The 57671-nt window shown below is 43.2% G+C and carries 49 protein-coding genes and 2 pseudogenes (1 of these 51 running past the window's edge); 14 read left to right on the top strand and 37 right to left on the bottom strand.

Annotation, left to right across the window (positions count from 1 at the left end; translation table 11 throughout):
• Positions 1 to 114, bottom strand: the 5' end (the start) of a protein-coding gene (locus AM629_RS06440) for a hypothetical protein (protein ID WP_054477248.1). The gene continues 792 nt to the left of window position 1, outside the view; 114 of the gene's 906 nt are visible here — the first part of the coding sequence; the start codon lies at positions 112 to 114; its stop codon lies off the left edge, out of view.
• An 884-nt stretch (positions 115 to 998) separates the two neighbouring features.
• On the opposite strand from AM629_RS06440, the gene AM629_RS06435 reads away from it, so the two are divergent.
• Positions 999 to 1217, top strand: a complete 219-nt coding sequence (locus tag AM629_RS06435) for a hypothetical protein (RefSeq protein WP_054477247.1) — start codon at positions 999 to 1001, stop codon at positions 1215 to 1217.
• A 44-nt stretch (positions 1218 to 1261) separates the two neighbouring features.
• On the opposite strand, the gene traN is transcribed toward AM629_RS06435, so the two are convergent.
• The 12 genes and pseudogenes from traN to AM629_RS06370 form a co-directional block, all read right to left on the bottom strand.
• Positions 1262 to 4456 (bottom strand): conjugal transfer protein TraN, encoded by a 3195-nt coding sequence (gene traN / locus AM629_RS06430; protein ID WP_054477246.1) that lies wholly within the window; start codon positions 4454 to 4456, stop codon positions 1262 to 1264.
• A gap of 15 nt (positions 4457 to 4471) precedes the next feature.
• The gene (gene trhU / locus AM629_RS06425; protein WP_188093288.1) at positions 4472 to 5521 is read right to left on the bottom strand and encodes an IncHI-type conjugal transfer protein TrhU; all 1050 of its coding nucleotides are present in this window, start codon (positions 5519 to 5521) and stop codon (positions 4472 to 4474) included.
• A gap of 8 nt (positions 5522 to 5529) precedes the next feature.
• Positions 5530 to 5664 (bottom strand): hypothetical protein, encoded by a 135-nt coding sequence (locus AM629_RS24965; RefSeq protein ID WP_262499873.1) that lies wholly within the window; start codon positions 5662 to 5664, stop codon positions 5530 to 5532.
• 2 nt (positions 5665 to 5666) lie between these two features.
• Positions 5667 to 7178, bottom strand: coding sequence for a TrbC family F-type conjugative pilus assembly protein (locus AM629_RS06420; RefSeq protein WP_054477245.1), 1512 nt, complete (start codon positions 7176 to 7178; stop codon positions 5667 to 5669).
• A complete protein-coding gene (lepB, locus tag AM629_RS06415) occupies positions 7165 to 7686 on the bottom strand; it encodes a signal peptidase I (protein ID WP_276525715.1) in 522 nt (173 codons plus the stop codon). The genes AM629_RS06420 and lepB overlap by 14 nt, the downstream gene beginning before the upstream one ends.
• Positions 7687 to 8143: 457 nt before the next feature.
• The gene (locus AM629_RS06410) at positions 8144 to 12430 is read right to left on the bottom strand and encodes a hypothetical protein (RefSeq protein ID WP_054477244.1); all 4287 of its coding nucleotides are present in this window, start codon (positions 12428 to 12430) and stop codon (positions 8144 to 8146) included.
• Positions 12431 to 12889: 459 nt separating this feature from the next.
• Positions 12890 to 13333, bottom strand: coding sequence for a hypothetical protein (locus AM629_RS06400; protein WP_054477240.1), 444 nt, complete (start codon positions 13331 to 13333; stop codon positions 12890 to 12892).
• Entirely contained in the window at positions 13308 to 13769 is a 462-nt protein-coding gene (locus AM629_RS06395) for a hypothetical protein (protein ID WP_054477239.1), read from the bottom strand. The genes AM629_RS06400 and AM629_RS06395 overlap by 26 nt, the downstream gene beginning before the upstream one ends.
• A gap of 449 nt (positions 13770 to 14218) precedes the next feature.
• Positions 14219 to 14609 (bottom strand): annotated as a pseudogene (locus AM629_RS24510) (RNA-guided endonuclease TnpB family protein); the annotation flags it as partial.
• Positions 14610 to 14789: 180 nt separating this feature from the next.
• Positions 14790 to 15599, bottom strand: a complete 810-nt coding sequence (locus AM629_RS06385) for a DsbA family protein (RefSeq protein WP_054477236.1) — start codon at positions 15597 to 15599, stop codon at positions 14790 to 14792.
• A gap of 147 nt (positions 15600 to 15746) precedes the next feature.
• Complete coding sequence (locus AM629_RS06380) at positions 15747 to 16172, bottom strand: hypothetical protein (RefSeq protein ID WP_149616969.1); 426 nt, start codon at positions 16170 to 16172, stop codon at positions 15747 to 15749.
• Positions 16173 to 16379: 207 nt separating this feature from the next.
• Complete coding sequence (locus AM629_RS06370) at positions 16380 to 17132, bottom strand: thioredoxin fold domain-containing protein (RefSeq protein ID WP_072161825.1); 753 nt, start codon at positions 17130 to 17132, stop codon at positions 16380 to 16382.
• Between the two features lie 151 nt (positions 17133 to 17283).
• On the opposite strand from AM629_RS06370, the gene AM629_RS06365 reads away from it, so the two are divergent.
• Positions 17284 to 17835, top strand: a complete 552-nt coding sequence (locus AM629_RS06365) for a lytic transglycosylase domain-containing protein (protein WP_054477230.1) — start codon at positions 17284 to 17286, stop codon at positions 17833 to 17835.
• Between the two features lie 284 nt (positions 17836 to 18119).
• Here AM629_RS06365 and AM629_RS23300 read toward each other — a convergent pair whose 3' ends face one another.
• The 7 genes and pseudogenes from AM629_RS23300 to AM629_RS21940 all read right to left on the bottom strand — a co-directional run.
• Positions 18120 to 18314, bottom strand: a complete 195-nt coding sequence (locus AM629_RS23300; RefSeq protein WP_054477228.1) for a hypothetical protein — start codon at positions 18312 to 18314, stop codon at positions 18120 to 18122.
• 182 nt (positions 18315 to 18496) lie between these two features.
• On the bottom strand, positions 18497 to 22489 hold the full coding sequence (locus tag AM629_RS06355; RefSeq protein ID WP_054477226.1) for a conjugal transfer protein TraG N-terminal domain-containing protein: 3993 nt from the start codon (positions 22487 to 22489) through the stop codon (positions 18497 to 18499).
• A gap of 14 nt (positions 22490 to 22503) precedes the next feature.
• Entirely contained in the window at positions 22504 to 23916 is a 1413-nt protein-coding gene (locus tag AM629_RS06350; protein WP_083451883.1) for a conjugal transfer protein TraH, read from the bottom strand.
• Entirely contained in the window at positions 23906 to 24949 is a 1044-nt protein-coding gene (gene traF, locus AM629_RS06345; protein WP_054477224.1) for a conjugal transfer protein TraF, read from the bottom strand. Before traF ends, AM629_RS06350 begins: the two co-directional genes overlap by 11 nt.
• Positions 24950 to 25286: 337 nt before the next feature.
• A complete protein-coding gene (locus AM629_RS06340) occupies positions 25287 to 25802 on the bottom strand; it encodes a hypothetical protein (protein WP_054477221.1) in 516 nt (171 codons plus the stop codon).
• Positions 25786 to 26604: a hypothetical protein gene (locus AM629_RS06335; RefSeq protein ID WP_054477219.1), complete on the bottom strand. Its 819-nt coding sequence runs from the start codon at positions 26602 to 26604 to the stop codon at positions 25786 to 25788. Before AM629_RS06335 ends, AM629_RS06340 begins: the two co-directional genes overlap by 17 nt.
• A 643-nt stretch (positions 26605 to 27247) precedes the next feature.
• A pseudogene (locus AM629_RS21940) lies at positions 27248 to 27334 on the bottom strand (transposase); the annotation flags it as partial.
• Positions 27335 to 27473: 139 nt separating this feature from the next.
• Here AM629_RS21940 and mobI point away from each other — a divergent pair.
• From mobI to AM629_RS23905, 8 genes are all read left to right on the top strand, one after another.
• Positions 27474 to 27938 (top strand): conjugative transfer protein MobI(A/C), encoded by a 465-nt coding sequence (gene mobI, locus AM629_RS06330; RefSeq protein WP_054477217.1) that lies wholly within the window; start codon positions 27474 to 27476, stop codon positions 27936 to 27938.
• A 14-nt stretch (positions 27939 to 27952) separates the two neighbouring features.
• Entirely contained in the window at positions 27953 to 28627 is a 675-nt protein-coding gene (locus AM629_RS06325) for a hypothetical protein (protein ID WP_054477216.1), read from the top strand.
• Between the two features lie 13 nt (positions 28628 to 28640).
• The gene (mobH, locus tag AM629_RS06320; protein ID WP_054477214.1) at positions 28641 to 31262 is read left to right on the top strand and encodes a MobH family relaxase; all 2622 of its coding nucleotides are present in this window, start codon (positions 28641 to 28643) and stop codon (positions 31260 to 31262) included.
• 9 nt (positions 31263 to 31271) lie between these two features.
• Positions 31272 to 33356: a conjugative transfer system coupling protein TraD gene (traD, locus tag AM629_RS06315; protein ID WP_054477207.1), complete on the top strand. Its 2085-nt coding sequence runs from the start codon at positions 31272 to 31274 to the stop codon at positions 33354 to 33356.
• Entirely contained in the window at positions 33356 to 34435 is a 1080-nt protein-coding gene (locus tag AM629_RS06310) for a hypothetical protein (protein WP_054477205.1), read from the top strand. Before traD ends, AM629_RS06310 begins: the two co-directional genes overlap by 1 nt.
• A 3-nt stretch (positions 34436 to 34438) precedes the next feature.
• Positions 34439 to 35101, top strand: coding sequence for an IncC plasmid conjugative DNA transfer DtrJ family protein (locus tag AM629_RS06305; RefSeq protein WP_054477204.1), 663 nt, complete (start codon positions 34439 to 34441; stop codon positions 35099 to 35101).
• Between the two features lie 10 nt (positions 35102 to 35111).
• Positions 35112 to 36299 carry a S49 family peptidase gene (locus AM629_RS06300; RefSeq protein WP_054477202.1) on the top strand — a complete coding sequence of 396 codons (1188 nt, stop codon included), beginning with the start codon at positions 35112 to 35114 and terminating at the stop codon, positions 36297 to 36299.
• A 140-nt stretch (positions 36300 to 36439) separates the two neighbouring features.
• Positions 36440 to 36601, top strand: a complete 162-nt coding sequence (locus AM629_RS23905; RefSeq protein WP_161804214.1) for a hypothetical protein — start codon at positions 36440 to 36442, stop codon at positions 36599 to 36601.
• Between the two features lie 100 nt (positions 36602 to 36701).
• On the opposite strand, the gene AM629_RS06295 is transcribed toward AM629_RS23905, so the two are convergent.
• From AM629_RS06295 to AM629_RS06285, 3 genes are all read right to left on the bottom strand, one after another.
• Positions 36702 to 37025: a hypothetical protein gene (locus tag AM629_RS06295; protein ID WP_054477201.1), complete on the bottom strand. Its 324-nt coding sequence runs from the start codon at positions 37023 to 37025 to the stop codon at positions 36702 to 36704.
• 642 nt (positions 37026 to 37667) lie between these two features.
• Positions 37668 to 40127: an Ig-like domain-containing protein gene (locus tag AM629_RS06290; protein WP_054477199.1), complete on the bottom strand. Its 2460-nt coding sequence runs from the start codon at positions 40125 to 40127 to the stop codon at positions 37668 to 37670.
• A gap of 273 nt (positions 40128 to 40400) precedes the next feature.
• Complete coding sequence (locus AM629_RS06285; RefSeq protein WP_149616960.1) at positions 40401 to 41603, bottom strand: ParB-like helix-turn-helix domain-containing protein; 1203 nt, start codon at positions 41601 to 41603, stop codon at positions 40401 to 40403.
• Positions 41604 to 42204: 601 nt separating this feature from the next.
• Between AM629_RS06285 and AM629_RS06275 the strand changes: the two genes are divergently transcribed.
• Genes AM629_RS06275 through AM629_RS06265 form a run of 3 tightly spaced genes read left to right on the top strand, consistent with a single transcriptional unit; the run spans position 42205 to position 44052 of the window.
• Positions 42205 to 43137, top strand: a complete 933-nt coding sequence (locus AM629_RS06275) for a hypothetical protein (RefSeq protein WP_149616959.1) — start codon at positions 42205 to 42207, stop codon at positions 43135 to 43137.
• Complete coding sequence (locus AM629_RS06270) at positions 43130 to 43648, top strand: hypothetical protein (RefSeq protein ID WP_054477193.1); 519 nt, start codon at positions 43130 to 43132, stop codon at positions 43646 to 43648. Before AM629_RS06275 ends, AM629_RS06270 begins: the two co-directional genes overlap by 8 nt.
• Positions 43648 to 44052 (top strand): hypothetical protein, encoded by a 405-nt coding sequence (locus AM629_RS06265; RefSeq protein ID WP_054477192.1) that lies wholly within the window; start codon positions 43648 to 43650, stop codon positions 44050 to 44052. The genes AM629_RS06270 and AM629_RS06265 overlap by 1 nt, the downstream gene beginning before the upstream one ends.
• 62 nt (positions 44053 to 44114) lie before the next feature.
• Here the strand turns inward: AM629_RS06265 and AM629_RS06260 are convergent, their stop codons facing one another.
• The 14 genes from AM629_RS06260 to AM629_RS06195 all read right to left on the bottom strand — a co-directional run bounded on the left by AM629_RS06260 (position 44115) and on the right by AM629_RS06195 (position 56704).
• Complete coding sequence (locus AM629_RS06260; protein WP_054477191.1) at positions 44115 to 46823, bottom strand: TraC family protein; 2709 nt, start codon at positions 46821 to 46823, stop codon at positions 44115 to 44117.
• 9 nt (positions 46824 to 46832) lie between these two features.
• Positions 46833 to 47573: a TraV family lipoprotein gene (locus tag AM629_RS06255; protein ID WP_054477189.1), complete on the bottom strand. Its 741-nt coding sequence runs from the start codon at positions 47571 to 47573 to the stop codon at positions 46833 to 46835.
• Between the two features lie 3 nt (positions 47574 to 47576).
• The gene (locus tag AM629_RS06250; RefSeq protein ID WP_054477187.1) at positions 47577 to 48440 is read right to left on the bottom strand and encodes a thioredoxin domain-containing protein; all 864 of its coding nucleotides are present in this window, start codon (positions 48438 to 48440) and stop codon (positions 47577 to 47579) included.
• Positions 48437 to 48910: a hypothetical protein gene (locus AM629_RS06245; protein ID WP_152911975.1), complete on the bottom strand. Its 474-nt coding sequence runs from the start codon at positions 48908 to 48910 to the stop codon at positions 48437 to 48439. The genes AM629_RS06250 and AM629_RS06245 overlap by 4 nt, the downstream gene beginning before the upstream one ends.
• Before the next feature lie 11 nt (positions 48911 to 48921).
• Entirely contained in the window at positions 48922 to 50298 is a 1377-nt protein-coding gene (locus AM629_RS06240; protein WP_054477183.1) for a TrbI/VirB10 family protein, read from the bottom strand.
• A gap of 12 nt (positions 50299 to 50310) precedes the next feature.
• Entirely contained in the window at positions 50311 to 50751 is a 441-nt protein-coding gene (gene htdO, locus AM629_RS06235; protein WP_149616955.1) for a plasmid transfer protein HtdO, read from the bottom strand.
• A gap of 5 nt (positions 50752 to 50756) precedes the next feature.
• A complete protein-coding gene (locus AM629_RS06230; protein WP_054477179.1) occupies positions 50757 to 51932 on the bottom strand; it encodes a TraK domain-containing protein in 1176 nt (391 codons plus the stop codon).
• Positions 51933 to 51934: 2 nt separating this feature from the next.
• Positions 51935 to 52714, bottom strand: a complete 780-nt coding sequence (locus AM629_RS06225; RefSeq protein WP_054477177.1) for a TraE/TraK family type IV conjugative transfer system protein — start codon at positions 52712 to 52714, stop codon at positions 51935 to 51937.
• A 10-nt stretch (positions 52715 to 52724) separates the two neighbouring features.
• Positions 52725 to 53039 (bottom strand): type IV conjugative transfer system protein TraL, encoded by a 315-nt coding sequence (locus AM629_RS06220; RefSeq protein ID WP_235525407.1) that lies wholly within the window; start codon positions 53037 to 53039, stop codon positions 52725 to 52727.
• Positions 53040 to 53082: 43 nt separating this feature from the next.
• A complete protein-coding gene (locus AM629_RS06215; RefSeq protein ID WP_054477173.1) occupies positions 53083 to 53442 on the bottom strand; it encodes a hypothetical protein in 360 nt (119 codons plus the stop codon).
• Between the two features lie 182 nt (positions 53443 to 53624).
• Entirely contained in the window at positions 53625 to 53897 is a 273-nt protein-coding gene (locus AM629_RS06210; RefSeq protein ID WP_167338257.1) for a hypothetical protein, read from the bottom strand.
• The gene (locus tag AM629_RS06205; RefSeq protein ID WP_054477169.1) at positions 53860 to 54258 is read right to left on the bottom strand and encodes a DegT/DnrJ/EryC1/StrS family aminotransferase; all 399 of its coding nucleotides are present in this window, start codon (positions 54256 to 54258) and stop codon (positions 53860 to 53862) included. Before AM629_RS06205 ends, AM629_RS06210 begins: the two co-directional genes overlap by 38 nt.
• Positions 54259 to 54503: 245 nt before the next feature.
• Complete coding sequence (locus AM629_RS06200; protein WP_054477167.1) at positions 54504 to 55544, bottom strand: 5-bromo-4-chloroindolyl phosphate hydrolysis family protein; 1041 nt, start codon at positions 55542 to 55544, stop codon at positions 54504 to 54506.
• Between the two features lie 56 nt (positions 55545 to 55600).
• Complete coding sequence (locus AM629_RS06195) at positions 55601 to 56704, bottom strand: toxic anion resistance protein (protein ID WP_054477165.1); 1104 nt, start codon at positions 56702 to 56704, stop codon at positions 55601 to 55603.
• 681 nt (positions 56705 to 57385) lie between these two features.
• Here AM629_RS06195 and AM629_RS06190 point away from each other — a divergent pair.
• The coding region (locus AM629_RS06190) for a helix-turn-helix domain-containing protein (protein ID WP_152911974.1) at positions 57386 to 57671 on the top strand (286 nt) is incomplete at its 3' end.

Raw genomic sequence — 57671 nt, 5'->3', positions numbered from 1 at the left:
GTTTCGCAGGTCTTTATAGATTTCCTCAGACTTAGCTTCGCCATAGATGCTTGCATAAGTTTGAGACAGGGCTAACGCGAGGGCATGGTTATCTTTGGGGTTTAAAGTTGTCATGTTTAGTACCTATACACATAATTTAGTCAACAATCAGACACTGTCGTGTATTGATTGAATCTAGACTTTCGTCTGTCGTTTATCTCCCGTAGAAAATAAACCGCCTGATTTTAAACTGATCTGGCATTAGACAGTACGCAACTTGCTATAGCTCCAATTGGAGCTATAGACTCGTTACGATTTGAGAAAATCGGATTAGCCGGACTATAGATGTGCGAAATCGCATCAGCGACAAAAGTAAACTTTATTACTTTTTACGGTGATGTCCTTCAGCCTGATATCAGAGCTGGCCGCTTTTGTCGGCTAAAGTTTGAAAACCCGTTTTGATGGGTCTGGAGCTGTTTAGTACTGCATTTAAGTCTATTTAATTTGTAGGCACTGCTTTATTTTTAATTTTTTTATCTAGCGTTTAATATATACATCAATAAATGTCAGATGTAAATACTGTCCTGGTTATTAATTTGCTCCTCGTCACTGTTCCTTATTAATCATAACTCTGCATCCTATATATCTTTTTCAAAATAGATGATTTCTCAGGATCTCAATTACCCGCTGAATCAGCGTAAAATATTTACCACTCCCCGGTACTGCAATAAGAATATTATCTCTATTCATATTGGGAATGATTATTTTTCGTTCAGATGTGGCATACCCATACGTCCCTCTTTAGTTTTACAAAACGATTATAATCCTTAGTAAATTCCCCCTTGCCGATTACTGGCGCAAATTTTATCTGGGTGCATAGCAGCTTTTTGATTTTTTCTGCGTAATTCGACAGTTGTGTATTAGCTACAACACCATCAAAAGATACCGCTTTTGGTGACTGAGTATTTGATTACTAGACGATTCGTCCGGCTACTGGACCGGAGCTGTCTCAACTCAATTTGCCTAAAGGTAATTATTCCCTCATCCGTTATACGCTAATTCCAACAACGATGGATGAAGGTTCTAAAGGATTTAATGGCTTCATTTTACGTCCTAACAATCCGAAAACCTCTCCTCGCATGCCGAGCGTATCTATTAATGGGAAAGATTACTACTTGTTCTCAGGTGAAACGGGGAATAAAGGGTTCCCGGAAAAAACACTGGTTGGCAAATGGTAATGTAGAATTTGGGATAAAAGAAAAGGGCCATTTCGGCCCCTTTTTTAATATTTTGGTAACTCCTTCCCTGTCAACGGATCTTTGCTGGTCGACCCGACCTCACAAATCGCCGGACGAGGGAGATAACTACAATCCACATTTTCTTCCTTTATCGCCTGAGTTTGCTCAAGTCTAGCCTTAATCATATTATCTTCTCCTTCCATCGCCTTAATCGTGCGATCTGTTGTTCCTATATAGTCGTTGTTCTTATATGGAAGCATTTGTGCTACCGACTCTTCAGAAAACTGGGAGTATTGATCAGGGACTTCTCCGACTTGTACTGCATCGTTAATCCATTCAGTAAGATCTATCTTATCAAAATCGAGATTCTGTATTTGCACAATTGACAGCCCCGCGCAGTTTGAGACTACAGGATCTATCCCTAATTGAGGGTATGCCTGTTGCATTATGACTCGTGACAACATCGAGTTGTAGCAACACATATCTGTCGCCTTTTTAACGCATTTTTTTGTGAAACCAAGGTTAAGATATTTCACACATCGATCAGTGTCTAATGTGAAACATGACTTCTGGTTTTTATGTATTGAGGCTTCCATTTCCTTTTGATCGCAAGCTACCAGCATCTCAAGAAGCATTTTGGTTATCTGGTAAGCAGTATATATCCAACCAATAATGTTAAGAGCCAGCATAAAGTTTGTTACCGCAGATGAAAATACTGCCTGTCCAGTAGCTTGTGTTGCGGTTTGGTCAAACACAAAGTTTCTGATAGTTGCTGGCATATGTTCATAAGCCTTGTTCATTAACTGTTGTTTAATTGCCCCCATGCCAAATGTTTGCATTGTGTCTTTTGTTAGCTGCCCGCCCGTTGATGCAGCGCTACCGGACACACTGGTAGAACCAACCCAACGGCTCAGGTTTCCTGCAATTGATTCGTATGCAGAGGTAATAGGCTGTGTAATATTACTCCACATCTGACCAATAGATTTACCAGCTGTAGCTGTCCATTCACCTACCGCATTTGCCATGGTAGACCACGTACCCGTTTCCCCTCCTGTCCATGCAGCTAATTTACCACTAATATATTCCCAGTTCGCATTCCTCATCATTGAACCGGCGTAGACGATTGCTTGTAACGGACTAGCCGTACCTTGGGGAGCTTCACAACAATCTGTTTTTGCTAATCCATTGACAAATCCGACTGAACGTCCACACCATTCTTTCTTACCTTCAAAGACAACACATGTGTTGGGATCATTCGGGTCGGTACATTTAGCTTCCCCCTGCATGTACTGGACCATGTTACTGTAGGCTGCTACCTTACCGAAATCACCGTTCTCCCCTTTTCGGCCTGTTTCACAGGTACCGCCAGAGCAAGGGATCATACTCACACATGAATTGGTCTCTGATTCCACTTCACGAATAACATCGTTGCCACGATCACATGTCCATTTCTGTTCATACATATAGCAAGTGTTTGTCCCACTATCGAGCCATCCTTCTGCACAAGTCTGTTTATCCATGGTGCAGACAGCGTCATTCTTATACTGCGCACAAGCGTCAGGCATATTTTTGATGTCGTTATACGTGTAGCAAAGGTTTTTCCCTGCTTGGTCCTTCATGATATTTCCATTTGCATCGTAAGCACAGAGTTTCTCCTTTGCTAACGGATCACAAAAGTAACCTTCCAAGTTTGTCTTCCAGGTCAGATAACTTTTATCCCCATCGTATAGTGGCTTCGCCAAATCAAGAATGTCGTTAGGAAGACGCTTTGTACCCACATCTATATCCGCAAATCGGTCAAAACGACAGAAGGTGTCCGGGGTTTTCACCGCGTCGTAACATCCGGCCGGTTCCTGGATATGTTTATCTTCGAGCTTGAGATTTTCGAACGTTAATTCAACCTGAAAATAGCCTTCACCTTTTCCCCCAACCCAAACACGCGAAGCCATGGTCACTTCGCGGTCGGGTTCGTTATAAACCGAATCCCTCACCTTATCTGTTATATCGATAACGTGATCTAGTTTCCACGAATGGCCTAATTCCCAACTACCTCGCGGAGCTTCATAGTCTGTTTCACGATAAACTCCGTCGAAATGGGCGAAAATTTGCTTATTATCAAGTGTTACTCGCATATGGTCATCCCATTCAGCTGCAATAATTTTTGCTGAAGCGAGCTTCGCGTCTTGGTGGAATTTTAAAGTCAGGGCATTATCGTATACGCCATCTATCCAGTAGTTATCATCACGTCGACCGAACCAGATACGTACACAGTTGTCACCACAAACTGATAAATCCCCGTTACCCCCGGATATGTAGACAGGTACAGTAAAATCCCTAGTTATGGTACAGCTGCTGAAGTTATCCTTTTTCGGAGAATTACAGTAATACTCTTTGTAATCGGGGTAGTGTGTCGTTATTGTCTGCGTTTTTTTATCTGTAGAACAGTCCTGCAACCAGTTACCAGTGCCAGCAACCGCATTACCAATTTCATTTCTACCAGCTGTAAACATCGGGTCATTGGGTTTTATTGCCGGTGATGGGTTATCTTTGTTCGCATTAACAAGCGTACGATATGCGACGCCATCGTAGCTTTGTGCGTCGAATAACTGACTTTTTCGGGTTTTTATGTCATTGATAAAGCCATCTTCGTCGCCATAGCTATCCCCCGCAGCGAACTTAGAGTCTCCATGATGCTGTTCTGAACCGAATATTTCTTCGGTGCTTGTTTGGGTCCCAGGAGTGATATTCGGGTTATTACTTATTTCTATATTACCGCTGTCATCACGAGAAAGTAATTTAACGCCTTCTTTCGTATAGTTGGAATTGATGGTTGAACCGGTCATACTAGGTAATGAAACCGAGCCACCAATGGACTTCCCATTTTTAGAGGCATTACTCATTACTGACTCATTGGTGTTAAATGAACCATATTTTCCGACATTAAGATCTTTAGTTTCAGCGTTGCCTATATATTTTTCACTTATCGTTCCGCTTAAATTCTCACCGGAGCTGGCATTTTTGTATTTTTCTATAATTTCCTGAGCACTGGTCGTAGCGTTACGGTTAGAGTTTGGATTTGCCAAGTCAAAATTATTATCGAGCTGGTCAAATATCTCATCCGCCGCAATAACTCGCGGCGTCAGTGCCAGATTTATGAGCGTGACATAAAATGCCCAGCTCATAGTGTTAGTGACTAGGGAAACAGCAATCAGTGATGCTATTGTTTTTTTTAGCTTCATCAATTTTCCCTTTCGTCAGAGGAAACGAACACAACAATCGTTATAGCGCCATAACATGTAGACATAGCTATCTACCCCGATACGCTTACGCCCACCTTTAAGGGTTGACCAAGCATGGACTGAATCACCAAGCCGGTGGCAGCAACCCGGCCCCTCAGCTTCAGGAGTCGGAAACAGCATTGAAAGCCGGTATTGCGAACGCGGCGTAAAGTATTCCCATGACTTTTCACACATCGCGTCTGCGCCCATGGTTCGCATGAGCATGCCCTGCCGGTGGAGTTTGGTAATCATTCGTTGGGTAACCAGAGAACTAGCCCGTACTGCGTCATCATTTGCGTAAACATGTCCGGTCAGGGGATACATATTCCCATCGCAACCGGCACAGAAGTGCGCTGACAGATTATCATTTCCTGCGGTTACTTTGACGCAGTCCGCCGCACAAACCATAGAAGCAATCGGGTTAGCAAATACAGCAGCTTCAGGGTTTAGGATCAGCGTAAGAAGATCACTTTCCCACATAGGATCAACTTCACTGATATATGTTAGGCTGGCATCAACATAAGGTTCGGCAGTGCATTCCCCAATGATGAGTAACTTAAGCATGGTCATAATCGGGAATTCCCAAAGATGCACATCATAGAAGCCTGCTTCGTTGGCTGTCATTGGCTGATTAGTATTGTTTTTGCCAAGGTCAAACTGAGACTTTTGCAGCATGGTTCCTTCAAGAAATGGGCTACACCAAGGGGCCTTAACGACTTCGACAATTTTGACAGGCTGGAAAAAGCTCAGCTGCCAGCCCACTTCAGGTACACCATTCTGGTCAGTACACGTACAGACAGGGCGAGATGGAGCGGCCCCCTCCGGAGCCGCACCAATGCCCATGATCCTCATCGGGAAAATACAGCTCCAGCAGATATTTTTAATGAGCCCCTTCCATACTCCGGCGCTCTGACACATTGCACCATTTGCGACGCCGTTATCAGCGGCCATTGTCATTGCAGGCAATGAGAAAAGCAACATCAGGGTCATTAGCGTTTCTAAAAGTAACTTTTTAAACTTTTCCACTTAGCGACTCACTTATTGTTAATAGCTGAATAACCGTCCGAAAGCACTGTAGTTACTTTATTAAAAGCATCACGCACTTCGGTTGGATAATTTAACGTCAGCCAGGTTGCAAATAGTGCGCCCATAATGAATCCCGCTTTCATTCTTATTTCTCCTGTGCTGATGCAGGCGTACCAGTCCCTTTTATTTCCGCTTCACTAAACTGCACCACACGGAATTTATCGTGATCAGCGCTGATTACGACGGGGGTTGCCTTAACATGAAAACGCCTAATTATTTGTTCGTTAACCTTAAAAACTTTCCCATTGAATTTTTCACGAAGATCGTTCAGGTCATCCCACCCGTTAGTGATGTCAATTCGGGTGAACATAGGCAGTACTTTCCCGGAACCGAGAACTGATTTGTATTTTTTCTCAGCCCATTCAACTTGCTCGAGCCTCATCGGATCAAAAATCAACATGGTAAGATTTTGCGGGAACCGAGTGAGAGGGTTAATCATTTCACCGGCATATGCCAACGTCCTGCCTTGTCTGTCTTTCACATCTTGTGTAACCCGGATTGTTGGGTCGATAAGCCATTCTTTATACTCATATGCTGGAGGCAGATTAATCATCCATTGATTTTTCCAAGTGTCGCCCAAAGCGCGTTTCTTAGCGCTTTCCCAGTCGTATTTCTCTCCCCTCTCCTCAAGCTCTTTGATAATGCTTTTTTCTTCTACCAAATATGTTGTGCCTGCAACTGGGAAAATATCCCGATTCGGGTAGCTTTTCATCTCACGTTCGAAGTAGTCCACATTGAAGGTACCAGCGATTCGGGCAAACCGGTTTTCCGTTCTCGAAATCATCGTCGGGACTTGAGTTACCTGGTATTGCGAAAAACTCTCTGGGTCGAGGGTAATTAAGGGTTCATTTTTAAGTTTGGCTTTGACAATGTACTGCTTTATTGCTGCCTGCGTCTCTACGAGCGTGGTGGTACCCTTTTTAAGCCCGTTGAGAACCACACGAGCATTGTGCTCTGATGCGGTACGAAGAACATCGGTGAACACGTAATCCGGCATACTGAAAGAGGCGAATATAGTCAGACCGATGCCTGTAGAGAGCTCCTTGCTCCTATTGTCGTCCATTTTTCTTTCCCAGCCGGATGCAGTAATTCCGTAGCTACCGAACATTTTTTCAATGTTTGTTGCCTGGGAACGCATAACCTTCGCCTTGCTCTCTACTGTCTGTTCTGCCAGCTCATTTGCTTTTGCATCAACTTGAATTTCGTCTCGCCGGCGGCTTATTTCCTCTACGATCTGCCCCATCTGCTGTGACTCATGTATTAACCGAGTCTGGTCTATGACTGCCTGAACGCTGTCAACATGCATACCCGGAACATAGCCACTGTTCACCTTGTTATCTAAGACACCACTAGTTTTAAGTTTCTCAGCCTGCTGAATGTACTTGTTGATGTTGGGAGCGGGTACATTACCGGGGAGCGTTGATTCTGGATTATTGTTAGCAAAAGAGACATCACCATCCAACGCCTTAGCTTGCCTTGCAATAATCTCAGCATCATGCTGATATTGCTGGACGGAAGGAGCCGATATTGCATTGGAACAAATTGCAGAAAATGTCAAAAGCAACAATGACGTTGAATTAATTTTAGTAGAGCGCATATGTTTTCCCGATAACTGTATCGATTCTTACAGGCCCCCAAAAACGGGAATCCCATGAATGGTCTGTTTGCCCGACAAGAAAAACCTTACCTTCAGGAATGGTTAGTTCTTTTTCGATAGTGGATCGGCTTATTTTGTACTTGCTGGATATCCTTTGGGCATTGACCTTAAAAAATTTATCCCCGTTATAAACACCGTCCATGGTGACCTTTATTTTTTCACCACCGATACCAGCTACAATTTTGATAACTTTCTCCCCTTCATTGATAAACCTAACGGTCTTGGGCATGTTAAAAGCAATCATTTCTCCCGTATGAAAGCTTTTGTCTTTATGATCAATCATGTACATATCAACCGGGAGGCAACCGTAAAGCAGTCCATAACCAAAGGTAAAACGAGAAAAAAACATGAAAAGGACGATTACCACGAGAAGAAGATTGGCTGGAACATACCAGTCCAAAGCCAGAAACCCTCGCGTCTCAGGAATAATTATTTTCAGCATTTTCATAATCTTTTAGCCAATTATTGGATTGCCTAAGAGCAGGCTTTTATTGAACAGTTGTGACGTCGCTTAGCCATTTCACCGTATATGGGTTTATCCTTTACTGTCCCAATTATCCAACGTTCAAAGCCTATTTCAGGTCCATTTAGAGATGTATTTTCAAGACATTGCAGGCTGGTTTTGGGATGGGAAATAATGACCAATCGAACTGAGGTAATTGTTAAAGTAACTTTGTAAGTCGGTTCTAGCTGCGAAACGGCATTAATGCCAGATTGGTGATGACATGGTCGGTTCGCTAAACAAGGAAAATTATTTTATCCGTGGGGGCGATTGAAATAATCCCTCGCACTAAAGTTACTTTTTTAAAGGGGTATACGGCGCATTACAAGGCGACTAGGGCGGAGAGGGTAAAATATAAAACGAAAAAACCCGGCCACACAGCCGGGTTTTTATTTATTGTGCTTTAGTTTGCAACTGTAGGCGGCGCCATTTGGCTATCATTAGGATCATAGACCGTCACGGTTTGCGTATCAGAATCGTTACTGTCATCATAAGCAATCACTTTTACGACCTGTTTACCCTTATTGAGGTTCTTCGACAGTGTTGCTGAATTGCCGAATACATTTCTCTGCTCGTCGTTAATGTACCATTCATATTTGCGCATTTTACCATCGGAATCCGTACATTTATTAGTAAAATTCCAGCTCAGATTGGTTTCCGTATAATCTAATATGCACTTGGGAGGAGCATTTTTGACTACGTCAAAATCAACGTTCGCAGTGCCGCGCTGACCAAACTTACTTACCACCTCAATAACCAGCTGGTATTTGCCTTCTGCCAAACCAGGTAAGAATTGAGCCCAGTAATTTCTACCTCCATCGATTGCTTGCCCGTTCAGCTTGTACGTCACCGTATCGACCACATCAGCTGAGTGAGACAATTTGATATTTGAGCGTAAAGTTACGTCAAGTGGGGCTCGCATATACTTGTTAGAGAACTTAGGCGTCATTTCTACCTTCATCGGTGTTTGATCATCCACGATAAATGTATTTTCAAGACGACTTTCGTTGCCACGATTATCTTTAAAGACAATAAATAAAGTATATTTTCCTGAGTTCAATATGGAAAATTCCTTCTTATCGCCGTCATCTTTAGTGAGCTTCAGTTCCTCTTTGTTGTAAATCCATTCACGGGTATACGTCACTCCCGGGTATTCATCATCAACTCCCGACAGTGAAACAGTCAGGGTTGACGGGGCCATTGCATAACGAAGACGCGTGTTCATTTTCACCTCCGGGAATTTGTATACCCAAGATTTAACAGATACACGTCTTGTCGAAATGGTTTTTTCTTTATGTTTTGTCAGCCAAGCACTGTACTCAAACGCGGCGTAACCCTGCTTGTCGAGCATATCTTCAGTCAATGTTAGATTCAGCGCCGACCCTTTGATGATCTGGCCGTCTGGCGTTTTCCACTCTTCACTAACTTCTTCATTATCATCAACCTTTTCGTTCGGGTTGATATAGGAGCCCGTCAGGTTTACCTGTTGCCCCACTTCAACCATCGAACTACCCGTTGCCTTAACTGACAGACGTTTTGGTTTAGTTATAGTGACTCTTGCAGAGGTTTCCTTCCAAGCTTGTTCACCGGTCAATCCATCAGAATCCGAATAGCGCATTCGGGCATAGATGTACTGGGGCAGTTCATCCGATGCAGTGATGTTGTACGATGTGCTGCCTTCGGACCAGTTTTCCTTATCCTCAGACCAGACCACTTCTGCCGTCCCTTCAGGCACGGGCTCGCCGTTATCCATCAGTTGTACCGGAATATCATTGCCTTCCAGTGTCGGTACAACCTTAATTGATACTTTGGGCTCCTTGTATGTGACCACTGTCAAGACATCGGTCAACGATTCAAGGTTGGTAAACTTATTCTTCATTTTTGCACGGTACAGCCATTTTCCAACCGTAGTCTTCTTGATGGTTACACTGCGCCTTCCATCCATCTCGGTCAGCTTAGTCCAAGTGGTACCGTTGTTTTCGGACGTTTGCCACTCCGTTGGGGATAAGGCATCAGCATCAACTGTTGACTTAGTTTTAAATGAAACCACTGTACTTAGCGGGATTCTTCCTATGATTTGACCCTTGGAGAGACCGCCTTCCAGCTCTTTGCCGTTGTAAACGCGAATACTGACAGCACTACTTTCACGTTTCATTACGAAGTCTTCAAATGGTGAGCGAACCTGAGCCACGGCTATCAGACGATGATTACCAAGGTCCAGTCCTTTAATATCAATTTTGGTAGCTACAATACCCTCGTCATTTACAGGCAATGGCTTAGTCAGGGCGGTACGCTCATACGTCGTCTTGTAACGGCCTGTCTCATGATCTATCGCGTAGATGCTCTTTTGTGCATATACCGTGACATCCCACTCACCCATATCGGAACGAACGAACTTGGTACAGCGACAGTCATTCTTATAGCGGCCAATATTGATCGTCAGCGGTAGCTTAAGTCCGGTGGCGGTTTTCTTATCATCAACTTTAAGATATGTCATGATGTTAAAGTCCGGAACGGTATAGACATTCAGTATGTCCTGGGTATGAAGCGCCGGGTCTTTTGCATAGGCAACATCGATATCCATAACATTCTTGGTCCACAACGAAGATGGACCAAATTTCAGACGCTGGACAAAACTTGTCGCATCAATACTTGACGATCTATTTTTGTACGCTGTTTTTACCGGTTCCTCACTGTTTTGTTTGGTCGTTATGTTAATGTCTGACGGAACAACCTTCGCAACGATACGAGCAGCTTCCCCCCCAGTTGTGTACACGAGCGCCGTATTAGGATTAATGCCTGCAATAGTCTTACTCTTTTTGTATGTAATAACCGGGTCATATGGGAGTTCTGCATTCAGCTTGAAACGGTTACGCACCGCCACAGCCCTAGAACCTCTGGCATTCGTCATATAAACGTAGTAATCCAGAAGGTTTTCACCGGTTACATTGAAGAATCCACTCAAGCCAGGGGTACGCCCTTTAAAGTAAAACTCAAGTCCATCTGGGACATTGTTCCACTGTGGGTAACAAGCAATGATATTTGGGTTATTACCCACCCATTTCAGATATTCATCAGCATTTTCCTTGGTTGTAAACAAAGTGCAGTTTGTCCCAGAGGTCTGAGACATCAAATCCGTGTATTGGCGAACTCGTGAATACAATTTTATTCCCTTTTCCAGATTCTTAAGGGTAAAGCCCATGGGCATATATTCAAAGGTAGTTTCCAGAGTTGTTTGTTTACCGTAAATATTTTCTGCTACCAGAGTCAGTTGATGATCTACATTAAGTGCGAGGTCGTCACCGGCAGGCAGGTAATAAATCCCTTTATGGCTGGTCGGCATTAATTTCACAACTTTGTTGTCAATCGTTGCAGACTTGATATCCGCAATACCTTCTTGCCCCTGGAACGCCGCTACGATGACCTCATTCAGAAAATAAACAGGAGCTCGCTTGCCCAATCCCTGCCCATCTTTAATAACAAGAAGAGACGGTGAGTCACTGAGCATAAGCTTGGAATTAGTCTCATCATAAACAGACTTGTTTGCGCTTTTGTTTTCAACCGCAAAGCTTGCGCTGTAAGATCCACTAATCAAATCCTGGACATCGAATATATAAAGATATTCATCCCTCACCAACTGCGGACCGGTTACGGGCAGCAAAGTACGTTTGGTCGGCGTCGTCCACGTCTGATTAAAATCAAGAACGGTACCATCATCAAGAGTGACTTTTGTTACTGGTTTGAAAACACCATCAGGGATTAGTGTTAGTGTCATAGAGGTTGGGAGCCACCATTCCCCTGTTGTGCCCTGTTGGGGAACCTTGACAGCAACAGCAACAGTTTTCGGCCCAGTGTAAATGCTCTGACCACCAACATCGATGGTTCTGGCATCATCAGTGAAATTCCATAATGTATGGTCAACAACCGGGGGGCGGTAATCCCAACGCAAAGTAAGATTATGCGTCTCCGGTGGAGCGAAATAGTTATTTTTTGAATTGGCTGTAACAGTAATGTTCCGTGAACCCTGCAATTCATCAGAGTCACTCACCCGTACACTTCCGACCGTTATCGTGCAGTTATCCCCACCAACCGGGACCTCACATGATGAACCATTACCAACTGAAATATACTGAATGAAATCACGTGGTTGAATCTGTACAGTGATGTTTCTGAGGGCTTCATCTTTAATGTATGAGTCGACGATAAATCCTTCAAGAACCTGCCCGTTGATTGAAGATTTCATACCTGTAATTACCGGTTTAACAGGCGCAACCGTAGAGACAGTATATTCAGAGCGTATAATCTCGACTTTCTGTCGTTCACGCCCTGAATAATAGGAAACCAAGTACGGCAGTTTCATTTCGCCGACCTGGTTGGGGATACCTGATAGTATGAAACCGTTAGCAGTCATGCCGTATGCGTTAGGCAACCACTCAAAAAAACAGACTAGGTTATCGAGTGTAGATGTGGCGCGATTATCCACTGTGACGTTACAAGCCGTTCCGTCCCCTGAAGCAGTTATGGTGGTTGAGTTCACGTAAGCAACGAGATCACCTGAATCTTTAGCAAAATTTATTTTGGGTAACTCAGCTTCGAGCTTACCTGAAATCATGATTGCTTCAGCATGCAGGTTCTTGGGCGGTGCAAATAGCGAAAACAACAGAGCAAGGCTTACTCCGGATTTTCTCATGACAGTTTCCTGTAGTATTCAGTACTGAATTTCTACAGTTACTTTAAACGACAAAGATCAATCACTGACGACGTATAGAGGTACAAAAAAACACGACACCCAAGCTAACTTTTGTGCCGTGGTGATCTTTATAATTGTGTGCCTCGTCGTTTGGATTCAGCAAGCCGACGTGTTGTAATAATTGATTCTGAAGATACCTAGGGTATCTTCAAGGTTAGGACCCCCAACAAGAATGTACCGACCCTTACACTATCTATCTCATTGACGGGTAATCGGTACTGAAACTGCTGGAAGGTTGCCCCAGTTTCAGTCGGAACAATACCCGTTGTCATAAGGAGTCCATCACTTGCAGAGTGCCATTTGTAGCCTTTTTTACCGTCCGTTCCATCGCACAACCAGACACGAACACCTTAATTTTGTGCCTTAGCAGGGAACTGAAGCTGTGATGTCTGCATGCCCTTATCCCGCATTAAAGACCCAGCTACCAGAAATCATTTCGTCATTAAATTTATTTTTAAAATCTGCCATGTAAATAGATTTATTATCCTTACCCATCAAAAATGAATAAGATGCTGTTTCAATAACCTTAATATTGGAGAGTTTTTTTCCATTACAATTAATATGTTTAGAATTATGACTCCTATAATTATTGCTTATAGATATCACTTTTGAATCAATGCCATTTATAGAGATTAAATCTTTTCCTTTCACTGCAATATTAAGTGAAGGGATATTAACTGAACATGATATGAAGTTTGAGACTTTCTGTAGTCTGTTGTCTGTCAGGTTTATTAGATCGTCTTTATGAAATATCTTTCCCAAGCCCCAGCAAACAAGAAGACAGGCTACCAGTACACCTCCAGCCACTACCACTACTTTATTGATATTTCTCACTCTCTTCACTTTCTTCTCCAAGCAGATGCAAAGCGCTTACACATAGCAGCTGGAGCTGGTAAAGCAGGTTATCTACCGTAATTCCGCCTACGAAAGTCACAGTTCTACGAATAGTTATCCCAGCTGGTACACGCTGTATAAACCCAATCCCGCTGTCCCGGAGAAGTTGATCTTCATTTACCAGCTTAATCTCATCAACGGGTGGGATAATGACTTCAATGATGATTGTATCAGCTGGGGCGAGGTCCCAATCGTGTTTAGATATGACAATTGGTGTGATTGTTATGTGGAGCCCATCAAGATCAAAAATGACAGGTTGTGACAGCCCCTTTGTAGTTCGAGCAAAGGGATTGGTGAGATGCTGAACCGGAAATTTTGAATTATCAAGGACTTCAAGCAGTTCACTTCTTCTCAGACCATGAATCATGTTACCAATAGTTTGCATATTTTTTCTCGCTCGCTTTTTATAATAATCAATAGATTAATGGCATACCGATTAACTGAAATTTTCCAGAAAAAGTAGCTAGTTGACTCCCGGTATACGCCAATAAAAATACTGCTTTTATCTCAATCAGCTGCCCAGCAATAGTGGTAGTTGCCTTTTGTAATAGAAGATAATCTGCTGTTAACGAACCCTAAACCGATGTTTTTGATGCCATATGATATGACTTTAAAACATCAATAAGGCAAATTCACAGACGACTATATCCGAATAGTATATCAATTATCCATGATTTGATCAGATTATAGCAAGCGAACCCGAGTGACTGCTCCCCGCTCTACCTATCGGGCGAGGCTTCTCACTTCTCAGGCTGTTGCTCGAACTTGACGAGTCTGACACAAGCCTCTGTGGGCAGAAACGATAAATTCTTCCGCCTTTAATTTGTCTATGCCCTACTGTTTGATATTCAATGCCGCGTTGATATCTTATGTAATAGATAACGGTCATGTTTAATACCACACTTAGGACATGGCCAAAAGCGCACATTTAACGGCATTTCTGGCATTTTATAACCGCAGCAATAGCACATTTTTGAACTCGCGCACCACTGATCAAGTTTGATCAGATGGATGCCTTTCTGTTTTGCTTTGTATTCCAATTTTGACACAAAGCTATACCATGAAGCCTCTGCGATATGTTTTGCCAACCTACGGTTTTTTTTAACCTATTTAATGATTTCAACGTCTCGACTATCACGGACTGGTTTTCGTCAACGATTTGTCTGGAAAGTTTATAGTGAAAATCATGACGAGCATTAGCGGGATGCTCGTGACATCTCGCCACCAGCCTTAGCCCCCATTTCCAGAACTTTCTCTGCCACTTTTTCACGCAGGAAGACGCACCTGTGATGCTTGTGATATAAATGGTAAACAAAACGATGGGATGAGCTTGCAGTTGTTAAAACGTAATAACCACACACAGACAAGTCCAATCCCACCGGTTGTGATTACTCGGGGTAATGGATCAATTGCCCCGAGCCTTATTGATCGCGTCTTTAAGCGTATTGATATCTGTAGCCCCGGGAATAAAGGATGTGGTGGCCGCCGTCGGATTTTTCTTGTTCATGACAATAAATCCAGGCGTGCCGTTAATGCCCAGCTGTTCCCCCAACTGCATATTGGCTGTAATTACCTGTTCATATTTCTCTTTCTCATCGTCGCTGAATGCCTGGTTAAAGCCGGATTTTTCAACGACCACTTTCAGATCACTTTCCGTGAACACTCGTTTATCACGGCCAAACGTACCCGTAGTCACCATCAAATTATTATGGTAACGAAGGTATGCTTTAGAACCGAAGTTTTTGTAGACATGTAAACCGGTAGCCGCAGACTGACCCGAAACTGGTTTAGCGGAGGCAAAAATAGGGAACTCTTTGAAGAAATACTTAACGTTGGGGACCTGCTGGATCACCTGCCCGACGGTAGAGCTTACCTGCTGGCAATAATGGCAGAGATAGTCAAAGAATTCGATAACCGCGACATCAGCATTATCAGGGCCGTAGTTAGGCGTAACGGAGGTGTCAAAAAGCGCAGGTGCATAGGGAAGTAACCGATCAATGAACGCATTTGCATTATTCTCTTCAAGGGCCTTACCTGCTTTTAGAAGATTGTCCGGATTTTTAATCAGGTAATTAGCAGCAATTTTCCCGATTTCATCTTCAGAATAATTCTTCGTCTGGAAATAGTGGTTTGTCACAAAAACTGTTGTACCAGCGGCAATGATGGCAGTAATGACCACGCCAGTCAGTGGCTTCAGAAATGACAATGCCTTCATGTTAACCCTTTCAATGAGTAATAGAACCTTAGGTGAGTTTTCCGATTCATTATAATGAAAGCACCTAGGCTTCCCGAGTCACTTAATCCACCAATTCTACTTATTCCTATAAGCCGGGTCTGTAGTTCCATGGTAACAACATCGGCACTACGTCGGTATTTGTCGGTTAAAGTCTCGGAGTCGGTACAAATCCCCCATTCTCAGGGGTTCTGATTTACTGATGAAAATCTTTCTAATCTGAGCTTTCTCATCCTCACTCACCTCATTACTTTTGAGTATTTTGCTGAGCAGATTTTTGCTCATCTTTTTTTCCGGATGCAGTGCATTCAGCTGAAACTGGATGATGCCTATTGCAAGAAATTGGCAGGGTAATGAGAAAATCAAGTATCGGACTGGCAACAACTCGCCAAAGCCACATATCAGGCTCGCAACGATCCAGATAAACCAGAGAGCCATACATAACCTAAATCTTTTGAACGTCAGATGGTAGGCCAGAAGAATAGCCGGACTGTCCAGATAGCATGTCCCAGGCAGTCCACTTATATGCTCACAGCAGCGATGCAACTTTGACATGATCCATCCTTACGTTCAGCCATAAAGCTTTTAAGTTTCTTCGCTGTATCATCACTTACCTTCTGCCTGGCAAGTGATGCCTGCGCCGGATATGCACCATTAATATAATTTGCAGAGCGGAAACCGATAATAACAATACCGTGATTAAGATTGTATGTTTCATTAAGGTAATCCATTTGTCAGTCATCAAACTACAAAGTAACTTTCTCAATCACTCATCTTCTTAACAAGATTTTCAGGACTTACCCATCCAGTAAATAACTGAGGTTTACCACTCAACGTCACCATCGTGGGAGTACCCTGTAAAGGGATGGTTGATGCTATCTGGTAGTGCGATCTTATAAGCTCCTGACATTCAGCTATAGGCCGCCCGTCAGGCAGTCTGGCGTCGTTCATTGCCTGAGTTAACGATTTTGAAGGATCTGTGGCACACCAGATTTTCGCCATATTATCTGCAACGACGGAATTCACACCGGCCCGGGGGAATGCAAGATACTTAATGGTAATGCCTGCATTAAGGTAATCATTAATGTCATGGTGAAGTCTCTGACAAAATCCGCAAGTTATATCAGTGAATATACCCAACACATATTTTTCTTTCGGTGACTTATAGGTAATTGTCCGTGTGTTTACAGCGAAATTTCTCACTCCATTGAGAACAGTCTGCTCGGTCGTATTTTCGACTTTTTTACCGTTTACACGGAACAGACTGCCTGTAAAGATATAATTGCCGGTACTGTCGACGTAACTCACCCCCTCTTTTGATACAACCGTGAAAATGCCTTTCAATGGTGAAGGTTCAATATGTTGTATTGACAACCCTACACTCGTTAATTTTTCCCTGACTTCAACAGACAACTCTGTGCCAGGATTTTTAACTTCAGCTAAGACTGAACCTGTTCCGGTTAATACCGTCACGGCACTCAGGGTTACAGTCAGAGCTAATAGTTTCCGTTTCATCAACACCCCCATTTGTTTTGTCCGCTTATAGTACCAAACACATTCAGACCACCTTGTTCACTTAAAACAGAAAGTAACGGGGTTAAGTAGACAGACTCAGAACAGGAATGAAGGACAATAAAAGCAAGTTGATAACACCGGAATCACGATTATGTTTACCCCACCAGCAGAACATGAAAGGCCAATACCCATTGCAGTCCCTGTCGAAATCAGAAACCAGTGTGTCAGTGATGCCGCAAACTTTTTTGGCATCGATCCAGAGCTGGTGTTCACATTATTTGATAACGAAGGGGGAAAGGTTGGTTCTTTCGTTCACAACACTAATGGCAGCTATGATATCGGACCAATGCAGATCAACTCTTCAAACTTACCGGAGATCCGGGAACACTTCCCCAAGGTAACATGGAAAGTCCTTGCCTATGATGCTTGTGCAAATTTTTGGGTAGGAACATGGTGGCTCTATCGCAAGATAGTTGATCGCAAGGGAAATGTTTTTGAGGGTATCGGTGACTACAATAGTAAAACGCCGAAAGTCAGAGCTGTATACATTTTTAAATTCATGGAACGATACAATCGCAGAATTCAACAACGAAATGGCATGCATGAGCTTTATCAGTGGACCCAGCCCTGGACCAGTTACAATGGGCATACTCAGCACGGAGCGTACCAGACTACAGATATTCAGGCCGATTACCAGCTTTAATATGAGGATGTCTTTCTGCTTTAATATTAAATACATAGTGTCAAGAATCGCCAGTTTTTTGTAACTGGCGCTGGACACGACCGATAAGCTCCCATCTTTTTCTTCGAAAGGGGACTCCCGCCGACACAAGGTGGGGGAAAGTTTCTCCAGGGTGTTAGCTCCGTGTACTGTTTCACAACGTCAAGTATCACCATACAAGTCTGTAAAATAAAAACGAGACCAAAGAACAGGTTGATTCATGAAGTGACGCCTTCCCCAGAAAACGATCGACGCATTTAATTTTTTTAATCTGAGCCCACTCGGGCAGAAAGTACCCGATACGGGTCAGCATCAACAATGCGCCGTTGAGTAGCACTGCGTTGACAACGCCGGTATTTATGAAACGGCGCTAAGGCATCCCGGGCAAAATTATGAACAGATATATACCCTTCATCTTTCAAGCTGCTGCTTTGTTGGCTGCGTTCACTTACCCCAGTCACATCGTTATCTATGCTCCTGGGGATGCGTTCACTTGCCGCCGCACTGCAACTTGAAATCTATTGGGTATAGTAGTGATCTCACTGAAATTGTTGGCACAATTAGTAGATCACATAACGTTATGCCTGTTTCTCATTTTTTCTGGAGACCTCAGCACCTAAGTGTGGATTTTTATTAATTTTGCCTATTTTTTCTTGTTCTCATTAAGGAACTGTTCCATACGGTCTTTGGCATCTTCCTGTCCAATGTTATTGGGAAGGGATGAATAGAATGTTGAGAACTTATCGGCCACTTCTGGCCCGTAATGGGGATCTTCACTTAATGTTGTTTTGATGTTGCTGAGATTGGTTTGTTTCGCATTTTCATAAGGCTGCATACTATCAGCTGAAAAACCCATATTATCTTTCGTAGCATTAATCGTAGCATTAATTTTAGCAAGTTGGCCTATATTACCGGTCAACGACGTGGACATCGCATTGAGGTTTAAAGTATCCGCAGCTGAATTTGATGAGCCCGTGAACCGACCAATATGCCTCGCGCCATCTCCTATCATCCCGAGCCCCAGCTTCCCAAGTACGTTTTGAACACCATCGTCGACATAATATGTAACCCCTTTAGCGACACCGAGTGCGCTATTACCCGATATGTCATTTTGTCTGATTTGTTTTCCACCCTGATCATCAATTTCCGTCGGTACAGGTGTTCCAATAACATAGCTCTGCCTCAGGTAACTCCTGTCGCTATTATCACTGTGATTACTGCCATCCGGGTATGTAGCCTTGACTACATCGTCTACGCTGGCGTGACCATTATTATAACGTGAAGATTGCATGTGTATCCGTCTTAAATCATCATAACTTGCGTCAACGCCATATTTTCTGGCTTCCTGTCTTAACATCTCTACCTGCTCCTTGGAATCATGACCTGAATCAGCACTACCTGGGCCAGAACGTTCCATAACTCCAAGTGTGAATGCAGCCTGAGCAACCAAATTCTGCCCCTTCTCTTTATTACTCTTATTTGACTGATTCACCCGTTCAATATATGAATCAGCTGACTCGAAATTTCGGTCGGTGTTCATCTCATACTGAGCATTTTTTACTGCTCCGCTGAGAACTGCGGCAGGCTTAGCCCCGGTAACAGCATCCAGAAACACGTCTGTTTTACGCAGATTGTCGGTTACAGCCTGTTCTATCGCTGTAAGAGTTTCGGCGCCTCTCTTCGTAAATGGTTTACTTGTATCATCAATTTTTTGTATTGCGTTCTGTTCATCCTGAGACACCACTGCAGCTCTGTTTTGATTGGCCCTGCCGTTATATACTCCCCTTGCAATTTCATCATTAAGATCAGCCACTTTAATTCCTGCAACAGTGCCATCCGGATTTTTGTTTGCCGTCTTATCTTGTTGCCTCTGGTGCGCGTTAACATTCCCGGCCACCTGATTACCAGCAGCATTAATCTGATTTGCCGACATGACTCCAGATGTATCAGGTCTACCCAATTTACCTTGTTGTTCAACTACATAATTGCCCGCAGATTTGCCGCCTGTAATCGAATCCAGCTGATTGATAACAGGGTTAAGCTGTTGATTGTTAGCCCCAAACGTAGATGTGAGGCTTTTCAACAAGGCTGAAGTATCACGCATATCCTGCATGTTATGTTCCTGAGTTTCTTCAGCATCAAGCCTGATTTTTGCGTTACTTTCATCGCGCACGGCTGAAACGAGTGCGTCACGACGGTTGATACTCTCCCCCAAAGTATTGCTGTTTCGAAACATATCGAGATATGAATTATATTTACCTGTGAATGCATCTTCATTTAAACCATTTGCACGGGCAAAGGTACGTACAGAATCTTCATTCACGGTACCTTTAATGGAGTCACTAACTGCATCCAGGTTGACAGTTTGAGAAAATTGCATTCCATTTGAACTGCCTTGTTTACCATCAGTTGTAACCGTCGTTGATGCGCTACTCAATACTGACCGAGCGTCTTGTTGAACCTGGCTAAATGCGTCTTTTACCGAAGAATTTGTACCAAATGTGTCTGAACTCAAACTGGTTAAGCCTTTACGCAGCTCCTGTGCAGTTGCTAGGTCGGTCGATATCGCATCCTGATATGCGCCTTTCAAAACCTTATTCATCGATTCGGACACGTTATTGCTCTGAAGCGCCGAAGCTGTAACACTACCTTTCATACCTGCTGACGCATTAACAGGAGAACCACTAGACGTACCTATTCCAACAAAACCATCGGCTCCACCAGCCAGCAGGAACGATTGGGCTCTGGTTTTCCCTGCACTGAAATTCATACCAGTGGACTTAGCCAAACTGTTAGCCATCATAGAGGACAATTTGTCGGAAAGAGCAATTGTCTGCGCTAATTGCTGGGAATATTGGTCATTATGAGCACCGGTTTTTGCAAGCTCTGTTGCGTTGTTCAACGATCGACTAAAAGACTGCTGACTGGATCGCATCTTACTTAGCTGTGAAGCCGCACCATGCCCCATACTGTCAGAGATCTGGCTACCTACATTCCACTCACCAATACGTGGCAGATTCGAGTTGTTAAACCCTCCCTGATATAACCCCTGACCGGTTGAAACAGCTGATGTGTGACTTACATCACCGAAGCTTGTTTTTCCTGCATCAGGTGCAGTCCATACCTGTGGTGTCAGATGTGAGTTATTGATAGGCGCATCAGGGGTAATACCCTTCGTCGCAGACATCATCGGATGAATGCTCTGTGTCATCACGAACAACGTCAGAACAGGGATCAGTGCGTAAAGGGCCGACGCGACTGAAAGATACGAACTGTAAGTTTCAGCGACACCAGCGAGTCCACTCCATGTAACAGCGTTATTGCTGGCATTTAGTGTTGTCCAGGTATCCAAATCAGCTGTGACAACCTTTTTAACATATGCATTTACCATCACTGCGGTAATCGGCCACATATTCACAAAAACGACGAGTTGCAGATACTTGGCAGCAGCAGCTACACCATTACCACCCAGAGCAATTAGCATCAACAATGAGAATGGTGCCACCATATAAGCAAACATTTCCAGGAACGAGATAGCAGCACCTGAAAGATGTTGCCAGAGCTGCCCTTGCGATGCCATGTTATTCGTTCGCTTAATCGAAGCCTCAAAGAGCTGCATTTCAGTCGCCAGACCAAGAGCCGTCTGGTATTGCTGTGCACCTTTTTGAAGATTATTCAGGACAAAAAGGTTCGTCATTGCGTCATGGGCCTGAATCGCTTTGCCGTAAAGCCCGTTCGCTGCTTTCAACGTGCTGGTGAAGTCAGCATCACCACCATAGCCTGTAGCATCATCTGGACTCAGGATTCCGTTTACTTGTCCGATTGTGCGCATCAAGTTCTGGGACTCAGGCCGATCCTTGATAGCCAGCACATCTGCCCACACTTCCGAACATGGCTTCGAAATACTGCCATTAGTACCCACCAGCTGAGCTGAAGCATTCCGCATTCCGCTGCTGACAGCAGCGGTAATTTTAGACATTGAATCGCTGATATCAGTCGAAAAAATATCGTTGAAAATGTTTTCCTTACCAGCTATCGATGCTGTTGAGTTTTGTGTCGCTTTAAGGCAGTTAAGAGATACTGACTGTACGGTAAGGCATAAATTCAGATTACCAATTTTGGATGATGGTGATGGAAAAAGACTACAGTAACCCTGTGAGTCCCCCCCCCACTGGATAAACTTGACGAACTTAATCATTGGACCAAGCGTCAGATCGTCATTAAGTGTTGTCGACGCAAGATCAGGTGGTGCAAGCGGGTCAAATGCGGTCTTGTAATCCCGTAAAAGTCCCTGAGAAAGGTTCGTTGTAAGTGTAGCTGTAGCTGCTATCAGGATCGGCACATCATTTACAGCTCGTACTTCACCCGATTTTACAGACTCGATAGTGACATCTACCCGCATCACCGCAATTGAAAAAACGATAAGCCCTAGGATAAAGTTAAATACCGGAATCTCATTTTTAAGCGGATTCAGCAGCCATAAGTAACTTTTATAAAACAAATGAAGCCCAGCAAGCACTGCTGCCGTGGTCATGAATTCTCGGACACCGCGGTATTTGGAAAAAATCAGGGCAATACCGTTGAACGCAGACCAGACAAAATCAATGTCACCTAGGGTATAGATATTAAAGTCCATAGCCCTACGCCCCCCTATCCACGGTAACCGGCGTCGCGTTGTAACATAGATTTGATCCTCGCTTCATCCCAGTAACCGATTAAAGATTTAGAGGTCGAAGTTTGTCCCTGCGTTAATTCATAGGCAGCTTTTGTCTGCTCATTTAACTTATCCACCAGGCGCTTGATATCCTCATTTCTGGCTGATAATGCCTCATTTGAAACAGACATATTGGTAAGCTTGGAGGTCACTTGACGGAACATGTTTATAACGAGAGAAGTCGCGGCATATGTACTGATATCCTGAATATATCTATACCCCTCCGTAGCAGAAAGCGTGTTCAGGGTCGGGATGATGTTCGAAAGCCCGATCAGGTTAATCATCCTTGCCTCATCGTCACTTATTGGCTGGTTATTTAGCACCTTGGACTGGACATTGAGTAAGAGCTCTTCCATTGTTTGCTGAAGTCCTTTAAAGCTTCCATCCGTTGTTTCTGTCATAGTAAGGCACTGAGCTTTACGCTCAGTTTTCGGATCAGGTGCAGGGGCACACTTCAACATCTTGATTGCAGTGCCATTTGTTGGTCCGTAGATATAATCCGTTACGTTCATTGTTGGTGGACGGACCTCAGTACCTGATTTCTCACCTTTCATGTCCCAATTAACAATCACTGTACCAACAAGCGACATCAACTGTTCTGCCAGTCGATAACCAGATAATTCAGTGACACCCCCAATGTCTAGCGTACCGTTATCGATGCTCATGAACCCCATATACAGAATGTTTCCGCTGAACTTCTCAATAAATTCTTCTGGGTTTTTGGCTTTCGCCTGACTGGTCATTTTCGAAGGATTACTGGTCTGGGATGCACCGAAATCAGGAATAAGGCCATTAATGGAGTTGAGTACAGATGCCGGGCCACTTCCCACAGAATTTGAAAAAGATTCGGGAGTACCAACATTCTCGGTTAGAAATGAATAAGTTGCGTTACAGCTGTCCTTGGCGAACTTATTCAGTGCCTGAAGTTTGTTCTGGATATCATTAATGGTTGCTGCACAGTCGGCACAAATAGCTGAAATAGCGACATTAAAGGCATAAATAGCCGCACCTTGCGCAATACCTCGGGCCACCTGAACCAACTGATCGCCATTGATCATACTGAAGGACCCGAGGAAAACGTCGATACCGTTACAACCAACCGAAGCCTTTGGAAAAGACATTGAAACAAGGTTCGTATTCACGTTGACTTGACGATAGGAAAACGACCCTCCAACCGCGCCAACCCGCGTTGCAGTTGTAAAGCTTTGTGGATCAGTTTTTGCTAGCATCCCGTTAAAGATATTGCGCATCGCATTATCTGCGTTAGCATTAAGGCTTATTCCAAAAGTAAGAATAATAGCCTGGAAAAGTAACTTTAGCCGGGGTGCCGAACTTTGTTTACTGACCATAACCACCTCCAGAAATATTGCTACCCGTAATCAAGTGAATAGGATCAGCTGTCGGCATATCGTAGTCTTGGAGTTTCTCATCCATAACTTTCTGAAGCAGATATGGATCTTCATCAAAAGTCTTTTTATCGACGGTAAGCACACCACTGTCACCGATGGTATACTGACGTTTAATATCAAGGGTTAACTGGAACGTAGCATCATCAATGATGTTCATTCCACGAGCAGCGAGAAGAATCGTGTTTTTCAGCTCCTCGGCGGAAATCATACCTTCACTGATTCGTTGCGCAGATTTTCCGTCTTTAGAAACCAAATATATTGTTGGGACTTCTCGAATCTTAAATTGCTCAATAAGGGCAGCGTTGGGTACGCTGAAGTTCTGGAAAAGGCCGTTATGGAGAGGCATGCCATCCAAGCTAATTGGAAGAATATCTACTGAGTAATATTTTTCCATAAATGAAAGGATCTGGCTTTCTTCATGGCAGAACTGACAGGTACTCTGGAAAAAGAAAAATAGACCTGATCGTTCAAAGACCATTTTCATAACCTCTTGCTGGTTTTGTTCTACGACCACACGATGGAAATCCAAAGCTACTTTTTCTACCGGCTGACGGCGCTTTTCAGACATCATAGGGTTCTTTAAAAAGTACTCTTTTGATTTATCAGAAAAGCGGGTACTAATATCAAGCATCAGTCGTTGCGCCGTGTAATAGCGAGACAAGTTTTCCATGGTCGGATTATCCATCGCGCTTTTCAGTAAAGACGGCATATTTTCTTTAAGCCACTGAGAATTTAATTCTAGTTTTTGTGTCTCCGCAGGTGTCTCAGAAGGAGGCGGGGTTTGTTGCTGAGCTAATTCCGCCTCTGCCTTCTTTTTGGGATCGTCGTACCAGAAGAACCCTTTCTTAAAAGCCTGTCCTGAAATAAAAGGAGTGCCGTCAATTTTTTGCTGGTCGGTCTGAGCTGATACACCGTATGGCAACACAGTGCTTATCAGTAAAGTGATCGCAGGAAGACTGTTACGCATGTTCATACACTACTCCTGTATTGAGTATGAATATGATGACATAGAGCTCCCGACCTCCCCTGCATTTAAACTGGCTATTTCACAGGAAACCTGAAGCTCAAACTAGAACCGCAGCCAGCAGAAAGGCTCAAAAGAAGGTAAAAGGTTAACAGAACTCCTAAAAAGAGTGTAAATGTACCGATAGATAACCCAAAGCTAATAAATTAATGATGAAGTAAACGTGCAAATGCATTGCCGTTTATTAATCCCATACAACAACCAAGGAAAATATTAATTATGTTAAAGGATGAATAACATGAGACTTTTCAAGGTACAATAAATTTACCTTAAGTGAACTTTTTTCTTATACTTCGGTGTAATCCAGTTCGGAGGAAGAGTATCTCAACAGAGCTGAATTATAAGATGCAGCTCGGCAGCGAGGGCAATGGGTATCATTGGATAAAGGTACAACATAAGGTCTATTACATTTAATGCAACTGTCCAGATCATCAATATCCTTCAGATCAATCAGGACTTCAACAATCTTATTTAGATGAATCATGTACGTATCGTAACCGATAGCAGAAAGAAGTTGCATGAAGCTATTGAAATCCATCTTACGTATGGATACTTCGGAATTCAGAGGATCAAAACCATAATAATTTATAGCTACGTCAACAATTATTGTGGTTACACGTTTGTGCTCTGGTTTTTTTAACCAGCTACGAATCCCTCTTTTCGTCGTTCTAACGTTTTCATATTCAAGCTCTTCTGCAATATTCCTGCCATGAAGTATTCTTATAGTATGCTTACTGGCTCCTTGCTCCCTTGTTTCACTAGCCCGTAATAAAGCCGTAGCTTTATCAGTCGTGTACTTCATCGTAATCCCTCGCGAATAAATTGGAATTCAGGTGTGAAACAATATCCTGTCTGACATTAGTAAACTGAGTGTCATACCTGAGTAGTTCGATCAGTTCATTTTTAACATGGCCTCGCTTAACGTCTGCAAGAACTTCAAATGCCCATGCACTGGCCTTACGAGGTGATGCGGAACTCTCTCCAAAACTATCTGATTTAAAGTTTATTACCCGAGGGAATAATACAGCATTCTTTATGTGCTTCAGTGATGATGCACTCAATTCCTGAATATCCTGTACGATTTCCGGTTTTAAACCAAGATAAAGGCTTATAAATTCTGGAAACAGTCTGGCAACCGAGATCAATTCAATTATATAGTCAAACTGCGCATCAATTATACGCTCGCGAAAATTCAGTAGATGATGCGGACGATAAAGACCTTTCGTACCATTCACTAGGTCAACCTCCTCGCCGTCTTTATACAACGATGAGTGAAACTCCTCCGGATCGCCTTCAGGAAAATTATTTAGATCATATTGTAGAATTGCAGTGAAAAACTTTTCCCAACTCACTTCATTATTACGAAAACGAGGGATAAGTAAACTCCCAAGGCGTCCCCCTGCTTTATGAGCTGTATCAATAGCTATTTTATAGCCGGGTGTAAACAATCTGTGAGTTAAGAGCTGATTACCTGCAATATAACTTACTGAACCTACCATAGGTAGTCCGCTCAAAAGGCGATGATAAGCCCTGATTATTGTAATCTCGCCTTGAAATACGCGGTTGAGTGTCTGCTGTAACACCTGCTGCGAGTTGTTAAGCACAGCCTATCCTCCTCTGGATATAAATTGTCTCGCCTTTAATCATTCAGAGAGTTGCTTCTTATTTAACTTTGCAATGCCCTAAAAACGAATACTAAGTTCATCCAAGTAGTAAGAAAAAAGTTACTTTCGCGTGGGCTTAATCATGTAATACTTTTTTTATCCAGATGTTAGACATTCTTAAGAGCTATGAGCCATTTGAAACAATCCCTTTGTTTCACTTTTAACAAAAAGTGCCATACGAACAAAGTTACCTTGTCGCACTTATATGTAGAAAATGTTACAAGGCAAAGCATTCCTTGTCGCACTTTTATCCCAATAGTGTGATAAGGAACAAATTTTCTTACCACACTTTTCCAACATAAGTGCGATAAAAGAGATTTGTAGAAACCATATATGGACGTCCCATGTGATGCAAGAATTGAATTGATACAGTTTGCAACCATATATTCGGCATTATATTGGACTAATTTGCCCGCGCCATGATGTCATTCGCTCCCTGTTTCCTTATCACTACATAGGTATATCACTACCTTGGTCAAGACTAGGCTATTCAGGGACAGTAGCCGTTTTCTCATCAGTGTTTGCAAACCCGGTAAAGTGTCTGTTGTTTTAGGTCAGTGAATCCGGTTTATACAGGAAAAGATAACCGAACTTTACCGCCTGAGCTGTGTTGCCGTGGAACCAGACCGCACCAGGCGGACAGCCGTCGGCCATTCGAGAATTGTTCCGCATTGACTTCAGCAGCTGCACACCGGGAATGGTAAGCAGGTGTGGATTAAAAAATCAGGCGCACATGTAGTGAAAAATGCCCCCTTAAATGAACCACTCTTCAGAAGGCGTCATGTACAGTAATCGGAAAAGGGAGAATTATGAAAGAAATACTCATTGAGACACTTAAGACGAGCCGAAAAGAGACGCAGCGTGGAATTGACCGCCTCGTTGAGGAGGCTAACGCCATCTGTAATGAATACTGGAAAATCTTTCAGGCCAAAAATAAAAAGTTCTTACAAGAATCTCAAGGAAGTGGAGGTAAGAATAAAAATCTTGGTCGTTATGCACCAAAGGTTACGGTCGTCGGTGATGGAAAGAAACAAACCATCACTTGGAATGATTATGCTCCACGATTAAAAGGCGTACCGTGCCTACGAATGTCTCTGCGTGTAAGTACAACAAAAAGAGGGGCCTACTCTATTAGCTGCTTTCCAAAACATAAAGACTGGGAGTGGCTTTTAATAAAAGAATTCGAAGGCCGATTAAGCCCTCTACGTGAAACGCTGGAGTGCTTACACGCACACAACGTAACGCTGGCACGTAAAATCCGTAAATACAGTTAAACGCAGGAGTCTATATGTCCGAAGTTGAACAGATCGTTGAAGTTAAAACCCGTACACCGCGATTTCGCGATAGCAGCAAAGATCCAGGTATGATAAGCGTACAGCTTTTACCTGCCACTCTTGTATTTAATAATTATATTCACGCAGGTGACGACCAAATCCTTAAATCACTGACATCGAATAGCACCGCTATTTATAATCTGTTTCGCACGGTCACTACGAATAACGATGTTAATTCCCTGACCAAAATTCAAAACTGGTTCGATACCTTACTTGCCGAACGTAAGAATGTCGCGGACTCAGCCGAACGCGTCATTGAAAGCATTGATAAAAAACCAAAAGATGAATTTTTTCAAATTGCAAATTACACGCCACAATCCTATGTCCCAGTGACAATACTGTATAACCATTACAATACCGGACAACTAATTCAACACATATTCCGTATTAATAAAATCATTGAGCGGCTATATGTTCAGCATCTGTACGGCTTAATTGGAACGCTGGACTATCACAACGCGCATAGCCATTTATTAGCTGATCTCCGTGTCGGTATTGATGCAATCAGTCGCACCCTTAATGTGCGAAACAGAATTAAAGGCAAATATCAAGCTGAAGAATTTCTCACAAAAATTAAACAGTATAAAAGTATACAGCAATATATTGATGCTGAATTAAAGGCTTCTTAGTAGCAGGGGATCTATGAACTTAACATTCATCTCAAAGCTGCTAGCAGGTATCTTCGGGCGAAGGATCAATATCGATAACTTCTCTGAAGAAAACGAAGTCGCACATCCCACGCATATAAAAAGATTGACGACATTCGATATTCCTCACAAGCCAAACAAGGAAGTGCTGAAGTTCATAGAGTGCCCCTCCCGCCCTCGAGGGATATCTGTATTCAATGAACTGGCAATACTGTCTATTTATAGGGATAAGCTGCAACAGATTCAGATGAGATTGTCATTGCCAGATAATCTTAATGACCCGGATTCGTTTACATTTACTAATCTTGTGATCCGTCCAATGGTTGAACTCATTCGCTGGACCCACTTATTGCCAGCTTCTGAGAATCATCATCACAATGGCATTGGAGGACTTTTCTCTCATAGTCTGGATGTCGGTTTAATGGCTCTTATTAATGCCTATGAAACTGAACTTTCCCCAATAGGATATCAAGATGAAGAGGTCGACCGGAAAAAAAGATATTTATATGCAGCCTTCATTTGTGGCTTAGTCCATGATGTCGGAAAAGTTTTTGACGTTGACGTTATTAATATAAGTGATCAAAACAGAACAACATGGAATCCCTTATTACAAAGCCTTATGGACTGGGCGAAATATGAGAGTGTTGAGAACTATGAGGTATTATGGCGTAGCAGGGAAGCCAACCAACATGTTGTCCGCTCAGGTATTTTTCTTGAAAGGATACTCAACAGCACCTGTTTGAATTATCTTAGCTCTGTCAGCCGAGAGCAAATATATGATCGCATGTTGTTCACATTAATTAATTATAATCGAGCCAATGACTTTCTATCTAATTGTGTTCGCAAAGCTGATTACTTCTCAACAGGGACTGATCTCAACCTGATTCGCAACCCAATTCTCGGTATACGATCAACTGATGCAGCTACCCGTGCTTTAAGCGCGATTAGAGAAAACTTCCGCGAACTTGGCATTAATAATTACAACAACAATAAAGCGATGCATATCATACTTATTAGCGGTGAGGTTTATCTAAACGAAACAGCATTCATTGACTTTGCACTCAAAGAGTTTCAGAAGATTGATTTCAACTTTCCCTCAGGGAATATCGGTAGCACTGCATTGGTTGACGCACTGATTCGGCGTGGCTATGTGGAACCGTACAGCGAATCCAGAGTTGTTCATTTCTTCATGCCTGGTAATTTTCATGAAGGTGATATCAAGGACCTGTTTAAACAAGGTATTGCCAATACCCAATGGTACAATCTATTAAAGCTTAAATGGGTGGGTTTACTTTTCGACTCCTACATTATTCCAGATTCTGTACCAGGCATTTTCTCTGTTAATGAGAACAGAGATTTCTTACTGGTCGACGATTCCGGTAATCGGACTGAATTCCTGCGATCTATACCCAAACGTGAAGCAGTTATCAAAGTTAGCGAGACCGTCGATAAGCAAATTGCTGGTTCAAATAAAGACCCCGAAGATACACAAAGCCCTATTACAGTGCAAACCACTAGCAATATTGCCCCAGAGAACGATGACCCAACTCTTATTTCTGGCAATAGGGAACTGCTTAAAAAATTGGAGAAGTTGTTAACGTCCGGGAAATTACCAGATGGCGGGTTATATGTTGCTGACGGTATCCCTTATGTCTCAGTATCCTGTCTCAAGTCCCTGTTGCCAGACCTTGAAGAAAACATGCCTGCAAGCACTGAGCTATTTGATACAACGGACAGAGATGGCTCACTTGAGACAGAGTGGGTTGTACCAGACGAGAGTGGGAACCGACTGAGCGCCCTTGGTACCAAGTCCGCTGGCTATCAGCTAACTGCAACAGTGAATATCCAGGAAACAACTATTCAGTCACTATTGGACAGTCCGCTATATAACACGATCCCTGTCGAGTCCTCAGACGGAGATTACGCAAAAGATACTGTTATCAGGGAAAGTCTGCCTCTTCCTTATGAGCATTACTCAACTGAAATGCCTTCTCTCAAGATCTCAATCCCGGAGGGTATTCTTAATAATACCCCTCCAGTTGATGATGAATATTATCAGCATGCCCAAAATAACTTTGATACCGAACAGTACCATGCTGACTTCATGACCTTGTTTGGCCCGATAAATACATCACCCGTAACTTCTCCTGACAGAGCATCCCGGACTGAAGGCAGAAATAAGGACTCGTCTGGACCACATCCTGCTTTGCCTATTAAGTCAAAAACAAATAAGCCAGTTAAGAGTGAAAGTTACACAATTGAGTTGTTGACCGAAGTTAACACCGCAACTCCAGAGCATTATTCCACTATTGCTAATGCAATTAATACCATAAACGAGTTAATCGGCGCTCAAAATAAAGGAGCCAAGTTCCCTGATAATTACCTTTTCATCGTGGATGACCGTCTATTCATTGCCAAATCTCTTTTTCAAAAGTTGCAGTTCCCTAACTCCTTCAATAAGAATGAGTTTAACCAAACCTTGCAGCAACTATCGATATATACCTTATCCAAAGGCAATTACAAAGCCAAATGCTACGCTATCAACATCCATGATCTTTTGCAGGCTGGCGAAGCAAATAACATCAATCTATCACCTATTCTTGCTCAATTACGTTAGGGAACAAATATGGCACTGCCAAAACGTACAAATCTACATGCCCAGGAAAACCTGTACAGGCCGGTACTGGAATTTCGAAGTGCAGCTATTTTGTTGTTTGCCGGTACATACACCCTTTTCTACGGGTATAGCGCTGATGGCATGAACATAGCCCCCATTGTTCTATTCATCACTGGTCTGATATTTCTTCTAGCTATCTACCGGATAATTAGTGCTATCCCCTATTTTCGTGCCCACTGGCGGATTTTCCAGCGAGAATTTCAGTTCGTTGCACTGGAAGAGCTAAGAGATATTAATCACTGCGAATTGTTTTCTGATGAAAGAAAATACAGAGCACTTGAGGCAAAAGCTCAGGCAAAGAATAAAAACCTCCCGGGGCGTAAAACATACCTATGCGACGGATATGAATGGGGTCCGGAACACGCCGAACGCGCCTATCAGGTTAATAACCTGTCCAGTAACAAACAGGAAATAGCCCTTCCGTTTCCACTGAGGCCAATTACCCGTCATTTTGATGCACTGGCCCGTAAAATGGGTGGAAATAATGCCATTTTTGGTGTCGATACACGCCTACCACTCTTCGTAACTGAAGATAACTGGTTTGGGCATACATTGATCACCGGCAACGTTGGTACCGGAAAGACGGTTCTGCTTCGCTTGCTCAGCTCCAGCATGCTTCATCTTGGACACGTTGTGGTAGTCATTGACCCTAAAAACGATGCTGACTGGCAAAAAGGCTTGAAAAAAGAATGTGAGGATCTCGGGATTCCCTTCTATCACTTTCACCCAGGTCAGCCATCTCTATCAGTAGCAATCGATGTTTGCCATAACTATGTCAACGATACGGACCTGACAAGTCGTCTGATGAGTCTCATCTCAACTCCAGGTGAGTCTGATCCTTTTGTTCGATATGGAGAAGCTTTAGTATCCTCAATTATTATGGGTACGCGCCTGTCCGGGGAGAAGCCATCTATTCGGTCAATATACCGGAACATGAGTAGTCAAGCTGCTCTCGTAAATATTGCTATTAAGGCAATGGAAAGTGTCTATGCCAAAGTCTACGGGGCCGCGGAATGGATCAACAAAGTTAAATACGAGCCAACCGACAGCGTAGTTGACCGCTTTAAGTGTCTGAAAGAATGGTATGACATCCATTTCCTGAATTATCCAAATGAAGAAAGAATCTACGGCTTAACGACGCTAGAAGAATTGAATAAATACGCCACATGGGACCCTTCACACTTTGCGAAGATGACAGCGTCGATTATGCCTCTTTTTAAACGTCTGACTGAAAGTCCGCTTGATGACTTACTCTCTCCCTCGGAGACTGCTAAAAACAACATTAAGGTCATTAACAGTGAGGGGATGTTCAATTCCGGTGGAGTGTTATATATCTCGCTCGACGGCCTTTCAGACCCAGAATCAGCCCGTGCTATTTCTCAGCTGGTCACATCTGATCTGACAGCATGTGCTGGCCGCCGCTATAACGCAGTTGATGGCAATATGTCCAAACACTCGCGGATAAGTTTTTTTATCGACGAATCTCATTCTGCAATCAATACGTCCATGATTAACCTGCTTGCTCAAGGTCGTGCGGCAAAAATTGCTTTGTTTGTCTGTACCCAGACCATTTCTGACTTCATTGCCGCCGCTAATGTTGAAACAGCAAACAGGATCACCGGCCTTTGCAACAACTTTATCAGCCTTCGTGTCAATGACCTTCCTACGCAGACTCTTGTCATCGACAACTTTGGGAAAAGTGCAATTAACACAAATCAAGTGACCTATACGACCGGAACCGGGACGAACGTACCGCATAATAACTTCTCTGGTTCGATATCAGAAAGAAAGTCCACCAGCCTGGAAGAATCCATTCCTAAAGAGCTACTCGGACAGGTACCGAACTTACATATCGTTGCCCGACTTCAGGATGGAAGGAAGATAGTCGGCCAGATACCAATTTCTGTACCAGAAAGTGAAATGCTGCCAGATACAACATTAATGGAAATGCTGTTTAAGCCTGTCAGCAAAGTAACTTTGCGCCGAAACATTGACGTAAAAAAAGTAGAGACGCACAAACGGAGAGCCACCTGATGGATGACGTAATTACACTACAGAGCAAACAATTAAATAGTCATGTCCTGAACATCATAAAGAAATGCCTTTCAAAAATGAAGCAGCAGTTTCTTACTCTCGGGAGCAAATATGCCAGCGATCCTGAAACCTCTGCTCGTCTTACAAATCTCCAACAGAATGTTCATAAGGCGGTAATCAAGTTTGGTAATAAAGGTGATCTTGATTCACTCAACGACATAGCGGTACTGCTCTCCGAACTATTCATGCTTAAAGGGGTGACAAGTATTTCGGATTTGTATGGTGATAAGCAACACTACTACTGGTCTGTTGCGTGCGGACCAGTAACTGATTGGCTGAACAGTGTCTCTGACATCAACCCTGCTCAATTCAGGCTTAGCTTTGATGATCATGCTGACCGTGAGCAGTATGTAAAGTCCAACAGCGTTCTTTTGGGCTGGTATCTGCTGCCAAGTTTTATCGACCTTTCGAAATTTCTGCCAACATTCCTTACCATTCCTGAAGAAGTGGTGTACCGAAATATTCGCCGGATAAAGCATCCAAAACAGCAGGATACTGACTATGACCGAATTATCACTATTGAAGACTCGCCTTTCCTAACGGGTTTGAAGAACCGACTGCTCAAGACAATTGACAGCCTCCCGGACCCAGCAGGTCAGTACATTAGTATGTTCAACCGCATCGTTGCCAATGCCGTTTACCCATCTATTCGCATCACAGCTGCAAGACGGTGTGCACAAATATGCCAGCAGGTTATCCGGGAGTTCAGCGATTCGCTTCTAACTCTGCCAGTTTATAAAAACAGCTTTAACGACGCATACCGCTTATGGACACCATGGGATTTTAACTTTGTCGACTTTAGCCGTATTGCTTATAAGCAAACCACCAGCGTTTATCTCCCCGAGCCAGGACAGATTAAGTGGCTTAGTGATGACCACCAGCGAATGGTGTCTTACGCGTTGATCTCCCGCGTCATTCCGCAAAACTATCAGTGGAACCTGGGCGTACTGACAATGTGGAAAAATCATTACCGGACTCCAGAAGAACGTTTGGAGCTGGTGAACGAATGGAGACAATGAACTATGGACAAAAACAGCCAATGTTACATGGTGTTACGTGCGCTCGTTTTTATTGGACTCATTGGTTACCTTCTGTACAGCCTTTTTTTACAGGACTCCCAAGAGCTGCACCAGCAAATCCAGCAAGAAATAGCAGCTAGCAAAGCAATCATTCCATCTGACAGGTGGCAAACTGTTATTGAAAACACCGAAAATACATTCAAGGTTCTCGTCACCAAATACGGCATGATTGAACGGCTGAATTCGGTCTTAATCCCTACAAAAGATGCGAAGCCCAGCCGTGGCATTAATAACATAGCTGAAAAGGCTATGTCATTTAACTACAACGCTGCCAGAAATACCCCCCTGCTGGTTTTCCAATCTATCTATCGCTGGTTCCTCATGCTGGGGTGGTTCTGGGTGTTCTTACCCTTCCTGGCCGCACTGCTTCTTGACGGCATGTATCAATGGAAATTGAAGCGATATGTTTTCGGGAAAGTAACTGTGCAGTTTTACAGAATATGGTTTCGTGCATTTTGGCTCATTACGTTCCTGTCAATCACCTATCTGCTGCTACCCAATTTGTCATTGTTCAACAATATCGCGCAACTATTCCCTCCACTGGCTTTGCTGGTACTGGGAATTTCCCTTAACAGGCTCTGTGCCAATTACCAAAAACTTATGTAGGGTACATTAGATGTCAGAAAAACCAGAAAATCACTCAATCGACAAGCTCACACTATCATTCAATACTCAGGCAAATCGTTTTTATAAAATGTTACGTATCACCGCGACGTCCAAAGCAGTGATGACCACTCTGGCCATCGTCGCTGTCGGATTCTCACTCTATAACATCTACAATAAATATCAGGATGATGAAGGTAAAAGCCCACATATCGCTATTATTAAAATCACTGGTACGATGGGCACTGGAAGCGAAACAGGGGACGGTACAATCATCGCTAGCGCAATACGAAAAGCATACGACAATCCCAATGTTCGGGCAGTACTGATTGAAGCGGAGTCGGGTGGAGGTAACCCTTCTGATGCTATCTCCATCTATCGCCAGTTACATTCCATCCATACACCACAGGATGCTATACAGATTACTGAAAGTGGGAAATCCACCAGCTCAAACTCGCTGGATAAGCAGTATCAGTCCAACAGCACGATCCTCACTGAAGAGTCTGAATACCAGCAAGTCCGAGACAACGTTCTGGCAATTCTGAAAGATGGTAAAGGTACTTTTGCCAAAGAAGATCGGGAGAAATATAAACCGGTTGTCGTGAGCGTGAAGTCCCTATGTGCTTCGGCCTGCTATTACGCAGCAGCTGGGGCAGACGCTATCTATGCAGATGGTAACGCGCTTATCGGCAGTATTGGCGTTAGGATGGATCACTGGGATGTCTCGGAAGTAATGAAGACGGTTGGTGTAAAGAATGAACCTCTTATCGCAGGAGAGTTCAAAGACTCTCTCGATCCCTGGTACCCAATGACCCCGGAAACCAAGGAGTTTATGAAATCGCAACTGCTCGACAAAATGCATGAAACGTTTATCAGTGACGTAGAACTTGGCCGAAAGGGCAAAATCCTGAACCATTCAGACGCCCAACGTCTTGGTCTCTATTCCGGACGGATCTGGTTGACACCAGCTGCTATAGATTACGGGCTGATTGATGGAGAGGTGACAACAACTGAGCTGCGAGAGCGGCTTCAAAAGCTCTACGGTACCGATAAATTTAAAGAATACAACGAGCCCCGTAAGAATCTGCGTTCAGCATTAGGACTGTTTGTTAGCCTGGCTAAAGGAATGGAACAATTTACCAGTCTTGCAGAGCACTATCAGAGCGCATTACCGGTCACCACGACCCCAAAACTGAGGTAACCATGGTTCTACTATAGCCATGGGATTTATGTCATTTAAGAGAAGAACTACGTGGGGTTTACAGCAGACTGTCATAGATAATAAGCTGAGTTAATAACAGATCTGGAGCACTGAGTAAACGACATGGCAAAAGGATACCCTTGAGCTACGTGGTTGCGCTTGCTGTGATAAAGCGATATGACGTTGCGAAAGTTTCACTTGATGCTGCATTTGGAGTTCAGGAAACCATAATGACATTTCCAAATACACCTGAAGATCATGACAAACTGATGGTTATACTGGCTAGCTATCATATTGATTGAGTTGTATAGAATTAACAGGTAGTGATGAGATGCCCGCTGACTGTGTTTTGCAGACAATAGGGCTATCATCAATGAATCTGCATTTTTTATAACAGACACATCACCACGGCCTGTTGAAATCATTAGTCCCGGATGAAAAATTACTACTGAAATCATCGTCATGCTGATTTTCGTTTCGGAATTGCTCTAACGCTATATCTGCTTGGGTTTTTCCTGGACCAGCGGCATCGCCCCCCCAACGAACACGCTCGAAAACGTCCATACTGTATGGCCCTGAATCATGCAGATTTGCCATATGATTCTGGTACACTGCCCTCTCTTTCTGATTCTGACGGACACCTTTTTTTTCTACTTTACGTTTAGAAGCAGGACGACGGAACTTCCATACATAAACAATCACGGCGATAATGAACAAATATTCCATAATAACCTCCTGTTTCTCTATGCTTTCATTTTTAACCGATTATAACTAAACCGTGAGGAAATTGCGCACTAAACCAATGAAAATCTCTTATCCTCAGAAGCCAAGTCCCTAACGGCAACTGAATCAACGAGATGCGTTCAACGAGTACCACCGCAACGGCTGGGTAGAAATAGACATAATATCGCGGAAAACGTGCTCTTCAGTCTGGCTGACACGGCAGACTGAATGGCGTGGAACTTCAGCCTCACTAATTACATAACAGACAATACCGACACGAGCCGCTTACTATTATGACACTGTAGCCGGATGATCTACTGTGATTACTCTAAAAACGTTGTATACCCGTTATCTTTCAAATTGCCTCTTGGTTGGCTGCACTCACTCACCCCGGTCACAGAGTTCTCTATGCTCCCGGGGATTCGCTCCCTTGCCGTCGCGATCCATCTTGAAATCCATTGGGTATATAACATTACACACTATCTACACTGATATGAATCATCTGAGTCCACGGATAGTTGCTGATTAAGCATAAACTCCACCGCAGCTGTATAACCGGCTGAAGAATCCTCTTCCTACAGAAGTACGTTGAAGACTGAACTGACCCATTCCGTTCCTTCGTACCGCAGGAAAAGTCTGGCAATCTTACTTAAGCTCTGGAATATCGATCATGAATTCTGAAATACCTGTTTTTCCGGACTTTGCCGGGTAAATAGGGAAATTACGGCTGTCCCCCAAGCCAAGGTCTAAAGTAATATTTTTACTTTCACCTGGTAAAGCAGAGACACCATTAATCGTCACGCCGAAGGCCGCATCCTTACGAACAGTGAGCACACCATCCTGTAGTCCTGTTGCAATGGAACCGTCTTTTTTACGCAACTGACTTGCATAAAGTACAGCAAGGAGGGTATTGTCAGTCGTTCTAAGCGAACTACTTACTGCCAGAGTTTTCAGATTTTCCATGCGAACCAGATTATTGGGCAAATAGTTAAACTCGACACTTTCATCCTTGCTGTTATTCATTTCGTCGGTGGCAGTGACTGTCAACGTATAGGTTTCCCCATCTGAAATTGAAGGAAAAACTCTTGGATAATTAGGTGTATACATATTATCTCCAACTTTAACCCAGGATAATTCAACCGAATCAGACACTGGCCCACCTCGCAAAGTCATCCTTGTCATTGAGGGTTTTGTCAGCGCATCAGAAAGCTTAATGCGGATATTTTCAAGTCCATAAACCGTCATATCCTTATTAATAGACTTATCTTCATAACTGATATTTACCATGGGGGGAGTGTTATCGACAGTAATATTCTCATATGCAAGGCTTGCAGTATTATCAAAAGAGTCTTTAGCATTGATTTGAATATCATAAACACCTTCAGGGATCTCTTTCATATTGAACACATAGGTATAGTTCCCCGAAGCCTGGTTTCTTCCGGTTTGTTTTCCTGTCACTGAAATTTCAGCATTAGCCTTGGATTTATCTGTTAACCAGACGCGCACTATACGTACAGTATCAAAATAGAAACCATCTCCGGGTTGGTTTACGTAAACCTCGAGAATATTGGTTGCATCATTATATTTGTATCCTGTTACTGTTGGACCCAGAGTATGCCACGCGACGTTTTCCCATACAGGGGTCATGAACGTGGCCTCACTGCTTGATCGAATTTGATAACCATCATGCAGATAACCGGTAGTACCTACAGTGATATCTCTCGCGAGTGATATAGTGCAAGACGTTGAGCCTGCGGGAATATTGCAGCCAACAGGACCGGTAATGTTCTGAGCATAAGGACGAGCCTGTACGTTAAATCGGATGTTTGTCAGCTTTACAGGCATATCTTTAGCCTTTAAATTGGACCAACTGACACTGTTAAACCATGTACCATCAGATTTTTGCCGTTCAATAGCTGGTGATCCCCAGGCCGGAGATTTTAGCGAAGCCGCATCCCAAATGAGATCACTCTCCACGCCTGTCAGGTATCCGCCCCCCCACTCATAGGTGTTCTCCACCCTAACGTAGTTGCCATCCAGTAAGCCCTGAGGAAGTTTTAACTCAGCATAAACATAGCTGGCATCCTCTGAAATGACATTCACGCCGCCATACGCATTGATCAGTGTGATGCCTCCCGTTCTGTAGGGTCGCCAGTTGGATTTAGGTACCCGGACGACGAGGCGATAGGGGTTTTCTAGAACGACAAGCCCGGGCTTATAGGCAACATATCCAGATGCTATCCCCGGAACAACACTGGTATTGACGCGAGAATCATAGACTGCGAAGCGAGTATACTCACCAATCTGGTCATCATATTTAAACCTTTGCGGTGGAATGGTGAGGATATTCCCGGCCTTATCCTTAACGATAAAATTGAAAGTGAACTCTTCATTAAGATCACTGCTGGGCATCCCGGCCCCGGTGCGCGCATCTATTGCCCAAGTGAAGAAGGCTCGTTTATTAGCAACGTCGTAGCTGAGAGCATTATCAGAAACTACAGTCCCATCAGCTCGTTTAATGATTAGCTTGATTGAGTCGATCCCGCTGGTATCCTCAATACCATCCGCAAAAATATTATGCTGACCGGAGCCGGCACGCCCCAGCTCCCATAACGGACCACTAAGCACCATACTGTAACCGGTGTTCGGGTCCGGATAAATTCTGGTATATACAGGCTTAGTCTTATCAACAGTAAATTGATAGGTATTACTGCTGACGACAGCCTGCTTGAGATCGAGGGTTTCATTGACCAGCGTATATGAACCTTCACCAAGGGCCGGGAGCGTCATATCCTTACCATAATACTCAGTACCGTTCTGCGCTATTACCCGATCTGCCACCCCGACAAGCGTAGTGTACCCGGAGTACATTTGCGCCTGGTCGCTGTCGCGAGTCACGGTTATTTTTTCGTAGCGGTCAAGTCCGGAGATCAGGTTAAGTGTAATGTTACCTGATGGATTCAAAAGGGTTTGAGTAACCGGGCGTACACTAACCACCGTGTTGTTCGTATCCTGAAACGAGAAGTTATAAACCAAAGCACTGGCGGGAAGACTGGTTAACTCGATTACAATCCCCACCATTCCAGCAATGTATTTTAAACGCATAGTCAGCCCCTTATCTGATATTAGCCACATTGTACCGGATGAATATCGGTCAAACGGTCTAATTAGGGGTACTGAATTTCTTACAATTCAGCTAAAACTGGGAAAGTTACTTTGCCTGACAGTTATCTGTAATAGAGTCAGGATGCAAGAAACCAACCTCGTTATTTTCAACGAGGTTTATCAGCGGCCTGAGTCGGGCAGAAGCCCGACAAAAGGGTGTGATACCACATAGAAATTTCTATTAGTGAATCAACACAATTTCACATTCCGCAATTAACCCACCTTATTCAGAACCGCGTTTACCCCCGAATACTCTGGACTACCCGTTTCAAGCATTTTCTGATCAGATGACGTAGCACCTGCTCTGCTATTTTCATCACTGTTATTCGGTGAATTTTTGTCATTATTCCCAGCACGTTTATTGGCCCGACGCAGCTGCTTCTGCTCTGTTTTAGAAATGTCTTCTTTTAATGTTAAAAGCATTTCAATGGTTGCTCGGTCGAGCTTAACAGTGACTTCGTCCTGATCTTCAGGAATTTCTATAAGTTGTTCACACAGGTTAGTGCAAAAGTGCTTTAAACCTTCGACAGCTCGCGTTGCCAGTTTGGGTGGAACGCGAGGTTCTTTAAACGACGAAGGTTTCACGCGAAGAACCGGCGGCGTACTACTGGCTTTTGCGCGCTTATGGGATGCCATAATACTTGCCAACTCATTTTTAATAAAAGCGATAGCCTCTGTTGTGCCGAGTTGATCAACCATTTCTAGCACCGTTGTGTAGGAGACGTTATCAGCATGAATATATTTTTTTAACTCCAGCGGTAACGTCGTCAGTCGAATATAGTTCGTAACAGTTACAGCAGAAACACCCTGATGTTGGGCAACACGTTCCGTGGACCAACCGCCAAGCCCTGTAGTGAGGCGCTTGTAGGACTCACCGATTGCAACAGGCGATAATGGCAGACCTTTGTTACCACTCAGGGTTTGCAGTTCGGCATGTAGCTCATCACCCGTGAATTCCAAGCAAATGAAATTTTCAACAGAATGGCCTTCAGCGATAGCCTGTTTTGCAGCGCGTAAACGGCAATGCCCCTGACGAATAAACGGCTCACCATCAATAAGTTGAACTTTGACTGGATCGATTTCTTCCCCACGAATGTACGCATCCTTAATGTGTTCAATATGGGCAGCAACTTCAGGCAAAAGATAATAGTCATCTCCCATACCCATTTCACGGGTATTGAAGCCTGGCGTAACCTTAATGATCAATGGATCAATGTAGAACGCCATATTGGCCGTAGAGCATCGGTCGTGATTGTTCGTGCCAAACTCCCTCAAGTTACGGATGTACCTGCCAGAAGACGTTTTTGTATTGAAAATGCTTGCCTCACCAATCATTCGATTCTCCATTTCTGCATCACTATCTACTAATTCAACTATTGCAAAAGCATACCGTAGGCTGTTTGGGGTAAATTTCATTAAAAGTAACTTTTTTCAGAAGTTGATGTCCACATGTGAAATTTTATGAGTTCAACCCTTGCTCCATCATCTCAGTTGCTCTGTAGCCGCTGTTACTGCCGTACATAAGTCACAGGCCATAACAAACAAGCAAGGTTCTCAAATACCTAGAAATGCAGTGTGTATTTGTATGATTTAAACAGGTGTTTATATTACAAACTCATACAAACACCCAGAAATCTCTTAGTTCAAGTAATGAGTAAAATGGTTATACCCTATGGATTTCAAGATGCATCGCGACGGCAAGGGAGTGAATCCCCGGGAGCATAGATAACTATGTGACCGGGGTGAACGAGTGCAGCCAACAAAGAGGCAACTTGAAAGATGACGGGTATATATTATATGTACATATAGAGATTGTTTACATTGCTCTGGCACTACAGATGATCAACCCCTCTATTCCAAAAGCAGCACACATACAAGCCAAAATCCCCCACTCAAGTGGTCATGACGAACCCACTATGCAGGTAAGATCATCAGATAGATTCCTTATGAGGTCGTACTGCATGTCTTTAAGCCATTCCCAGGAACTGGACTTAATTAACTTTACCGGGAGAATTTTTTGCCTGAGCGATTCGCATGGTCACTACTCCCTGTTCAGTCAGTTAATAAATGCAATAACCGAATTACATCAGAGTCAGAAATAATGCGTACCGCTAACAGCCGTCTTAAACAAGCATTATTGGCAACCCTACTTACGTTTGTCTCCTACCCTATTCTGGCGACTTCAGAACCTCAAAAGATGCTGGTCGCCACAGAGCAAAGAGAACCAACTTCGGATACCGTTCCGAATATTATTGATCTTAGTTTTTCCTGGGGAGATGGAAAATGGCTGGTTAATCAGGCAAGACGCCCCGTCATCAGGACACATCTGGATAAGATTAACTACGTAAATCTTATCAACATATCACGCCATGCTGTCCTAACTATCGTTATCCCTAAAATCGACTTTAAAGTAATAGCAAAAAATAAAACCCTTCTGGATAATCCAGTCGAAATCAGCTCCGACGAAGCAGGTAAAAGTTTACTTTGGCTGGAACCTCTCTCCAGTCTTACCATCTCGTTTAGTAACAATCTCGCAGAGACGCCTTTACAGGCTGTTGTAGCGCTCACGAAAAATGAGCCAGACGCTCTGGCAATATTTGGGCCAAAATCATTAGACTCCTTCTCATTTTCAATCCCCGAAACTGATAAGGCATTACGTTCAACTGAACAACTGGGGCTAAATGAGAAAAAGCCTCCGGTTATAACCAAAAACATCAAAACGCTAAAAACAGACATTCAAACAGCCAGATTATCCCCGAGCTACACGTATCATGTGATCAGTGCAGGAAAAGTAACTCATATGGAGTTTTCTTCAGAAGTCTATGTAACCGGAAGAAATACTATGGTTGGAGGATCGGGATACTGGACTCGGGAAATGGTCTTTTATCCAGGCGAAAAAATGGAAATTAACGTCCCTCACAGGATGACACTAAGGATGAATGATGACTAATAAATTTCTGGTATCAATCTCTCTGCTACTAACCGGATGTACCTCTATTGACCGTATAAACGATACTGTTCCGTCGATTGATTATGACTTATCCCTAGAAGCTCAAACTACTGCCAATACGAATGGCAAAGTTGCTTTTTTTGTGGAAAGTGCCGGGACTGACATGTTTCTTTTGGCTGGAAATGGCACAAAAAGTTTCATAGAGCTTAGCAATGTCACATTTGCTGGCAGCAGATGCAGCTATTCGACACGTAAAACTCAACTTATACCGCCAGGTACTATCATGACCTTCAAAGCGCCAACAATCGGCCTAATTGGTCTGTGCTACACAAATGAAGACCAGATGATACTAATTTCAAACCCATTCCGCTCAATAACTAACAAGCCAAAAACATCAGTCACCCTCCCCTTATATTTCAGTTTAGATTATATATTCCCTGGTCAACCAGAAGAAAAAAAGAAATATAAATCAATCAATTACTTGCTTAATTTTGATCGGCGAGGTGTTTGATGAAAAAACTTATGTTCTTAACTTCGTTGATGTTGTCTCAACCTGTTTGCGCATTTCCCTACAAGATTGTGACAGACCCGCCGGGCGCCTCAGTAAAAAATGTTTTAACCAATGAGGTCATTGGTTTATCACCAGTAGTAGTGGATGTTGCTAATACAGAAGCTGGTTCAACATTTGGCATTTCGTATTACCGGTATGAAAATGTTGCTGTCCGGATTGTGACAGTTCCACCGTCTGCGGAAAATGGATTTGCAATCTCAGGCCCGGCAGTTGTGACTATGTCATTGCCTGGGAAAACTCCACTAAAAGTGGATAACAACGAGAATAGTGCCACTGTTACGATTCAACTTAAACCCTACATGTCTGAACCAGTTCGCGTTGCCGCTACCAATGATAATTTTTAAGATTAACCTGCCGGGAAAGACCGTGGAGAAAACGAGCGCGGCAGGCCGCACTCGTGTAACAATCAGGCTACTCTGATTCCGAATTTTTCGCGCATCTCTTCCTCATAAAGCCGATCTATGGCTTCTCCATAGGTACAATTAAACTTTGCCTGTATGTCCCATAAGCGGTTACGGTCTCGAGAGTCAGTTGTAAAACATAACTCCATCTTCCTATCAACATACAACCGACAAATTTCCTGAACGTTCTCAAAACGAACCAGTAGCTCTGAGAATACACCTTTTTCGGTCCGGATATTCTTCATACGTTCGTATTCAGCATTAGACGTAGAAAAATATTTGTTCTTTTTCATCGCCTCTATTGCCTCTTTTTCCTGCTTCAGAATAATTTTCCACGGGCTGTTGTTAGTAAGAGCACGTCCCACGGCGGATGTGTAGTAATCCTCAAAACTCTGGGTTATACAAATACCTGCGCAGTTTGTTTTCCTGAAGCGTCTCCAGGCGGCTTCAAGGAAAGAAGAGAAAAAATGATTATTGGCATGATTACCATTGCTGTTAGCGTTGTCCGGCCTGATGTATTCCCATGCTTCATCTAACAGGAAGAGACGTCGACGACCATCACGTTTGACGAACATAGCGTGTTGAGCTGCCTGGATGATAGACATCAGAACAACAGTTTGCAGGTGAGGGGTACCTTTAAGCTCTTCTAACTCCAACACGATGAAACGACTGTCAAAATTTATCGGGGGCAGCTTATCTGTAAAGCGCTGACCATAAATGCCGCCATCTGACCACGCACCTAATTGAGCGCCTATATCTTTAATGCGTTGGTCATGAAAGTTACTGCATCGTTTAGCAAAATTTGTTACAGAGCCAGTTCGACCTTCCTTTTTGGCTTCATTGTATTCTTCAGAGATCAGGCTAAGCATTATGGATTGTTGATAGTCATCAATCTGTCCAGACTCGGATGCCATCATTTTCAATTGATTGAGCACCATAATGGTTTGTGCAACACGATCCTTAGCCGTGTCTCCACTGGCTTCCTCTTGCGTGTCGTGGTAACCATTGGATGTAAATGCTTCTGCAATTTCACTTGCATCCTCTGTGATATCAGTCAAAAAGGCAAATGGATTAAGAGTGAATGTAGGTGTTTTACCAAAATCGATAAACTGGCTGTTGGAATACTGTTCAGCAATACCTTGGTACGAGCGGCCAACATCCACAACAAAGACCTGGGCTCCATCCGGATCGAATTCGCTATAAGCATTGCTTTTAAAATGCTCGATCGCGTCTCTGTAGTGGATTAACTCATTAAGCCGTGGTCCAGCACCGAGATAATTGTTGATAAGATACCCTGAAAAAAATGATTTCCCCGCACCGGATGTAGCTCCAACAACAACATTATAACTGGCTGAGGTTTTGAAAATGTCGAGGCCGATGAGCTGGCCCTCTCGTGAGACAAGGTTAATAACAGGATTAGGCGTGTTGCCTTTCCATGGTCCAAAGATTGGGGTGAGGTGGGCAGCTCCACTGTTCGTCATGACTTCAAACCGGTCAAGTTCGAGTACCGTTTTCGCATCATTACACATTGGTAACATTGACATTAATGAAGGGAAAATGATGTAGGAATCATCAGTAAGATTTACGCGGCTTTCCAGATAAAATGACTTCATCTGTTCAGCGCCGGTACACACCTCTTCATAACTTTCACCCATTACAGTAAAAGTCAGGTACCCCAGTAGCAGTTTTGCGCCGTCCTCCAGCTCTTTAGTTATGGACATATAATCGTTGTCCATATCACGTAGGCGAGGACAGAAAGTTAGAACAATCGGTATGCTGGCTTGTTTATTGGTAATTGCTTTGTATCTGACGTTTTCACTTTTGAGTTTATTATGATCAGCAAACACCACAGTGAAATTTATCATGAATGGGTTGTAAACAGTTTTTCGTCCATGCATCCAGTTAACAACTAATTCATACATGCAGCCGAAGTTGACATACTCCGGAAATTTACGAACTGATAGTTGCTTGAAGTACCGGTTTTCAGACTTATCGCTATTGTTCGTCGTCGAAGAGAAATAATCATGTTCGATAGTGTATTTCCTACCTGGAACATCCACTTGTTCATTTAGATGACGAAGTGTATTGAACTCTATGTTGCCTTCAGCCCATCTGGTGTTTTTACCTGGGTTGAGAAGTTTATCCATGCAATAAAGCCAATTTTCAGCACTTGCAGGATGAGGGAACATCCCCATGGTTTTCAGTTTACTGACTATCTCAGAATACAACATGTCGATACGACGGTGTTCAAGCTCAGTGGGTAGTGCATTCTGTAATGGGATTGTGAATGAAAACCAAACCTGAAAATCACGGAGTGTCAGCTGATCATAATGAGGTTTCAAGGGTTCATACTGACTACGGATAAAATAATCAAGCTGGTAAGCATTCAGAAGATCCGCTTTTTCTTTGTCTTTGCCAGTCATACGCCCACCACGGCTTGATGCCCATGAGCTCAATGGCATGATCAAATCAGGCAACCCAGAAAAGGTAACCTGACAGACTGAATTCACAGGAAAATCCATTTTATACAGTTCAGAGAGTATATCTTTTTGATTTTCATAAACTCCAGGAGAAGGGTTGCAAATGTACATAAAGCCGAGTTTATTGCCGTCTATCAAAAAGTAAGGTGTACCTTCTAGCTGGTCGAAAATAGGTATATAAGAACCCAACTTATGACGTTTGAGTTCCTCATTAAGCTTCTGAAAAGATGTCACATTATCTCCTTACAGCTGACGGATCACGCCATTCGAGCTAACAGCCTGAGTAGCACGCTGCTGTTGCTGCATATTGTCACGAGCAGCATCCTGAACTTCGAGAGGAACAATACGAGCCGGATTGTCAGTTGCATTTTTTCCGGCGATCCATGTCTGAGGTTTCACGTTGACATACACGTATCCAGGCAAATTCAGTGCATTGTTATCGTCTGTATACGGAGCAAACGTAATACGCATTACTTTACCCTGCTGAAGCACGGCCAGAGGCTCTGGTGCGACTACGGATTGTTTATAGCCCTGAGAGCGATATTGCTGAATGTTATTCGCCGACAGGGTAGGGTTCACCGGTTGGCCGTTATGTATCGAATAGAGGTCTTTAGCACGAGGGATATCTGCATTAGGCTCATAATAACGTGGTGCCGGGGCGCTCTGAACCGCCGTGGATTGTACTGGTTGATTGTGCAGTACCTTCGATTTAGGATAAACAACACCACCTGGCGGCGTTATCTCCGCAGGGTACCGACTGTCATTGACAGTCGATTGCCCCTTTCCCTCATTTTTCTCTCTATTAAACAAATTGCTAAGATCGTCACTGTTATTCGTAAGCTCCATGACTTCCCGTGGTCCTTTACAAATCACACCTTTTTCCATGCCGGGGCATTCCGATTCAGAGCTACCGATTGTGCATCCAGTCAAATAAGAAGCCGAACCAACAACAATTACGCTTAACGCAAGTTTTTTTAAATTCATGATTTAACCTTTATCGGATGCAAACGGGTTTTTCAGAAGGGGCTCAACGCTTTGTTTTAACCAAGCGTCAAAATCCTGGGGAATACCATTACCTGCAAGACCATCTTCGCGAACGACAGACGGTATACCCTGAAGGTTATACACGCTGGCTAACATCAGGGATGCCACTAACGGCTCGACTGAGCATTCTTGTGATTGCTCCAGAGATAGCAATCGTTTTTCAACGTCGTCTTTATTACCGGTTAACCACTGCAATACATCAAAATCAGTAATTTTAAATTTCTCTTTACTACACCATAGTTGACGTAATTTATTTTTTGCTGCTCCAGGCGTCGGGATTAAAACAACATCAACATGATATTTCTCCCGGTTGTCATAGAATTTTTTAATGAGATCTTGGCAACCATCACAATCCAGCGAAATAAAAATCGCAGCTTGACGATTGAGTTTTGGGTTACCCAGCGATATTGAAGATACAGTAGAAAGAGGAAAAGGGGCTTCTTTGAGTTTAATAAAGTAACTTTCCCTTAATTCATTTACTGAGTACAGTTGGGTGCGCTTCATGACATCTACCAGGCTTCCACCATTAATTGTGTAACGCCCTGTAGTTGTCACTGCCATAAGTTGCTTTTTCTCATCTTCAAAAACGAATAATCCACCTGAAGGAATAAAAATCGCATCTTTCGGTTTATATCTCCGCATTTGAGATAGCAATGCATCGAGTTTGGGCGTTACCACTCCACCATCTTTTGCTGTACTCATTAACACATTTGCATCCGTATCATTAAATACCTTTGCATCTGCCTTAACGGTCGAACATAGCGACATTGAAAGCGTTGCGAATAGCAACGGAAGTAGCTTCTTCACCTGCTCTGAACCTCGTAGATCGTTTCAGGAATTCCTTCCGATTTTAACTCTTCTGCAAGGTCAGCCGGTGACAGATATGGAACCATTTTCGTGTTTGGTGGAATTGTATATGTTAATTTTATATCGATTACGAGATATCCCCGAACCCGATAAAGTGCCATCAGTTTTCTGAGGTATGTATCAAAATTACTGTTTGCGGGAACCGTTGGATCAACCTTGTATTTTTCCTGGACTGCTAAAAAGTCAAATACAGCAATTTCTGGCCCCGAACGACCAAAACTACTGAAATTTACCTGACTGAAAAAACGATATCCGAAAAATACTGCGGCCATAACTAGGCCGCTTATTACAACCACCCAAAGTAACTTTTCAAGTTCAAATTCAAGTGTTACCTTTCTCTTTAGCGAACGTGGTGCTACATGCTCATTTTCTGATGTTGCCCGTTCGTCTGATTTAGGTTCGTTATTCATAGTTTCCACTCTTACCTGGATACAAGGTTTGTCGGAATCGTTGCGCCGGATTGAACAACGAACGTGATCGGACGACCTGGGCTAATCTCAACTACCGGCCATTGTTGTTCTGCGATGCTCGTGTAGTAATCGACAAGACGATTCAAGCCACCGCTTGCTGCTCCAGAGCCAGCCAGAGCGCCTAAAGCATCAAAATTAGGAGTTTGATACTTAGCTTGTGAATTAGGGTCGATATTGAGAGACGAGACCCGGCTAGGGCTGAGACTACCGGCAAGGGCGGAAAGTCCACCAGCTACTGCGGAACCAGCAATTGCATTACCGTTACGGCTTATCAAAGTGCCTTTGATACCGTTTTTACCATCAAATTCGCTCACAGCGTATGCTTCAAGCTTCACATCAAACGCTTTACCTTTTGAGTTAACGCATGAAATAGAAGTCGCCCGGATATAAGCTCGTTGCGAGGCAAGGTCACCAACCGCAGAACCGAGTAAGTTGCAGTCGCGAAGATCCATCGTAAAATTGTTAGGCAGAATAACATCTTTTTTAATGCGCATAGTCACAGGCATAGGTTCAGACTTGGAAGAAATGCTCGTTGGGGCTTCAAGGCCGGTAACCAGCACACCGGTGATAATTGACGTTGCAGGCAAGAACATCTCATCTTTACGCGCTGCATGCCGAGCTTTGCTATCAATCGGTGTAGTGCCATCACCTTTTACAGTTCTGTTAGAAGCAGGGGTTGCGCTCGGGGCGAAAACCTCTTTACCTTCTTTAATCATTTGTTCAGATACCGACGTTACCTCGATGATGCCGTTGTTGCCACTAGTTTTGATTGATGACTGAGTGATAGTACGCATTGGATTCATTCGTTGAGGCTGAATAACACCGTTTGCTGCGAATTCACCGTTTACCGGGGCATTTCTATTGAGCTGATAGGGGGCATTACCCGGAGCAGTTGTGTCAGGCTGACTATTTCTGGGATTACGTGAATCAAGGCTTCGGTTGCCATTGTTGGCCTTACCCAACTGCACATCAGCAAGTTGCTGAGTGACTGCCTGGAGCTGCTGGCGCAAACTTGCCATCTCAGCCTTTGTTTCAGCCTGAAGCTTTTCTGCCTTCTCACGATCCTGTTTAGCTTCCTGCTGGTCCAGACGGTTCTGTTTTACAATGTCGGCATATACCGCCTTTGCTTCCTGACCACTGAGCTTATTCATTTGCGAATCATCAAGCAGGAAATTGGTCTGCATATCCTTTTTATCTGTTTTAGTCTGCTTTTTGACAGGCTTGGTGAATAAAGCCTGACTTATAGCAAATATCAGCGTCAGAATTAACATAATCAGAACTGAGTAACGAAATGACTTATTCGTGGCCCACGTTTTTTTAATATCCATAACTCAACTCCATTACTTAGGTGCAAGATAACGTTTTATCTTGAGTTGACGATCTTGATCAGATATTTGAGGCACAATGTAAGGTTCCCCAGCTTTTGCCCAATTATCATTGGAGCTGAAAGTTACAGGTTCCGGCACATTATGGCTTTTTAGTACCGAGTGATAACTCTCTCTTCCACCATCAGCTTTATCGTATTTTTTCTGCACTTTGGTTGTCGGTTCAACTTCGTCTGAACCAACAAATTTATTCTTAAGAGTGGTATCAGATAACCTGATAACGCTTTGCTCTGAATTAAGTACATCACGATATTCGACCACCGGATTACTCGGGATAATTTCTATTGTGCTGCGTCTTATCTTTGTAGACTGGTAATAACATCTACTCGCAATGAACACGGCAAATGCCACCAATCCGTATCGGGCTATAACTAGCAAAGTTACTTTTCGATCCATCTTTATTATTTTTTAATTAAGCTCGGTCGGGTTGTTACTCTAGCCTGACGCTCCTGGTAAAGTTTATCCCGGACAATATATAGCTCGGTTTCTTCCCCAGGCTGCAAAAATGCCTTATCAAAAATCGCACTGGCAATAACACCTTCGCTAATACACTGCTGGTCAGGGACAATCTGACCATAAGGTTTGTCATTCTTCACTAGAACAACATCGATCAACTCACGCGCACCTACTAGGCGTTGACCTAGTTTGGCATACATGCTGAAACGGCATGGTGTTTGTTCTGACACAGGGATACGGCTTAGACGATCAGTCTGGAGGCTAAACCCATTTGGGACTTCACCGAGAGCAACCGGCGTTAGCAAATCGATAACGCGTTGCTTATGATCGTCTTGTTTGGCGTCCTCATGTTGCATTTCTGCCTGCTGAGAACGTTCAAGCATTTGTTGATACTGCTGATCATCGATACTCTTTTCACGTTTCGCCGTCATTGCAGATGTGAGTTGCGTTGAAACCGAGATCATTGCGCCGGGTACATCCAGAGGCAAAAGCGTTAGGTTGTAGGTACTTTCCGGCACATTGTCTTCCGATAACATAATGCCAATAGGGCGGTCGCTGTTTGTGGTGATATAGACTGCACCACCATCAACATAAATGCTTGCATCTTCTACTGAAGCTGATGTGGAAACGCTGGCATTTTTGAAAGTAGTAAATATACGGTTTTGCAGACCACGGGAAATGGGTAACACAACATTTCCTCCAGGCGGAACATTAATACGTTGACTCTGCTGATATCTGTTTCGTGCTTCGTTGTAAAGAGCTTCTGATTTGCTCGTTGATGCACTTTGAGCATGTTGTGCTGCACCTTCTGCACCATTATTTACAGTTCGACCGTATTCATCAACCTTCGACTTTTTGGCATCCAGAAATGTCGTTTTTTTTGCTAAAGCATCGGTAATAGAGTTGACTGCTGGGGAGAGCTGTACTGACGGTAAATCGGTAGTCGGTTTTTTAGCAACTGACAAAGCATCCGTGACAACTTGCTGAACCTTACCTGAATTGTCCGGTACAGCGATAGCTGCGTTGTTATTCACCTCAGCCGGGAGCTGATATTCTCCGGCGTAAGCTGTATGAACTGCCATTAACAGCGCAAAACAAATACTCCTGTATTTTTTTTTCATACTTAGTTCCCACCTGCTTGCACTGGCGCATCATCTAACTTAGCCAGCTGCTCTTTGCCGTTTATTGTTACTTTTTTGATGTTTGGTGTACCAGCGTACTGTTTGACGTACGCGATTCTAGGACGTCCATTCTTCATCCCGAGTACCCATTCATATGTCCATCGTGACGATTCTACTTTGTCTGGCACGTTAATCAGTCGAGTAGTCTTATTACCCCAAACGTAAACCACGTCATTTTTTGGATCGTAGTAAATATCGTTTGGGGAGAATGATTGGTCTACACCGCGAGTTGCCATCAGCGTCGCTTGATTTTGTAACTCCTCGGAGGTTTTGGCCTGGAGTTCAGGGGACAAAGCTTCAGTAATGTAGTCAGTTACAAAATTGATATTTTTGGGATTAATATTGCCAACCATGGTGCTGAAAAACAGGGCCCACTGAGTTTTATAAGATTCGGACGTTTTATTACCGATTAGCTTTATCTCTTCGGTCATGTTTGGCGGAGTGATAATCGTTATCGGATCGCTAAAAAACATGACCTTGACGACTACTGCGGCAACAACAGCTGCAAGCAGAATATTAGATTTAACAATTTTAGCATTGCGTAAAATTAGTTCACTGTACGTAATACCTGCACCCGACTCTTGCGACTGTTGGCTAAGTAACTTTCGGATGGGTTTTAAACGACCTTTGTCCTGAGACAGATCATCAGTTACATTCTCCTGAACAGGGGATTCAGATTTTCCCAGAGTCACTAATTTTTTAATCTGGCTGAGTAATTTCATGTACTGCCTCTTACGAATACAGTTCGCGAATGAACGGGTCAGTAAAATAGCGGCTTGAGTAAACAAACGTTCCCGGTAGAAATCCTGTCCACCATAATCTGTGGCGCATTAACCCTCTTTTTCCGAGTTCCAGAGCTTTGTTGTATGCATACCAATAAACCACTGCCACTACGGTCGCGAATGTAAAGCACTCAAAAATATTACCGAAAGCCATAACTAAAAAAGCGACTCCCAGCTGTTTAGCGTCCCAAAACAAAATCAGTAACGGGAGATTTATCCGGTACGGGAAGCGATATGTATGATTCAGTGCTGTTTGTTCGTTCACGATAACCTCTGTTTAAGAGGGGGTGGCCCCCTCAAAAAGGTAATTAGAGAGGAACCCCTGCGTCCATAAATCCGCTGATGATCTTTTCACCGTTAGCCAAAATCAACATCATTAAAAAAGAGACAACGGCCAGACCTGGATTTGGCTTAAGAACTGAAAAGTAACCAGCAGAGAACAACATTGCTGCTGCAAGGATTTTGCCGGGTGCGCCTGTCAAGCTCTCAGTCATATACGCCCAAATGTCACCGAGCGCACCGTCGTCAGAACCAGCAAAAGCCATTGAGCAAACAGCCAAACTCAACAATAAGCACAACATCAATTTTGCAGTTGTGCTTTGGTACCACCCCTTCTTTTCAGTCGATGAGGTTGCTGTAGAAAAGTTAGTAGAAAGTGATAATTCCATCTTGGACTCCGTTAATGTGGAAACATATTGACTAGCCGAATCATCATAAACGTCGCCATTTTGAGTCACGGCCAGATAGAGGCCCTTTTTTCAGGATTTTGTGAATGGATAAAATCTATGGTCACTATATGAACGCATCCCGTTTGCAAGACAGATTTTGATTAATGAGGGCTTGCTTAAATCTATCCAGCGTCTCTATGGGTGAGGACGCCCGCGCCTTGATGAGTTCCCCGAACTTCTGCGGCAGGTGAAACACTATCCACTTCTTGCGAGACTTCCAGCGTCAGCACATTCTTGATAATTTCGCATAACCCAGAGCGTAAGTGCTGGGTAGGTAAAGTCAGCAGAAAGGCGGTATCGGCAAAAACCGCTTCCGGTGTGTGAAAACAGCCGATGAGATTTTTGCCTTGCGGCATATTAACCGCTTGTTTGAGTGAGATAACCGAATCGCTCATTGCAAGCAGCGTGGTAGGTATATGCACTAAGCGAATACCACGAAATAATAGAAGCAATAGCATGTGGAGAACCCTCTGTGATAACAAGCGCTTCATTGGCAGGGTTAGTAATGAAGTAATACGCACTTCCTCTTGTCAGCAGTTTGCTGTGTTGCATGCTGAAAGTGCCTGCACTACCAAAGGTACCAACATGTTGACCAGCAAAATGGGCACCATGTGCCTGAGCACAGTCCTCTATCAACAGTAAGTTGCTTTGTTCTGCTATACGCCGCAGGGCATGTAGGTCAGCAACAGCCGATCCGAGATGTACAACTAATAAGTCAACTCTTCTGTTATAGGTTATATACCCAATAGATTTCAAGATGGATCGCGACGGCAAGGGAGCGAATCCCCAGGAGCAGAGATAACTCTGTGACCGGGGTGAATGAGTGCAGCCAACAAAGAGGCAACGCTATGCCGCCAGGCCGATTGAAAAAGGGCCGCATTAAGGTCCTCATAGGGACTCAATTAACAAGCCACCCAAACGAACTATCGTTAACTACCCACGGTGATAAGCAGTACATCCAATGATACCGCTCCGCAATTCCCATCAATTTTTCAGCCTTTTTAATCGTGCTTAGTACCAAATCCTTGGGAACGGATCAACTGATTCATTACTTTCAGATCTACCCGTAGATCGTCAATATCGTTATCCAACAAACGCTGATGCATTTCACTAAATGCGACACTCATTTCCCGCATCCCTTGATAAGTCAGTAATCTCACCTCTTCGAATTGTCCGCTATTAGCATTGTGTTCCTTTAACGAAACACAACGCTCCAATGACTTGACGAGCATTGGCAAATAACGGTTGAGAAATAATTTACCGGGCGTGACATCCCTAGCATCAGCTCGCATACAGCCAATGATCGCCTGCGTTTTCTCCTCAATCTGGCTAACCAACTCCTGTATCTCATATGTCATGCCAGACTTATAACTCTTGATCTGAGCCAATTGTTGATAATATTCCGCAAACTCTGCCAGCGCTTCATCTTGCCGACGCTGCTCCTCTGCTTGTTGACGAGCAACAATCTGTTGTTGGCGTCGCAACGCTTTTTGCCGCCGGAGATGGCGCCAAGATTCAATAAATGCCGCTATCAGCACGATGGCAAAAAATGCAACACCGAACCAAGCAGGAATAGCATGGGTATCCATTCTAAACAGCAATACAATAATAAGCGCTGCTATCAGCAATAACGGGAATCTGCTTACCTCTAGTTTACGTTGTCTGATAATAGTGATAAGCAAAGTCGCTAACCCACCAAACGACAACGCAACAGCCCACAGTCCCGCCAATGGACTCAACACCACTACCAACCAACCGGCCAAAGTTGCCAACCTATGTGGACGTGGCGGATAAAGAGCTAATAATCCGATATAGCCTGATAATAGCACCATGCTGGAAATATGATGATCATCCGCAGGCAAGGTCAAAAAAGACCAAGGAACAAACAGAGCAACACAAGCCAACGTAAACGCGAGGACAAAAACTTTGATATGAAACAGTACTCGCGATAAAGACCGCTTAATGCTATCGAGCAAGGATAACTCTTCCTGTTCCTGCTGCTGTGCCGCATTATGGTCAGCCGATGATTGAGGTGTGGGCATATATATATTTTACTCTTATCTATTATCCATTACTGTCAGGAAGCATCTTGAGATGATTAATATTGTGCATTAGCCGCCGCAGTTAAACGCTGGCGTAAATTATCTTCCATTGAAGATAGCTCTTTCTCGATTTCAGTCCGCTTAATACGCGCTTCTGACGCAATGCGCATTGTATCTTCAATCGTATTGACCAAACGACTCTGCACATCACGCAGGGTTTCAATGTCAACGATAGAGCGTTCCACTTCAGTCGCCGTTGCAATGCTGCTCTGTTGCAGAATTTCAGCATTTTTACGCAATAAATCGTTGGTCGTATCAGCCACCTCTTTTTGCAATTTAGCCGCTTTACCCTGCGCTTTCAGTGACAAATTGAGTACCATCTGACTTTTCCAGATTGGTAATGTCGAAAGGATACTACTCTGGATCTTTTCCGCCAGTTGCTGGTTGTTATTTTGTACAATACGAATCTGTGGTGCAGTCTGTATAGCAATGGTTTTTGACAGCTCCAAATCATGAATACGGCGTTCAAAACGATTAATATCTTCCAGCAAATCTTTAACACTCTGCGCATCCATCATGTCTTGAGACGTTGCTGCCTTTCTCTGTAGTGAAGGCAATTCCACTGTTTTAATCTGTTGTAATTTCTGTTTGCCCGCTTCAACATAGAGCGATATTTCTTTATAAAAACCCAGATTACGATCGTAGAGTTGATCTAATACAGTAATATCACGCAGCAAGTTAAGCATTGCATTATCCAGATGAGTGGCAATGGTATCGACTTGCTGTGTTAGTGTCTTCTGATCAATCATGGTGCGTTCGACTTTCTTAAAAATTCCACCGATCAACGGTAAATTTCTTAGAAATCCACTGCTTTTCTCTTCTACGGATAACGCATCATGTTCGCGAATAAACATGACTAAAGCTGAAAGTTTCTGACCTACTTCATTGGCTTCTTTCGTCCGTACATTATCTAATAAAGTATCGGCAAAACGAGCAATTTCCCCCATCGGCTTGGCACCATAACTGATCACCGCCGCAGGTTGAGAAATATCGATCTTATCTATTAATGCGTTGAGATGTTCTTGATCAACCAGAGTAGTTGACTCATTGATAACCATCTCATGACCGAATGTTGGGGTAGGTATAACTTTAGTGCTCATGAAATAATCCTGTTAGCTGAATAGGTAAAATAATCATATAAAAAATAGGAATATTATATGGTATCTATGACATGTTTAAAACAAGTTCTATTTCCTGCTTCGCTTGTAAATATTGACATATAAAATAAAAAATGCCTGCATAAACCAGCGTTATAAGCTAAATCTTAAGCGACCTTAATTATATTGAATACGTAATGTTCCCTAACTAAAAAAGAACTTTTCAACAATAACATTGTTGTCAAACTCATCCTGTGAACAAGTTTCAGCAAATTTCCTTGGTTAACTATAGAAGAAAAACTTTAATTCTTTAATTCTTTAATTCTTTAATTCTTTAATTCTTTAATTCTTTAATTCTTTAATTCTTTAATTCTTTAATTTTAAACATTAATAATAAATTTCAATATATTTACATGTATTCTTATATACATCATCTATCCCACTAACATTCAATAAAATTCAACATTTATTATATACAAAATAAAAACTTTATTTTTTAGATTCAAGATAAATATACATATTAATTTTCAACATTACAAATAAATATTAAATAATTATTTAAAACAACCTTTGCCAGAACCAATCCATTAAACACAAAAGGCGGATTCGACTAATAAGTGCAATTTTTCAGAAGGGCGGTCAGTTGCTATAGTAGGCATCTTTCCCGCCACAGGAAAATGCACAATGACCTATATACAACTGACCGAAACAGAAAGATACCAGATTTCCAGTTTAAAAAAAGCCGGTTTTTCACAGTGTTTCATTGCTGAGTCACTTAAGCGAAGCCCGTCGACCATCAGCAGAGAATTGAAGAGAAATCAAGAAGTTCAAACCTATTGCCCGGAACAGGCTCATTTGAAGGGATTAGCTCGTCGTCATTTTGCTAAAAAAGCCGTAAAAATAACGCCGGAAGTCAAAAAATGGATAAAACGGTTAATTTGGCAAGATTTGAGTCCTGAACAGGTGGTTG

It is taken from the genome of Photorhabdus heterorhabditis (assembly GCF_001280945.1).
Lineage (GTDB): Bacteria > Pseudomonadota > Gammaproteobacteria > Enterobacterales > Enterobacteriaceae > Photorhabdus > Photorhabdus heterorhabditis.
This window is presented reverse-complemented; position numbering and strand designations above follow the sequence as displayed.

What these genes read in the sequence shown, in the direction of transcription:
- AM629_RS06295 (WP_054477201.1), bottom strand. Translation starts at nt 37,025, where the DNA reads ATGGAATATTTGTTCATTATCGCCGTGATTGTTTATGTATGGAAGTTC.
- AM629_RS06380 (WP_149616969.1), bottom strand. Translation starts at nt 16,172, where the DNA reads ATGTCAAAGTTGCATCGCTGCTGTGAGCATATAAGTGGACTGCCTGGG.
- AM629_RS06195 (WP_054477165.1), bottom strand. Translation starts at nt 56,704, where the DNA reads ATGAGCACTAAAGTTATACCTACCCCAACATTCGGTCATGAGATGGTT.
- AM629_RS06370 (WP_072161825.1), bottom strand. Translation starts at nt 17,132, where the DNA reads ATGAAACGGAAACTATTAGCTCTGACTGTAACCCTGAGTGCCGTGACG.
- AM629_RS06210 (WP_167338257.1), bottom strand. Translation starts at nt 53,897, where the DNA reads ATGAGCGATTCGGTTATCTCACTCAAACAAGCGGTTAATATGCCGCAA.
- AM629_RS06270 (WP_054477193.1), top strand. Translation starts at nt 43,130, where the DNA reads ATGACTAATAAATTTCTGGTATCAATCTCTCTGCTACTAACCGGATGT.
- AM629_RS06305 (WP_054477204.1), top strand. Translation starts at nt 34,439, where the DNA reads ATGGACAAAAACAGCCAATGTTACATGGTGTTACGTGCGCTCGTTTTT.
- AM629_RS06240 (WP_054477183.1), bottom strand. Translation starts at nt 50,298, where the DNA reads ATGGATATTAAAAAAACGTGGGCCACGAATAAGTCATTTCGTTACTCA.
- AM629_RS06340 (WP_054477221.1), bottom strand. Translation starts at nt 25,802, where the DNA reads ATGAAGTACACGACTGATAAAGCTACGGCTTTATTACGGGCTAGTGAA.
- traF (WP_054477224.1), bottom strand. Translation starts at nt 24,949, where the DNA reads ATGAACATGCGTAACAGTCTTCCTGCGATCACTTTACTGATAAGCACT.
- AM629_RS24965 (WP_262499873.1), bottom strand. Translation starts at nt 5,664, where the DNA reads ATGAAAGCGGGATTCATTATGGGCGCACTATTTGCAACCTGGCTGACG.
- AM629_RS06215 (WP_054477173.1), bottom strand. Translation starts at nt 53,442, where the DNA reads ATGGAATTATCACTTTCTACTAACTTTTCTACAGCAACCTCATCGACT.
- mobI (WP_054477217.1), top strand. Translation starts at nt 27,474, where the DNA reads ATGAAAGAAATACTCATTGAGACACTTAAGACGAGCCGAAAAGAGACG.
- AM629_RS06225 (WP_054477177.1), bottom strand. Translation starts at nt 52,714, where the DNA reads ATGAAATTACTCAGCCAGATTAAAAAATTAGTGACTCTGGGAAAATCT.
- mobH (WP_054477214.1), top strand. Translation starts at nt 28,641, where the DNA reads ATGAACTTAACATTCATCTCAAAGCTGCTAGCAGGTATCTTCGGGCGA.
- AM629_RS06200 (WP_054477167.1), bottom strand. Translation starts at nt 55,544, where the DNA reads ATGCCCACACCTCAATCATCGGCTGACCATAATGCGGCACAGCAGCAG.
- AM629_RS06255 (WP_054477189.1), bottom strand. Translation starts at nt 47,573, where the DNA reads ATGAATTTAAAAAAACTTGCGTTAAGCGTAATTGTTGTTGGTTCGGCT.
- AM629_RS06420 (WP_054477245.1), bottom strand. Translation starts at nt 7,178, where the DNA reads ATGCGCTCTACTAAAATTAATTCAACGTCATTGTTGCTTTTGACATTT.
- AM629_RS06290 (WP_054477199.1), bottom strand. Translation starts at nt 40,127, where the DNA reads ATGCGTTTAAAATACATTGCTGGAATGGTGGGGATTGTAATCGAGTTA.
- AM629_RS06245 (WP_152911975.1), bottom strand. Translation starts at nt 48,910, where the DNA reads ATGAATAACGAACCTAAATCAGACGAACGGGCAACATCAGAAAATGAG.
- AM629_RS06365 (WP_054477230.1), top strand. Translation starts at nt 17,284, where the DNA reads ATGTTTACCCCACCAGCAGAACATGAAAGGCCAATACCCATTGCAGTC.
- AM629_RS06355 (WP_054477226.1), bottom strand. Translation starts at nt 22,489, where the DNA reads ATGGACTTTAATATCTATACCCTAGGTGACATTGATTTTGTCTGGTCT.
- AM629_RS06285 (WP_149616960.1), bottom strand. Translation starts at nt 41,603, where the DNA reads ATGAAATTTACCCCAAACAGCCTACGGTATGCTTTTGCAATAGTTGAA.
- AM629_RS06230 (WP_054477179.1), bottom strand. Translation starts at nt 51,932, where the DNA reads ATGAAAAAAAAATACAGGAGTATTTGTTTTGCGCTGTTAATGGCAGTT.
- AM629_RS06325 (WP_054477216.1), top strand. Translation starts at nt 27,953, where the DNA reads ATGTCCGAAGTTGAACAGATCGTTGAAGTTAAAACCCGTACACCGCGA.
- lepB (WP_276525715.1), bottom strand. Translation starts at nt 7,686, where the DNA reads ATGAAAATGCTGAAAATAATTATTCCTGAGACGCGAGGGTTTCTGGCT.
- AM629_RS06265 (WP_054477192.1), top strand. Translation starts at nt 43,648, where the DNA reads ATGAAAAAACTTATGTTCTTAACTTCGTTGATGTTGTCTCAACCTGTT.
- AM629_RS06310 (WP_054477205.1), top strand. Translation starts at nt 33,356, where the DNA reads ATGGATGACGTAATTACACTACAGAGCAAACAATTAAATAGTCATGTC.
- AM629_RS06350 (WP_083451883.1), bottom strand. Translation starts at nt 23,916, where the DNA reads ATGGTCAGTAAACAAAGTTCGGCACCCCGGCTAAAGTTACTTTTCCAG.
- AM629_RS06300 (WP_054477202.1), top strand. Translation starts at nt 35,112, where the DNA reads ATGTCAGAAAAACCAGAAAATCACTCAATCGACAAGCTCACACTATCA.
- AM629_RS06385 (WP_054477236.1), bottom strand. Translation starts at nt 15,599, where the DNA reads ATGAAGGCATTGTCATTTCTGAAGCCACTGACTGGCGTGGTCATTACT.
- traD (WP_054477207.1), top strand. Translation starts at nt 31,272, where the DNA reads ATGGCACTGCCAAAACGTACAAATCTACATGCCCAGGAAAACCTGTAC.
- AM629_RS06410 (WP_054477244.1), bottom strand. Translation starts at nt 12,430, where the DNA reads ATGAGAAAATCCGGAGTAAGCCTTGCTCTGTTGTTTTCGCTATTTGCA.
- htdO (WP_149616955.1), bottom strand. Translation starts at nt 50,751, where the DNA reads ATGGATCGAAAAGTAACTTTGCTAGTTATAGCCCGATACGGATTGGTG.
- traN (WP_054477246.1), bottom strand. Translation starts at nt 4,456, where the DNA reads ATGAAGCTAAAAAAAACAATAGCATCACTGATTGCTGTTTCCCTAGTC.
- AM629_RS06395 (WP_054477239.1), bottom strand. Translation starts at nt 13,769, where the DNA reads ATGCAAACTATTGGTAACATGATTCATGGTCTGAGAAGAAGTGAACTG.